Genomic DNA, 46,315 nt, shown 5'->3' with positions numbered 1-46,315 from the left:
CCGACCAAGGGCCGTCGGGAGCGCATCGGGCGCGTCCTGCAGATGCACGCCAACAATCGTGAGGAGATCAAGGAAGTCTTGGCGGGAGACATCGCTGCTTGCGTCGGCCTCAAGGAGGTCACCACGGGTGAGACGCTGTGCGATCCGTCCGCGGTGATCACGCTCGAACGAATGGTCTTTCCCGAGCCGGTGATCCATGTAGCGGTGGAGCCGAAGACCAAGCAGGACCAGGAAAAAATGGGTATCGCCCTCGGCCGTCTGGCGCAAGAAGACCCGTCCTTCCGGGTGCGGACCGACGAGGAATCGGGACAAACGATCATTTCAGGCATGGGCGAGTTGCATCTCGAAATCATCGTCGACCGGCTGAAGCGTGAATTCGGGGTCGACGCCAATGTCGGTGCGCCGCAGGTTGCCTACCGCGAATGCATCAAGAAATCGGTTGAGCAGGAAGGCAAGTTTGTCAAACAATCGGGCGGTCGCGGCCAGTATGGCCATGTTTGGCTGAAGATCGAGCCGAACGAGACGGGCAAGGGTTACGAGTTCATCGATGCGATCAAAGGTGGTACCGTACCGCGCGAATACATCCCGGCCGTCGACAAGGGCTTGCAGGATGCGGTGACCAGTGGTGTCCTGGCAGGCTTCCCGGTAGTAGACATCAAGTTCACGCTGTTCGAAGGCTCTTACCATGATGTTGACTCGAATGAAAACGCTTTCCGGATGGCAGCCGCGATGGCCTTCAAGGAAGGTATGCGGCGCGCTTCACCGACGCTGCTCGAACCGATGATGGCGGTCGAGGTCGAGACGCCGGAGGATTACATGGGCAACGTGATGGGCGACCTGTCTAGTCGCCGTGGCATGGTACAAGGAATGGAGGACCTGCCCGGCAACGTCAAGGCGATCAAGGCGGAGGTTCCGTTGGCCGAGATGTTCGGCTACTCGACGACCCTGCGCTCGCTATCACAGGGCCGCGCGACCTACTCCATGGAATTCAAGCACTACGCCGAAGCGCCCAAGAACGTCGCCGAGGCGGTGATCAACAAAAAATGACAATGCTCTGAGGATACGTCAATGGCAAAGGGAAAATTTGAACGCACGAAGCCGCACGTCAATGTGGGCACGATTGGGCACGTGGATCACGGCAAGACGACGCTGACGGCGGCGATCACGACCATACTGGCGAAGAAGTATGGTGGGGTGGCGAAGGCCTACGACCAGATCGACGCGGCGCCGGAAGAGAAGGCGCGGGGCATCACGATCAACACGGCGCACGTGGAGTACGAGACGTCGAAGCGCCACTACGCGCACGTGGACTGCCCGGGTCACGCCGACTACATCAAGAACATGATTACGGGTGCGGCGCAGATGGACGGGGCGATTCTGGTGGTATCGGCGGCCGACGGTCCGATGCCGCAGACGCGCGAGCACATTCTGCTGGCCCGCCAGGTTGGCGTGCCGTACATTGTCGTTTATCTGAACAAATGCGACATGGTTGACGACGCCGAGTTGCTCGAGCTGGTCGACATGGAAGTGCGCGAACTGCTGTCGAAGTACGACTTTCCGGGTGATGACGTACCGATCATCCAGGGATCGGCGCTGAAGGCGCTCGAAGGAGACCCGGGAGAGTTGGGAGAAGGATCGGTGATGGCGCTGGCCGATGCGCTGGACGCCTACATTCCGACCCCGGAGCGGGCGGTGGACAAGCCTTTCCTGCTGCCGCTGGAGGACGTTTTCTCGATTTCCGGACGCGGCACGGTCGTCACGGGGCGGGTGGAGCGCGGCGTCATCAAGGTGGGCGAGGAAGTCGAGATTGTCGGCATACGGCCGACGCTCAAGACGACTTGCACCGGAGTGGAAATGTTCCGCAAGCTGCTCGACCAGGGCCAGGCGGGCGACAACGTCGGTGTACTCCTGCGCGGCATCAAGCGCGAAGACGTCGAGCGCGGACAGGTGCTGGCCAAACCCGGATCGATCAAGCCGCACACGCACTTCACCGGCGAGGTGTATGTGCTGTCGAAGGAAGAAGGCGGGCGTCACACGCCGTTCTTCAACAACTATCGTCCGCAGTTTTACTTCCGGACGACCGACGTGACCGGCGCGATCGCCATGCCGGAAGGCGTCGAGATGGTGATGCCGGGCGATAACGTCCAGATGACCGTCAAGCTGATTTCGCCGATCGCCATGGAGGAAGGCTTGCGCTTTGCCATCCGCGAAGGCGGTCGCACCGTCGGCGCCGGCGTCGTCGCTAAAATCATCGAGTAATCAGGCATATTTCCGGTGGGGCGCGTTGCCCTGCCGATCGCTCTTTGGAAAATGACATGCAAAGCCAGAAAATCCGCATCCGCCTGAAAGCTTTCGACTATCGCTTGATCGATCAGTCCGCCCAGGAGATTGTTGACACTGCCAAACGTACCGGCGCAGTGGTGCGCGGCCCGGTCCCTCTGCCAACCCGCATCCAGCGTTTCGACGTGCTTCGTTCCCCGCACGTCGACAAGACGTCGCGCGACCAGTTTGAAATGCGCACCCACCTCCGTTTGATGGACATCATCGACCCGACCGACAAGACGGTGGACGCGCTGATGAAACTTGACCTTCCGGCCGGCGTTGACGTCGAAATTAAGTTGCAGTAAGGGCCCTGTTGCGGCTATAATCGCCGCCTTTCGCCGGGCAGGTGTGAGTCGACACTGCCCGTTTTTGTTAGCAGCGCTCGCCGGCCAATCGCAGCCGGTCAGAGGAGAATAAGCATGAGTCTAGGCCTTGTTGGGCGCAAGGTTGGCATGACGCGTATCTTTACCGACGACGGCGCAAGTGTCCCGGTGACGGTTCTCGACGTGTCGAACAACCGCGTTGCCCAGATCAAAACACCGGAAAAAGACGGCTACTCCGTCGTTCAGGTTGCTTTCGGCAAACGCCGCCCGTCGCGCGTCAACAAGCCCTTGGCCGGACATCTTGCCAAGGCGGGCGTGGAAGCGGGTCGCGTGCTCAAGGAGTTCCCTATTTCCACTGAGGAACTCGCCACTCTGAAACCAGGTGATCAGGTCGGCATCTCTATTTTCGCCGCCGGCCAAAAAGTGGACGTCACGGGCCAAACGATAGGCAAGGGTTTCGCGGGTGGTATCAAACGGCACCACTTCCTTTCGCAGGGCGCTGCCCATGGCAACTCGGTGTCGCATCGTGCGCTTGGTTCGACCGGTATGGCGCAAGATCCGGGTCGCGTTTTCCCGGGCAAGAAAATGCCGGGGAATCTGGGTGCCGTCAAGCGCACGCAGCAAAATCTCGAAATCGTTCGCGTCGACGTGGATCGCCAGTTGCTGTTGCTCAAGGGGGCCGTGCCCGGCGCCAAGGGGTCGGATGTGATTGTGCGTCCTGCAGTCAAGGCGGGGGCATAAATGGAACTTAAGCTAATCAATGAACAAGGGCAGGAAGACAGTCGTCTTGAAGCCTCTGACGCCCTCTTCGGTCGCGACTACAACGAGGCCCTGGTGCACCAAGTCCTGGTCGCCTATCAGGCCAACGCGCGCAGCGCCAATCGCGCCCAGAAAGATCGCCACGACGTTCGGCACACGACCAAAAAGCCCTGGCGCCAGAAGGGCACCGGGCGTGCTCGGGCGGGCATGTCGTCGTCGCCGATCTGGCGCGGCGGTGGGCGCGTGTTCCCCAATTCGTCGGACGAGAATTTCAGTCAGAAGCTGAACCGCAAAATGTACCGTGCGGGAATGGCATCGATACTTTCGCAACTCGTCCGCCAAGGTCGTCTGGCCGTGGTCGACGGCCTGTCGATCGCGGCGCCGAAAACCAAGCTTTTTGCCGCCATGATTCGCGGCATGGGCTATGAGTCGGTGCTCGTCATTACCGATCAGTTCGACGAAAACGTTTTTCTCGCGGCGCGCAACCTGCCCAACGTTCTGGTACTGGAAGTCAATCAGGCGGATCCCGTGTCCCTGGTGCGCTTTCCTAAGGTTCTCATGACGAAGGGTGCGCTGGCCAAGTTTGAGGAGATGCTGGGATGAACCAAGAACGTCTGATGCAAGTGCTGCTCGCCCCGCAGATCTCTGAGAAAGCCACTTTTGTTGCTGACAAGCATGAACAGGTGATATTCCGCGTCGTGTCCGATGCGACCAAGCCCGAAGTCAAGGGGGCCGTCGAACTTCTCTTCAAAGTTTCGGTGGAGTCGGTTCAGATCGCCAATGTCAAGGGCAAACAAAAGAAGTTTGGCCGTATGATGGGCCGGCGCAAGAACTGGAAAAAGGCTTACGTCTGCCTCAAGCCCGGTCAGGAGATCAACTTCGTCGATGGGGGAGTCGTCTGATGGCACTCGTCAAGGTCAAACCTACCTCGCCGGGTCGTCGTGCGGTGATCAAGGTGGTCACTCCTGGGCTGCACAAGGGCGCGCCACTCGCTGCTCTGGTCGAGCCCCAGGCCAAGCGCGCTGGCCGCAACAACAACGGTCATATCACCACCCGGCATCAGGGCGGTGGGCACAAGCAGCACTATCGCCTGATCGATTTCAAGCGCAACAAGGACGGAGTTCCAGCCGAGGTCGAGCGTCTCGAATACGACCCCAACCGGACGGCGACGATCGCCCTGCTTTGTTACGCCGATGGTGAGCGTCGCTACATCGTCGCTCCCAAAGGACTGGTCGTCGGCCAGCAGGTGAGCAGTGGTTCCGAGGCGCCTATAAAGGTTGGCAATGCCCTGCCGATTCGTAACATCCCGGTCGGCACCACTATCCATTGTGTCGAGATGGTGCCCGGAAAGGGAGCGCAACTTGCTCGTTCGGCGGGGACTTCGGCGCAATTGCTGGCGCGCGAGGGCGTACATGCGCAACTTCGGCTGCGCTCGGGCGAAATCCGGCGGGTGCACGTCGAGTGCCGCGCCACGATCGGCGAGGTCGGTAACGAAGAGCACAGCCTGCGCTCGATCGGCAAAGCTGGTGGAAATCGCTGGCGTGGTGTCAGGCCGACCGTTCGCGGTGTGGCGATGAACCCGATCGATCACCCGCATGGTGGTGGCGAAGGCAAGACAGCGTCGGGAATGCACCCGGTGAGCCCGTGGGGTACCAAGACCAAAGGCTATCGTACTCGCCGCAATAAGCGCACCACTTCGATGATCGTGCAGCGCCGCAGCAACAAACGCTAAGGGATAGAAAAACTCATGGGACGTTCCGTTAAAAAGGGCCCGTTTGCCGACGCCCATCTGCTGAAGAAGGTGGGTGTTGTGCGTGCGACGGGCGACAAGCGCCCGATCAAGACTTGGTCGCGTCGGTCAACCGTGTTGCCGGATTTCGTCGGATTGACGATCGCCGTTCACAACGGCAAGCAGCACGTTCCGGTCTACGTGACCGAGAACATGGTTGGCCACAAACTCGGCGAGTTCTCGCTGACGCGTACCTTCAAGGGGCATACGGCCGGCAAAAAGGCGAAGAGGTAAGGGAATGAATATGGAAACTCGTGCGGTTTTGCGCGGCGTTCGGCTATCGAGCCAGAAGGGTCGCCTAGTGGCCGATCAGATCCGTGGCCTGTCGGTCGACAAAGCGCTCAACATTCTGACGTTCAGCCCGCAGAAAGGTGCCGCGATCATCAAGAAGGTACTCGAATCGGCGATCGCCAATGCCGAACACAACGACGGCGCAGACATCGACGAGTTGAAGGTGACTACGATTTGCGTTGAGAAGGGTACGGTCCTGAAACGCTTTACGGCGCGTGCCAAGGGTCGCGGCAACCGGATCGTCAAGCCGACCTGTCACGTTTTTCTGACCGTCGGCAACTGAGGAATAAGAATGGGACAAAAGATTCATCCTGCTGGCTTTCGTCTGGCGGTGACGCGTGATTGGTCGTCGCGCTGGTACGCCAACAAAAAAAACTATGCCGGCATGCTCAATGAAGACATCAAGGTTCGCGAGTACCTGAAGAAGAAGCTCAAGCATGCGTCAGTCGGACGGATACTCATCGAGCGTCCGGCTAAGAATGCGCGGGTCACGATTTTTTCGGCGCGTCCTGGGGTAGTGATTGGTAAGAAGGGCGAGGAGATTGATCACCTGCGGATCGCCTTGCAGAAGATCATGGGTGTTCCGGTGCATGTGAGCATCGAGGAAATTCGCAAACCCGAACTTGATGCGCAACTGATTGCCGACTCGATCACGCAGCAACTCGAGAAGCGCATCATGTTCCGCCGTGCCATGAAGCGGGCGATGCAGAACGCGATGCGGCTCGGTGCCCAGGGGATCAAGATCATGAGTTCGGGCCGTCTAAACGGGGCCGAAATTGCTCGTCGCGAATGGTATCGGGAGGGTCGCGTTCCATTGCACACTCTGCGCGGCGACATCGACTATGCAACCTCAGAAGCGCTGACGACGTACGGCCTCATCGGAGTCAAGGTGTGGGTTTTCAAGGGGGAAGTTCTGAATCGCCAGGAGGCGGTCGCGCCGTCTCCCGAGGGTGCCACGGATGAGCGCCGGCCGCGTCGTAGCGGCCGCCCTGTCGAGGCTGCCGACAGACCGGCTCGTCCTGATGCCGCGAAGACCGAGGGGCCTGCCGGCGATGTTAAGGCGCCGGTGAAACGAGTAAGAAAGGCAGGAACGACAGATGCTGCAGCCAGTTAAACGAAAATACCGCAAAGAGCAGAAAGGCCGCAACACCGGGCTCGCGACACGTGGGGCCAAGGTAAGCTTTGGCGAATTCGGGCTGAAGGCGATTGATCGCGGGCGGCTGACGGCTCGTCAGATCGAGGCGGCACGGCGGGCTATGACGCGTCACATCAAGCGGGGAGGCCGAATCTGGATTCGCGTATTTCCGGACAAGCCGATTTCAAAAAAACCGGCCGAGGTGCGCATGGGGAGTGGCAAAGGTAATCCGGAATACTGGGTTGCCGAAATCAAGCCTGGCAAAGTGCTGTACGAAATGGATGGCGTGAACGAAAGTCTAGCCCGCGAAGCATTTGCGCTCGCGGCGGCCAAACTGCCGATCCAGACAGTTTTCGTTACCCGAATGGTGGGTTAGTCATGAAAGTCAGTGAACTCAGAGCAAAAACGGTCGACGAGTTGAACAAGGAATTGCTGGACCTGCTGAAGGCTCAGTTCGGCTTGCGGATGCAACTTGCCACACAGCAGTTGTCGAACAACAGTCAGATTGGCAAAGTGCGTCGTCAAATCGCGCGCGTGCGCACGCTTCTTCGTGAAAAGGCGGTTCAACAATGAGCGAGACCCCTACCAGCAAGCGTACCTTGGTTGGGCGCGTCGTCAGCGACAAGATGGACAAGACCGTGACGGTATTGGTCGAGCGGCGCGTCAAACACGCGATGTATGGCAAAATCATCGTACGTTCCAGCAAGTACCATGCGCATAACGACGACAATCAGGCGAAGGCCGGTGATCTAGTGGAGATCCAGGAGTCGCGTCCTCTGGCTAAAACGAAGGCCTGGGTCGTCAGCCGCCTGATCGAGCGCGCTGTCGCGATTTAGGGCTTGTTTTTCCGAAGAAAAACGCTATAATCGACCGTTTTTCCCCGCCCGACATGGTCCTGAACCTTTGGGCGTACCTCCCCGTACGGGTTCCAAGACTGACCGCCGGCGCGGGCCAAGTTGGAGTGACACATGATTCAAGTGCAGACGATTCTCGACGTCGCCGACAACACCGGTGCGCGGTCGGTAATGTGCATCAAAGTGTTGGGCGGCTCCAAGCGCCGCTATGCCGGTGTTGGCGACATCATCAAGGTCAGCATCAAGGATGCTGCGCCGCGTGGGCGCGTCAAGAAAGGCGACGTATATAGTGCGGTGGTCGTGCGCACGGCAAAGGGTGTGCGCCGAGTCGACGGCTCGCTGGTGAAATTCGACCACAACGCTGCGGTCCTCCTGAACAACAAGATGGAACCCATTGGGACGCGCATTTTCGGTCCGGTGACGCGTGAATTGCGGGGTGACCGGTTCATGAAGATCGTGTCTCTGGCGCCGGAAGTACTGTAAGGAAAGGTCATGGAAAAGATTCGCAAGGGCGATGATGTGGTGGTCATCGCCGGTAAAGACAAGGGCAAGCGCGGTTCGGTCCTCCGCCGTACGGACGCGGAGCACGTGTTGGTCGAGGGCGTCAATCGCGTCAAGAAACATGTCAAGCCAAATCCAGTCAAGGGCGTGGTAGGCGGGATCATCGAGAAAGAAATGCCGCTGCACGTTTCGAATGTTTCGCTTTACAACCCGTCGACCAAGAAGGCGGACCGCGTTGGCTTCAGGACGCTCGAAGACGGCACCAAGGTGCGTTTTTTCAAGTCGAACGGCGAAGTGTTGGGAGCCTAAGGAGAAATCATGGCGCGCTTGCTGGATTACTACAAGACGACCATCGTCGCCGAACTGACCGAGAAGTTCGGGTACAGGTCGAGGATGGAGGTCCCCCGCATCACCAAGGTGACGCTGAATATGGGTGTCGGCGAAGCGGTGGCGGACAAGAAGGTGCTCGATAACGCCGTCGGCGACCTGATCAAGATCGCTGGCCAAAAACCAGTCATCACCAAGGCGCGCAAATCGATCGCCGGTTTCAAGATTCGTACTGGTTACCCGATTGGCTGCATGGTGACGCTGCGCGGCCCGCGCATGTTCGAATTCATCGATCGGCTGGTTACCGTGGCGCTGCCGCGAGTGCGCGACTTTCGCGGCATTTCGGGCAAAGGCTTCGACGGTCGTGGGAACTACAACATGGGGCTCAAGGAGCAAATCATCTTCCCGGAAATTGAGTACGACAAGATTGATTCCCTCCGCGGAATGAACATCAGTGTCACTACTACTGCCAAGACCGACGAAGAGGCGCGTGCCTTGCTTGGCGCGTTTAAATTTCCCTTCAGGAACTGAGACGAAATGGCGAAACTCGCTGTGATCAACCGCGGTGAAAAGCGGCGCAAAATTGTTGAAAAGTATGCCAAGAAGCGTGCCGAGCTGGTGGCGATCATCGGCGACGAAAGTCGCAGTCTTGACGAGCGTTTCGAAGCGCGCCTCAAAATTCAGTCTTTGCCGAAAAATTCGAGCCCCGTGAGGCTGCGCAATCGTTGTCAGATGACAGGTCGTCCGCGTGGTGTCTATCGGAAGTTCGGTCTGGGTCGCGGCAAGCTGCGCCAATTCGCGCTGCAGGGCGAAGTCCCCGGAATGATCAAGGCTAGCTGGTAGGCAGGAGAGAACGAGATGAGTATGAGCGATCCGATCAGCGACATGCTGACACGCATCCGAAATGCCCAGATGGCAAACAAGGCCTTCGTCGCCATGCCGTCTTCGAAGGTAAAAATTGCTATTGCCCAGGTCCTCAGGGACGAAGGTTATGTGGAAGACTTCGCGGTCACCGAGAACGGTGGCAAGCCGCTCTTGCGGATTGGCTTGAAGTATTACGCAGGCCGTCCGGTGATTGAGCGGATCGATCGCGTCTCCAGGCCGGGCCTTCGTATCTATCGGGGTGCCGATGATATTCCACAGGTCATGAACGGGCTGGGGGTGGCCATTGTGTCAACCCCCAAGGGCGTGATGACCGACCGCAAGGCGCGCGCCAGCCATGTTGGCGGCGAAGTGCTGTGCATCGTCGCATAGAGGGTAGACATGTCCCGCGTTGCTAAGAACCCAATCGTCGTTCCTCCCGGTGTTTCGGTCGACATCACACCGGAACGCATTTCCGTCAAAGGTCCGCTAGGTGCGCTAGAGTTTGCGAGCAATTCCGCGGTCAGCGTCGAGCAGGAGGCTGGCAGCCTGCTGTGCCGGCCGGTGGCTGGAGCCGCCAATGCCGACGCGCTGTCCGGGACAGTGCGTGCGGTAGTAAGCAATATGGTAACCGGCGTCAGCAAGGGTTTCGAGCGCCGGCTCAGCTTGGTTGGGGTTGGCTATCGCGCTCAGGCACAGGGGGAAATATTGAATCTTACGCTCGGTTTTTCACACCCGGTGGCTTACAAGTTGCCCAAGGGCATAGCAGCAGAAACACCGACCCAGACCGAGATCGTGATCAAAGGCGTCGACCGCCAACTCGTTGGCCAGGTCGCGGCTGAAGTTCGCGCTTATCGCAAGCCTGAGCCTTACAAGGGCAAGGGTGTGCGCTACAGCGACGAAGTGGTCGTGATCAAGGAAACGAAGAAGAAAAAGTAAGGGTGCCTAGATGATTGATAAGAAACAGGCGCGTTTGCGCAGAGCCCGCAAGACCCGGGCCAAGATTGCCCAACTCAAGGCTGTACGCCTTTCGGTGCATCGCAGCAACTGTCACATCTATGCCCAGGTGATTTCGCCGTGTGGGTCCAAGGTGCTGGCCTCCGCGTCGTCACTCGAACCCGAGCTACGCAAAACCTTGACCAATGGCGGCAATAAAGAGGCGGCAAAAACGATTGGCCAGTTGATCGCCGAACGCGCGAAAAAGGCCGGGATAGAGCAGGTGGCTTTCGATCGCGCCGGCTTTCAGTACCACGGACGGATCAAGGCTTTGGCCGATGCCGCTCGTGAAGCCGGTCTGAAATTCTGATCAGACCGAAAGGAATTGGAGTAATCAATGGCTAAACCGCAAAGTAGAAAACCCCAACAGGCCGAAAAGCCCGATGACGGCATGCGCGAAAAGATGATTTCCATCAATCGCGTGACCAAAGTCGTCAAGGGTGGCCGGATTCTCGGTTTCGCGGCGCTCACGGTCGTCGGCGACGGCGACGGCCGGGTAGGGATGGGCAAGGGTAAGTCACGCGAAGTGCCCGTTGCCGTTCAGAAGGCCATGGAAGAGGCGCGCCGAAACCTCATTAAGGTGAGCCTCAAGAATGGCAGCTTGCAGCACACGGTCGTTGGGCATCATGGTGCTTCCCGAGTCATGATGCAACCCGCTCCGGAAGGAACCGGGATCATCGCGGGCGGCGCCATGCGTGCGGTTTTCGACGTCATGGGAATGGCCAACGTGGTCGCCAAGGCGCATGGTTCGACGAATCCTTACAACATCGTGCGGGCAACCATCAACGGTTTGCGAGCCATGACAACGCCGGCCGAAGTCGCCGCTAAGCGTGGCAAGACCGTCGAAGAAATTCTGGGGTAAGAGATGGCTGAAAAAAAAGTGAAAGTGACGCTGGTCAGAAGCCTGATCGGCACCAAGGAGTCGCACCGCGCGACCGTGCGTGGCTTGGGCCTGCGTCGCCTGAACAGCAGTTCGACGCTTGAGGACACTCCAGCAGTGCGCGGGATGATCAACAAAGTTGCCTATCTCCTGAAGTGTGAGGGCTGAGATGAAACTCAATACGGTTGAGCCGGCCGACGGTTCCAGACCTGCCAGGAAGCGCGTCGGCCGCGGTATCGGTTCGGGTTTTGGCAAGACGTGCGGGCGTGGTCACAAAGGACAGAAGTCGCGCGCCGGTGGCTTTCACAAGGTCGGGTTCGAAGGCGGTCAAATGCCTTTGCAGCGTCGTTTGCCGAAGCGCGGATTCAAGTCGCTGACCAACATGTTGAATGTAGAAGTCAGACTATCGGAAATCGACGCCTTGCCAGTGGATGAGATCGATTTGTCGACGTTGAAGCAGGCGAGTCTGATCACGCAGCACGCGCTGTCGGCAAAGGTCATTCTTTCGGGCGAGATCAAGCGGAAAGTCGTCCTCAAAGGTGTCGGGGCGACGGCAGGTGCGCGCTCGGCGATCGAAGCCGCCGGCGGTAGCGTTGCGGAATAACGGGTTGGTAGGGGTGATTTTTCTTGGTAACTAGTCCTGCTACGGTTGGCAAGGGGGGGAAGTTCGGCGACCTGAAGCGCCGACTGTGGTTCCTGCTGGGTGCTCTGGTTGTTTACCGGATCGGCTCTCACATCCCAGTTCCCGGAATCGACGCACTGGTTCTAAGCGAACTGTTCAATAAGCAGCAGGGTGGCATCCTCGGCATGTTCAACATGTTCTCCGGCGGTGCGCTGTCACGCTTTACGATCTTCGCGCTCGGCATCATGCCGTACATATCGGCGTCGATCATCATGCAGTTGATGACACACGCCAGTCCTCAGCTTGAGGCGTTGAAGAAGGAAGGCGAAGCCGGCCGACGGAAAATCACCCAGTATACCCGTTATGGGACGGTCTTCCTGGCGCTGTTTCAGGGGATCGGTATTGCCGTCGCGGTCGAATCGCAACCGGGCTTGGTGCTCGAGCCGGGAATGATGTTCCGCTTCGTCACGGTAACGACCCTGCTTACCGGAACGATGTTCCTGATGTGGTTGGGAGAACAGGTGACCGAGCGGGGACTTGGTAACGGCATCTCGATCATCATCTTCGCGGGTATCGCGGCTGGGCTGCCCAATGCCATCGGCGGGCTGCTCGAACTGGTACGCACTGGCGCCATGCATCCGCTGACGGCAATTGTCATCAGCGTTCTGGTCGTCGTGGTTACCGCCTTTGTGGTTTTTGTCGAGCGCGGGCAGCGCAAGATTCTGGTCAACTATGCGAAGCGGCAGGTCGGCAACAAGATCTACGGCGGGCAAAGTTCGCATCTTCCGCTGAAGTTGAACATGGCGGGAGTGATCCCACCGATTTTCGCTTCGTCGATAATATTGTTTCCGGCGACCATCGCCGGCTGGTTCGGGTCAGGTGAGTCGGTTCGCTGGCTGAAAGACATTGCCGGAGCGCTGTCGCCCGGGCAACCGATCTATGTCATGTTGTACGCTGCGGCGATCATTTTTTTCTGTTTTTTTTATACTGCGCTGGTTTTCAATTCCCGGGAAACCGCGGACAACCTGAAGCGCAGCGGCGCCTTCGTTCCGGGCATACGCCCTGGCGAGCAGACTGCCCGTTACATTGACAAAATATTGATGCGCCTGACGCTCGTGGGTGCTGGCTATATCACGATCGTCTGTCTTCTGCCCGAGTTCTTGATATTGAAATGGAACGTGCCATTCTATTTCGGGGGGACATCGCTGCTCATCATCGTCGTGGTGACGATGGATTTCATGACGCAAGTCCAGGCGTATGCCATGTCACACCAATACGAGAGCCTGCTCAAAAAAGCGAACTTCAAGGGCTCCGGCCTACCGGCGAAATAGGATGGCAAAAGAAGACTTGATTGAAATGCAGGGGGAAGTGATTGAAAACCTGCCCAACGCGACGTTCAGGGTGAAGTTGGAAAACGGGCATGTGGTCCTGGGTTTCATTTCCGGCAAGATGCGTATGCATTACATACGCATCCTGCCGGGCGACAAAGTGACCGTGCAGCTGACGCCTTATGATCTGAGTCGTGCGCGGATCGTCTTCCGCGCCAAGTGAAAATTCTCTACGCAACAATCCGGCGAAGCGCGGGTTGCCGCTATTGCCGGGCAATCAGGAGTGGATCATGAAAGTGCTGGCATCTGTGAAGCGCATCTGCCGGAAGTGCAAGATCGTCCGGCGCCACGGCATCGTGCGCGTGATCTGTACGGATCAGCGTCACAAACAGCGTCAGGGTTGACCGCCGCGATCCGCTCGCGTGGATCGTCGGTCGGTTGAAGGCAATAACAGCAGTTCTCGATTAATTGGGGTGAAACGATGGCCCGCATCGCAGGCGTAAACCTACCGAACCATCAGCACACCGAGATTGCCTTGACGGCGATCTACGGTATAGGGCGCCCGCGCGCGCAGAAGATTTGTGATGCCGCTGGAGTGACACGGTCGACCAAGATGAAAGATTTGACCGAAGCCGAACTCGAGCGCTTGCGCGATCAAATCGCGAAGTATTCCGTCGAAGGTGATCTGCGCCGCGAAGTGACGATGAACATCAAGCGTTTGATGGACCTCGGTTGTTATCGCGGTCTGCGTCATCGCAAGGGACTTCCGTCGCGTGGCCAACGCACGCGAACCAACGCGCGTACTCGCAAAGGGCCGCGCAAACCGATCGCCGGCAAGAAATGATTAGGAGCTAGAACCAGACTATGGCCAAGACCGCTGCAAAGGTTCGCAAGAAAGTCAAGATCAGAAAGAACGTGGCCGAGGGCGTTGCCCACATCCATGCTTCGTTCAATAACACGATCATTACCATCACCGACCGCCAGGGTAACGCCTTGTCGTGGGCAACGTCGGGTGGCGCCGGCTTCAAGGGTTCACGAAAGAGCACGCCTTTTGCGGCCCAGGTGGCAGCGGAAGCGGCTGGTAGAGTGGCGGTCGAGTGCGGAGTGAAAAATCTCGAAGTGCGGATCAAGGGCCCGGGTCCGGGGCGTGAATCGTCGGTGCGTGCGCTTAACGCGCTGGGTATGAAAATCACGGCGATTACCGACGTCACCCCGATCCCCCATAATGGTTGCCGACCGCCCAAGAAGCGTCGGATTTAAGGAGAAGAAAGAAGTGGCTCGCAACCTCGACCCGAAGTGCCGTCAGTGTCGCCGCGAAGGCGAGAAATTGTTTCTCAAGGGAGAAAAGTGCTTTACCGACAAGTGTGCTATCGAGCGTCGCTCGTACGCCCCCGGTCAGCACGGTCAGAAGTCTGGACAGCGCTTGTCCGACTACGGCGTGCACTTGCGGGAGAAGCAGAAGATTCGCCGTATCTATGGCGTGCTCGAGGGGCAGTTCCGTAAGGTGTATAAGGAAGCGGACCGCCGCAAGGGGGTTACAGGCGAAGTGCTCCTGCAGTTGCTGGAATCACGTCTCGATAGTGTAGCTTATCGCATGGGCTTTGCGGCGTCGCGTTCGGAATCCCGCCAAGTCGTTCGGCACAATGGGGTGCTGGTAAACGGTCGCCGAGTCAATATTCCGTCCTATCAGGTACGGCCAGGTGATGTCGTAGAAGTGTGCGAAAAGGCCAAGGCGCATCTGCGTGTCAAGGCAGCGCTCGCGGCGGCGGAGGCACGTGGCTTTCCCGAATGGGTCGAGGTCGATGCGAAAGCCGCCAAAGGCACCTACAAGGCGCACCCCGAGCGTAGCGAGCTGCCGCCGACGATCAACGAGAGTCTGGTCATCGAACTCTACTCGAAGTAGTCGTGGTGAGGCTTGACGGAATCAGGCAAAGGACAGTACATGCAAAGCAGTGGACTTTTTAAACCGCGCATCATCGATGTGCAGAGCTTGTCGCCGGTGCATGCACGAGTGGTGATGGAGCCGTTCGAGCGCGGCTATGGGCACACTCTGGGCAACGCACTGCGGCGGATCCTGCTCTCCTCGATGCCCGGCTACGCCCCGACCGAGGTCAGCATCGAGGGCGTGCTGCATGAGTATTCGACGATCGACGGTGTGCAGGAAGATGTGGTCGATATTCTCCTCAATCTTAAGGGTGTTGTTTTCAAACTGCACAATCGCGAAGAAGTTATGCTGCATTTGCGCAAGGAGGGGAAGGGTATCGTGCGCGCGGCCGACATCGAGGTCGCTCACGATGTCGAGATCATCAACCCAGAGCATGTGATAGCGCATCTTTCCGCCGGTGGCAAGTTGGCCATGGAATTGAAGGTCGAGAAGTCACGTGGCTACGTGGCGGGCAACTTGCGCGAACTGGGCGACGGCGGCAAGAACATCGGTAAGTTGGTTCTCGACGCTTCGTTCAGCCCGGTCCGGCGTGTCAGCTACGCCGTCGAGAGTGCCCGCGTCGAACAGCGGACCGATCTTGACAAGCTGATCATGGACATTGAAACCAATGGTGCCATTGAGCCCGAAGAGGCGATTCGCACAGCGGCTCGGATACTGATGGAACAGCTGTCGGTGTTTGCCGATCTTGCAGGGACCGCCATGCCCATCGAGTACCAGAAGACGGTGCAGGTCGATCCTTTGCTTCTGCGTCCGGTCGACGATCTCGAGTTGACTGTTCGATCGGCCAACTGCCTGAAGGCCGAAAACATTTACTATATCGGAGATCTGATCCAGCGTACCGAAAACGAGTTGCTCAAGACGCCCAATCTTGGTCGGAAGTCGCTCAATGAAATCAAGGAAGTCCTCGCCGCGCGCGGCTTGACACTGGGCATGAAGCTAGAGAACTGGCCGCCGGCCGGTTTGGAAAAATAAGCTGCCCGAAAAGAACAGGAAGGAATCGATATGCGTCACCGTTTGGGTCTCCGCAAACTAAATCGTAGCAGCGCCCACCGCTTGGCGATGTTGCGCAACATGACTGTTTCGCTGCTCCGCGAAGAGACGATCAGAACTACGCTGCCCAAGGCCAAGGAATTGCGGCGTGTCGTCGAACCGATCATTACGCTCGGCAAGAAGCCTAGTCTCGCCAACCGCCGCTTGGCGTTTGACCGCTTGCGCGATCGCGACATGGTGGTCAAGGTTTTCGACGAACTCGGGCCGCGCTACGCAACGCGTAACGGAGGGTATCTACGTATTCTGAAGTGCGGTTTCCGCGACGGTGACAACGCGCCGATGGCCTTCGTCGAGTTGCTGGACCAGGTGGAAGTTACCGACGAGGCGGCTACAGGCGTCGCGTGAACCTCCTGGTACGGTTGTGACGTGGAGAAAGCCAGGCCATGCCTGGCTTTTTTCTTGCACTATGACGCCCTTGGCGGGTTGACGAAGGAATCACTTCTCGCACGCTCAGCGGGCTCCGTTTCTTCGAGTTGTTGCAGCGCCCACATCTGCGCATAGAGACCAGACACCTCGAGCAATTCAGCGTGTGTGCCGCGTTCGACGATGCGTCCGGCGTTCATGACCAGGATTTGATCGGCGTTCATTATCGTCGATAGGCGGTGAGCGATGACTAACGTAGTTCGCCCGCGCGCCGCGTTATCGAGACTTGACTGGATGGCCTTTTCGGTCTTGGAATCGAGCGCCGATGTGGCCTCGTCGAAGATCAGTACCGGCGGATTTTTGAGCAGCGCGCGAGCGATCGCCACCCGTTGCTTTTCGCCACCGGAGAGCTTCAGGCCGCGTTCGCCGACGCGTGTCTGATAGCCATCGGGCAGCATTTCGATGAATCCGGCAAGTTGTGCGGCTTCGGCCGCTGCCAGTACTTCGTCATGACTCGCCTGCGGTCGGCCATACTGGATGTTGTAGTAAATCGTGTCGTTGAACAGCACCGTATCCTGTGGGACGATGCCGATTGCGGCGCGCAGGCTGGTTTGCGTGAACCGCCGCAGATCGGCGCCATTGATCAGGATGCGGCCGGCGCTGACGTCGTAGAAGCGGTAAAGCAGGCGCGCCAGAGTGGATTTCCCCGAGCCAGACTCGCCGACGACCGCGACGGTGCGCCCGGCGGGTACGGAAAAGTCGACTTCGTCGAGGATCTGGCGGTTTGCGTCATAGGCGAAGTCGACCTTGGCAAAACGGATTTCCATTGGTCCGCGAGCCAAGGTGGAGGCGTCGGGCGCATCAGCGATTTCCCGGTTTACCGCAAGAAGATCGAACATCCGCTCGATGTCGGCCAGCGACTGCCGGATTTCCCGATAGACGACGCCGAGAAAATTCAGCGGCGCGTAGAGCTGAATCAAGAAGGCATTGACCAGCACCAGATCGCCTATCGTCATAGTTCCCGCGACGACACCGCTCGCTGCACGCCACATCATCGCTGTGACGCCAAGTGCGATGATCAGTTGCTGCCCTAGATTAAGCCAGGACAGGGATACCTGGCTTCTCGTCGCGGCCTCTTCCCACTGTTGCATCTGCCGATCGTAGCGTTGCGCCTCGTACTCCTCGTTGTTGAAGTACTTGACTGTTTCGTAGTTGAGTAAGCTATCGACGGCGCCCGTATTGGCCGCCGAATCCGCTTCGTTGGCCGTGCGCCGAATGCCTATGCGCCAGTTGCTGACCTTAATGGTGAACACGATATAGGCCGATAGCGAGGCAAGGGTGATGAGGACGAAGGAACTGTCGTAACGGGCAAACAGTATGGCCAGAACGAGCGCGATCTCGACCAGCGTCGGCAGGATCGAATACAGGGTGTAGTTGATCAGGCTGGCGATCGATCGGCTGCCGCGTTCGACATCGCGCGAGACGCCACCAGTCTGTCGCTGCAGATGGAAACGCAGGGAAAGCTCGTGCAAGTGTCGAAAGGCCTCGAGGGCGATGCGGCGAACGGCGCGCTGTGTGACGCGGGCGAAAAGAATCTCGCGTAACTCGGCGAACAGCGACGTCGAAAAGCGTAGAGTGCCGTAGAGCAACAACAGCATCGCCGGCAGCATCATTGCCTGCCGCGTGTTGCTCAGATCATCAATCATTTCCTTAAATATCAGAGGCACGCCGACATTGGCCAGCTTGGCAGAAAACAGACACGCCAGTGCCAGGAGGACGCGCCATTTGTGCTGCCACAGATAGGGGACGAGCTTGTTAAGAGTCGACCAAAGACGGGAATCGCCAATAGGCGCCCGATCGGCAGCGGCTGAACTTGTAACGGAGCGGCGCATGAGCGAGTTCCGGTCGATCGAGTCATTGATGTTTCGAGTATGCCCTGTTGCGGGCGAGTTGGCGCTCAAGGCTGATCGAAAAAGCACCAAAAAAACTTGCATTTCGTCCACCATGGCCCTAACATTAAAACGAACGTTTGAAATAGTGACAGACGTTTAGAGGTAGCTGTCATGTTCGCTTTTTGCTCGCCGACCTTCCAGCGACACCCATTTCATGCCCGATCAGAGAACCAATCACGATACGCGCGACCGCATCCTTGACGTCGCCGAACGCCTGTTCATGGAACATGGCTACGAGGCGACGTCGATGCGGATGATTACCGGTGCCGCCGAGGTCAATCTGGCGGCGGTGAATTACCATTTCGGGTCGAAGGAAGCGTTGTTGCGCGAGGTCTTCCGTCGTCGCCTGTCGTGGCTCAACCGCGAGCGCCTGGAAGTGCTCGACCGCCTAGAAGCGCAAGCCGGCGGCACACCGCTCAAACCATCGCAGATCCTCGAGGCATTCTTTGGCACTTTGCTACGCATGGGTGAGGACGAGTCGCTCGGCGGCATGACCTTCTTACGCCTGCTCGGTCGAACCTTGACCGACCCGGCCGAGTTCATTCGCCACTTCTTTGCCGGCGAATATGCTGAGGTGATCGACCGTTACAAGCGTGCCCTGTTTCGCGCTCTGCCCGACGTCCCACAAGCGGAGATTGTCTGGCGCTTGCATTTCATGCTTGGCGCGATGTCCTATGCCATAGCCGGTACCGACGTGCTGCAGGTGGTTACCGGTTGCGGATTGAGCGATTTGGCCGGCGAAAACGGTGCTCAGGGTCCGGGCGATACGGCACTGGCCAGGCGCCTGGCACAGCGGCTGATGCCGTTTCTGCTCGGAGGGCTGCGGGCGCCTTTGCCGCAGTTGCTCGATCCCTCGGGCAACCAACAAGAGTCGTCGCCCAAGACGGCCTGAAAGCACGAAATCCCGATCGAACGCGTCGGAACTCGAATCCCAAAACCAATGACAGGAGAACAGCAAATGGTCACAACGATCATCTCGATACTCATCGGGCTCACCCTCTTCAGCGTCGTCGTGCTGCTCAGCGTCCGCCCTCTGCGGCGGGCGCTGATCAGCCGGTCGGTATTCAAGACTTACAAGCGAATACTGCCGCCAATGTCGGACACCGAGCGTGAAGCGCTGGAAGCCGGGACCGTATGGTGGGACGGCGAGCTTTTTCGTGGTAACCCGGACTGGAACAAACTTCTCGCTTATCCGGTGCCGAAGCTGACTGCCGAAGAACAGTCCTTCATGGACAATGAGACCGAGCAGGCCTGTGCTCTGGTCGACGACTGGCAGGTGACCAGCGAGCTCTACGATCTCCCTCCGGCAGCGTGGCAGTACATCAAGGACAAGGGCTTCCTCGGCATGATTATCCCGAAGAAATACGGTGGCCTGGAATTCTCCGCCTACGCCCACTCGCAAATCGTTACCAAGCTGTCGACCCGCTGCTCCGCCTTGTCGGTGTCGGTGATGGTTCCAAACTCGCTCGGTCCGGCCGAACTCCTTTTGCACTACGGCACGGAAGCGCAGAAGAGTCACTTTCTGCCTCGCCTGGCCAAGGGGCTCGAGATTCCGGCCTTCGCGCTGACCAGCCCGTGGGCCGGTTCGGACGCGGCGTCGATCCCGGACGTCGGCATCGTCTGCAAGGGCGTCTGGCAGGGCAGGGAGGTGATCGGCATGCGCGTTACCTGGGACAAGCGCTATATCACGCTGGGTCCGGTGTGCACCATTCTCGGCCTGGCGTTTCATCTCTTCGACCCGGATGGCCTGTTGGGCAGCAAGAAGCATATCGGCATCACCTGCGCGCTGGTACCGCGCGATACGCCGGGCGCCGAGATCGGTCGCCGTCACTTCCCGCTGAACGCGATGTTCATGAACGGGCCGACGCGCGGCAAGGATGTATTTATGCCTTTGGACTACATCATCGGTGGCCCCGCAATGGTCGGCCAGGGCTGGCGCATGCTGATGGAGTGTTTGGCCGCCGGGCGCTCGATTTCGCTCCCATCTTCGAATACCGGCATGGCGCAGCTGACGGCGCGTACCGTTGGCGCTTACGCTAGGGTTCGCAGTCAGTTCAAGACGGCCATCGGCCGCTTCGAAGGTGTAGAGGAACCACTGACTCGGATCGGGGCCTACACCTACATGATGGACGCCGTGCGCAAGATGACGGCCGGCGCCATCGATCTCGGCGAGAAACCGTCGGTCGTGTCGGCGATCGCCAAGTACCACGTTACCGAGCGCGCTCGCCAAGTGGTCAACGACGGCATGGACATCGTTGGCGGCAAGGGAATCTGCCTTGGGCCGTCGAACTTCATCGGCCGGGCTTATCAGCAACTGCCGATCGGGATCACTGTCGAGGGTGCGAATATCCTGACGCGCAGCATGATTCTCTTCGGTCAGGGGGCGATCCGCTGCCATCCCTACGTGCTAAAGGAGATGAAGGCCGCCTTCGATCCAGACGGTGTCCAGGGCCTGCGGGATTTCGACGCCGCCCTGTTCGGTCACCTCGCTTATACGATCAGGCACGGATTTGGCGCTTTCTGGAAGGGGTTGACAGGTTCGAATTTTGTTTCGGCACCGACCGACGTGGCTGCCGAAACCCGGCGTTACTACCAGCAACTGACGCGATTCTCCTCGGCCTTCGCCTTCCTCGCCGACATCTCGATGCTCGTCCTCGGCGGCGAGTTGAAGCGCCGCGAGAAGCTATCGGCACGCCTGGGGGATATCCTTTCGATGCTTTACCTTTGCTCGGCGACGCTCAAGCGCTTCGAGTCGGAAGGGCGCCAGGCGGCGGACGCTCCGCTGATGCATTGGGCGATGTGGGACGCGATGTACAAGGCGCAAATGGCCTTCGATGGCGCAATCGCCAACTTCCCGGTGCGCTGGATTGGCCGCTGGCTGTACCGCGTCGTATTTCCTCTCGGTCACCCCTACGACGTACCGTCCGACCGCATTGGCCATCGGGTTGCCAAGTTGCTGATTGAACCCTCTGCCTCCCGCGATCGCCTGACCGCGGAAACGTATCTGCCGAAGACGGAGGGCGAAGCCGTGGGCGCGCTCGAACTGGCTCTCACGGCAACCATAGACGCCGAACCCATAGAAGCCAAGATCCGCGCCGCCGAGAAAAGCGGTGCGCTGACAAACAATCCCGAGGCCAACGTGCGCGATGTGGCGCATGCCGCCTTTGCCGCTGGGATCCTGACCCCGGCCGAGTACGCCGTACTCAAGCGGCGCAATGAGCTGCGGGACATCGTCATCAGAGTGGACGATTTTCCGCACGATCTCGGTCGTAGCCGACAGCAGCCACCGATCCACAAAGCGGCGGCCTAGGCGGCGTTCCACGCGCGGCGGCGCTCTGCCGCTGCGCAGTCGGGTGCGGATCAGGATCTGCGGAAGAAGGAGAAAAAGTGGGATTCGAACCCGTATATGTCGTGGACGGCGCCCGAACGCCATTCCTCAAGGGGCGCAACGCGCCTGGCCCGTTTACAGCGGGTGATCTGGCTGTCCAGGCCGGGCGTGCGCTGTTGATCCGTCAGTCCTTTGCGCCGACCGACCTCGACGAGGTCATTCTCGGTTGTGTCAGTCCCTCGCCCGACGAAGTGAATATCGGTCGGGTGGTGGCTTTGCGGCTCGGCTGTGGTCACCAGGTGCCGGCCTGGACGGTGATGCGCAACTGTGCCAGCGGCATGCAGGCGCTCGACTCGGCGATCGCCAACATCCAGAACGGGCGGTCGCAACTGGTTCTGGCGGGCGGGGTAGATGCCTTGTCGCATGCGCCGCTGCTGTACTCCGAGACGATGGTGCGTTGGTTTGCCGAGATGATGCAGGCGCGAACGATCGGCCAGAAGATGGCCGGCTTCACCCGCCTGCGGCCTGCTCAGTTGTTATCGCCGGTGATCGGCCTGCTCAAAGGACTGACCGACCCGGTCATTGGACTGCTGATGGGACAAACCGCGGAGAACCTCGCCTGGCGCTTCGGCATAACGCGCGAGCAGATGGACCAGTACAGTGTGCGCAGCCACCACAGAGCCGCCGCCGCTCGGGTCGATGGACAGTTCGGCGAGATCGTGCCGCTGGTCGATGCCAAGGGTACGGTTTACGGCGCCGATGACGGCGTGCGCCCGGATTCGAATCTGGCCGCGCTGGCCAGGCTCAAGCCGTTTTTTGACCGCAAGCACGGCCGCGTCACGCCGGGAAACAGCTCGCAGATCACCGATGGCGCCGCTTGGCTGATCCTTGCTTCGCAGGCAGCGGTCGACCAGTGGCGCTTGACCCCGCTCGGCAGGATCACCGACAGTCAATGGGCGGGCCTCGACCCGGCACAGATGGGGCTGGGTCCGGTACACGCCGTGACACCGATCCTGCAGCGGAATCGACTCGGACTGGCCGACATCGATCTGTGGGAAATCAACGAAGCCTTCGCGGCGCAGGTTCTTGGTTGCCTTGCCGCCTGGGAGTCTGACGACTACTGCCAGGCGGAACTGGGCCTCTCGGGTGCCGCCGGATCGCTGTCTCAGGAGCGTCTCAATGTCGATGGTGGCGCCATTGCGCTCGGTCACCCGGTCGGTGCCTCGGGAGCGCGCATCGTGCTGCACCTGCTTAATGCCTTGCGCGCTGCCGAGGCCAGGCGTGGCATCGCGGCGATCTGCGTCGGTGGCGGACAGGGTGGCGCGATGCTCGTTGACATCGGCGCCTGACGGTCATCCAACGTGCGGGAAAAGAAAGATCATGAACATCCATTCCAGCAGCTACCAGCACTGGCGGCTCGAAATCAGCGCCGAAGGCGTCGTCTGGGCGACGCTGGACAGGCTCGGCGAGTCGGCCAATACATTATCGACGGCCGTCATGAGCGAGCTCTCGGCGATGCTCGATCAGTTCGACCGCTGTCCGCCGAAAGGGCTGATTTTCCGCTCCGGAAAATCAGCCGGTTTCATCGCCGGCGCCGATATTGAGGAGTTCACGCAGATTGACACGCCGGAGAAAGGGGTCGACCTGGTGGCGCGCGGCTGGCGGCTTTTCAACCGTCTGGCGGGTGTCTCCTATCCGACGCTGGCGCTCGTTCGTGGTCACTGCCTGGGTGGTGGTCTCGAACTGGCGCTGGCCTGCCGCTATCTGCTGGCGGTTGACGAAGCTGCGACCCGGATGGGCCTGCCGGAAGTCATGCTGGGTATCGTCCCAGGTTGGGGTGGAATTTTGCGCCTGCCCGAGCGCATCGGTCCGCAGGCTGCTCTCGACATGATGCTCACTGGCCGCACGATCGATGCCCAGAAGGCCAAACGCCTCGGCCTGGCGGACGACTGTGTACCGGCGCGGGTAATGGACAACGCTGCCGCGTCGCTGGTTCTCGCCGATCGGCCGCGTCGTCGCCCGCCGCTGCTGCAGCGCCTGCTCAACGGACCGTTCAAGGGTTTGGTCGCGGCCAGTGCGCGCAAGCAACTGGCCAGGCGAGCGCGTGCGGAGCACTATCCGGCACCTTATGCCATCATCGAACTATGGGTGCGGCACCACGGTAACGCGCTGGACGCACCGGAACTGATCGGTCAGCTTTTTCGATCACCGACGGCACGTAATCTGATGCGCGTGTACTTCCTGCGGGAGCGCCTCAAGGGCTTCGGCAAGGCCTCGCGTTTTCAGGCGCAACGCGTGCATGTCGTCGGCGCCGGCGTGATGGGCGGCGACATTGCCGCCTGGTGCGCGCTGCGCGGGCTGACTGTCACACTGCAGGACCAGGGCATGGAACGTATCGCGCCGGCGCTACAGCGGACCTACGCCGTCTGGCGCCAGCGCATGCGCGAGCCGCGCGAACTGCGTAACGCCATGGATAGACTGATTCCCGATCCTGAAGGGCACGGCGCACGTCAGGCCGATGTGGTGATCGAAGCTATTTTCGAGAACCTCGAGGCCAAACGCGAGCTGCTCCAGCATCTCGACGCTGTGATCAGGCCGGACGCCGTGCTGGCGACCAATACCTCGAGCCTCCGGATCGAGGATCTGCGAGTGGGGATGAGCCGACCCGGGCGTCTGATCGGCATTCATTTTTTCAACCCGGTGGCGAAGATGCCGCTGGTCGAAGTCGTTGCCGCCGCCGACGCTGATCCGGAGATGCTCGGGCGCGGTGCCGCCTTCGTCAGGCAAATCGACCGCCTCCCCCTACCCGTCGCCAGTGCCCCGGGTTTCCTCGTCAACTCGGTTCTCGGCCCTTACATGCTCGAAGCGATGCGTGCGGTCGACGAGGGGCTGGCGCCCGAGACGGTGGATGCCGCGATGCTCGATTTCGGCATGCCGATGGGGCCGATCGAACTGGTCGATATGGTCGGGCTCGACGTCGCGATGGCGGCTGGCAAGAGCCTTGCTGGTGCCGGCGCGACGCCGCCCGCCTGTTTGCGTGACCGCTTCAGCGCCGGTCGCCTGGGCAGGAAGAGCGGCCAGGGGTTCTACGAGTATCGCCAAGGCAGGCCGGTCAAGGGTGCGGCGGGTACGGTGCCGAACGGTCTGGCGGACCGTCTCGTCATGCCTTTGCTGGAGCGTACGCAACGCCTGGTGGCCGAGGGAGTCGTAGCGGACGCTGACTTGGCCGACGCCGGCGTCATTTTCGGCACCGGTTTTGCACCCTTCACCGGCGGACCATTGCATTACCTGAAGACCCGCACTGGCTGACTCGCTTGCCAAAAGTCGGGCAAGTGTTGTGATAATCCAACATGGCGAGTTATGACGGCGACCAATACTGGTGCGACTGAAGATATTTCCCTCGAGCCGTTTTAGGATAGGCTGGCAAAACGCTTTTGACGAGTGGTGGAAAAGCCACAACTGGATCCTATTCGAGGGGGAATTCAAAATGTCGCCACAGATTTCGATGAAATTGGTACCGGCGCTGCTGCTAGCCGTTTTTTCCGGCGGGGCGAGCGCCTCGGGTTTTCAGTTGCTCGAGCAGGGCAGCGGTCTGGGCAACGCGTATGCCGGTTCGGCCGCTAAATCCAACGATGCCAGCACCGTCTATTGGAACCCGGCGGGAATGACGCAATTGCAGGGCCGCGCGGTGTCGGGTGGTCTGACGGCAGTAAAGACCAGTTTCAAGTTCAATGACCAGGGTTCGCAGGTCGGCGAGTTCGGCCCCGCTGGGCCGCTGGGCGCTGGCAATGGCGGTGACGCCGGCGGCTGGGGCTTTATTCCCAATGCCTATCTGTCATGGGCGCTGAGCAAGGACCTTTATGTCGGTCTGGGTATTGGCGCCCCCTTTGGCCTAACCACCAAGTATGACGATCCGTGGCGCGGCAGTGCGCAGTCGAACGAGTTCGACATCAAGACGCTGAACATCAATCCGTCGATTGCCTTCCGGGTCAATGAAGTGGTTTCGCTGGGAGCCGGACTGAACTGGCAGAAGATCAGCGCCGAGTATTATCGCCAGGTGGCGATCAGCAGCTCGGCGAGGTTTGGCGCCTTACCTCGGGTGAGATCGCACATGAGCATCGACGACGATGCCTGGGGCTGGAATATCGGTGCCCTCTTCACGCTGTCGCCGGCTACCAAGGTAGGTTTGTCGTATCGCTCTACCATCCAGTATCACACCGATGGAAAAGTCAAGCTGAATAGCGATGGCTCGCCAGCTGGCAACCTTACCGCCAGTGCTCTGAGCACTGCCGGTGGCGCAAGCAAGGTCAAGGCCGACCTCGAGGTGCCGGATACCTTTATTCTCAGTGTCAGCCAGAAGCTGAGCGATCGCTGGGAACTGCTGGGCGATGTGTCGTGGACGGGTTGGAGTTCGATCAAGAACGTCGACATCTATCGCACGTCGGGACCGCAAAGCGGTGCCCTGGCGCAGACCCTGGATGCGAATTTTCAGAATACCTACCGTGTCGCCTTGGGCGCCAACTACACGCTTTCGGAGGCGCTAAAGCTGCAATTCGGTCTGGCCTACGATCAAACGCCGGTCAAGAACGCAACCAGTCGCTTGACCTCGCTGCCGGATAATGACCGGACCTGGTTCACTATCGGGGCGCAATGGAAGCCGGCTAAGGAGCAGACGCTCGAACTGGGCTTGGCCTATCTGTATGTCAAGGATCCGAGCATCTACAAGAACGAGACCACGGCGAATCCGCTGACCAATCGCGGGACCGTTATCGGCGATTACGACGCAAGCGTCTGGATTATGGGAGCGCAGTATTCGCTGGCCTTCTGATCGCGCAGAGCGGTTTCTCCAAGTCGAGCCCCGGTTTTCCGGGGCTTTTTTTTGCTCACGACCTGGATAGCCGCTGCCCGCGTCAAGCGTTCCGGGACGTTTTCGCCTTGACGGGCCAAACGGAGCCCGTATAATTCAAACGTTCGTTTGAGTCGTTTGTGCAGAACGGCTACGGGATGTTCCTGGCGAACGCAACCCAGACCATAACAGGAGAACAGCTTGAGCAACTTCATCGTACGCAGGGCCGCCGTGCTCGGAGCAGGCGTGATGGGTGCGCAGATCGCCGCACACCTCGCGAATGCCGAAGTGCCGGTGGTGCTTTTCGATTTGCCGGCCAAGGACGGCGATCCCAACCGGATCGTCGGGCAAGCCATTGACGCGCTTCGCAAGCTCGAGCCGTCGCCATTGGCGAGCCAGGACCGCGTGACCTACATCGACGCCGCCAACTACTCACAACACCTCGACCAACTGCGGGATTGCGACCTGATCATCGAAGCGATCGCCGAGAAGATGGAATGGAAAGACGATTTGTATCGTCTGATCGGTCCGTTCGTCTCGCCGTCGGCGATCGTCGCTTCCAACACCTCGGGCTTGTCGATCGAGCGCCTGTCGCAAGGGGTTCCGGAAACGCTGCGGCCACGCTTCTGCGGCGTACATTTCTTCAACCCGCCGCGCTACATGCCTCTGGTCGAGCTCATCGCCGCCCGGAGCACCGATCCGTCGCTGCTCGACGATCTCGAATCGTGGCTTGTTTCGCGTCTTGGCAAGAGCGTCGTGCGTGCCCTCGACACGCCGAACTTCGTTGCCAACCGCGTCGGCGTCTTCTCCATACTGGCGGTCATGCACCACACGCAGCGCCTCGGGCTGGGCTTCGACGTCGTCGATTCGCTCACCGGGCCGATCATCGGGCGTCCGAAAAGCGCCACCTATCGCACCGCCGACGTGGTCGGTCTCGACACCCTGGCGCATGTCGTCAAGACCATGCAGGATACCCTTCCGGACGACCCATGGCACGCCTACTACCGCGTGCCGGCCTGGCTGGCGGCGTTGATCGGCCGAGGCGCGCTGGGCCAGAAGACGCGTGCCGGCATTTTCCGCAAGGACGGTCGGGCGATCAAGGTGCTCGACCTGACCTTGCAGGACTATCGCGACAGCGCCGGCGCGATCGATCCGACCGTGCTGGCGATCCTCGAGAATCGTTCTCCGGCCGAGAAGTTTGCTCAGTTGCGGAATAGCGGGCATCCGCAGGCGCAGTTCCTCTGGGCGATTTTCCGCGACATTTTCCACTACGTCGCTTTCCATCTTGCCGACATCGCCGACAACGCCCGTGACCTCGATTGCGCCATGCGTTGGGGCTTCGGCTGGGCGCAGGGCCCATTCGAAAGCTGGCAGGCCGCCGGCTGGCAAACGATTGCCGAGGCCGTACAGGCCGATATCGACGCCGGTCGGACGATGAGCCAGGTGCCGCTCCCCGCCTGGGTCTTCGGTCCGGTGGCGCAGCTCGGTGTGCACACCGCACAGGGTTCGTATTCGGCGAGCGCCGACAGCTACCGGCCACGCTCGACGCTGCCGGTCTATAAGCGCCAGATCTTTCCAGAGCGCGTCCTTGGCGAGGGACCGCTCATGGTCGGCACGACGGTATGGGAAAACGCGGGTCTTCGCCTGTGGACCCTGCCGCAGATCGACCAGGGCATTGCCATCCTCAGCGTCACGACGCGCAACCATACGCTTGGTCGCGACGTGATCGTCGGTCTACCGGAAGCCATCGCTCGTGCCGAGGCCGACTATCAGGGGCTCGTGCTGTGGCACGAGGCTCCCTTTGCCTACGGTGCCAACCTCAAGGAAGTGACGCAGGCGATCGCCGACGGCGAATTCGAGCTGCTCGAAGGCTACGTTGCCGACTTTCAGAAGGCTTCGATGTGTCTGAAGTATGCCAAGCTGCCGGTGATTGCGGCGGTGCAGGGGATGGCGCTTGGTGGGGGCTGCGAGTTTCTGATGCATGCCACGAGCCGGGTCATCGCGCTCGAGAGCTATATCGGCCTGGTCGAAGCAGGAGTCGGTCTGATTCCCGCTGGCGGCGGCTGCAAGGAGTTTGCCATCCGCGCCGCGCAGTCGGCGGCGAAGACGGCTGGCAACGATCCTTTCGAATTCATCCAGCCGGTTTTCATGACCATCGCCATGGCCAAGGTGTCGAAAAGCGGCGTGCAGGCCAGGGAACTCGGCTTCGCTCTCGAGTCGGACAAGATCGTCCTCAACGCCAAGGAACTGCTCTACGTGGCGCTGCGCGAGGCGCGTGGGCGGGCCGAGGCGGGCTACTACCCGCGCCTGTCGCCGCGTGGTGTCAAGGTCGCCGGTCGTACGGGCATCGCCAACTGCGAACTGATGCTCGCCAACATGAAAGAGGGCGGCATGATTTCGGCGCACGATTATGCCGTGGCGAAGGCCGCGGCAACAGCACTATGCGGCGGCGACATCGAAACCGGCTCGCTGGTCGACGAGCAGTGGTTGCTGACCGTCGAGCGCAAGCTTTTCGTCGAGCTGCTGAAGAACCCGAAAACCCAGCAGCGTATCCAGCACATGCTGGACACCGGCAAGCCGTTGCGCAACTAGAGCGAGCAAGGAGAAGAAATCATGAGCAAACAGATTCAGGATGCCTATATCGTTGCCGCGACGCGCCTGCCGGTCGGGCGGCGCAAGGGAATGCTGGGCCACGTTCGGCCGGACGACATGCTGGCGCACGCCATCCGGTCGGTCATGGCGCAGGCGCCGCGGCTCGACCCGGCGCTGGTTGGCGATGTCATCGTTGGCTGCGCGATGCCCGAGGCCGAGCAGGGAATGAACGTCGCCCGCATCGGCCTGCTGCTGGCCGGTCTGCCGAATACGGTCCCCGGATTTACGGTCAATCGCTTTTGTGCTTCCGGCCTGCAGGCGGTGGCGATTGCCGCCGACCGCATCCGGCTCGGCGAAGCCGACGTGATGATCGCGGCGGGGACAGAAACGATGTCCTTGATGAACCAGATCATGGGCAACAAGATTGCGCTGAACCCGGCGATCTTCGAGCATGAGGAGAACTACTCGATTGCCTACGGGATGGGAATCACCGCCGAGAAGGTCGCCGCGCAATGGAAGATATCGCGCGAAGACCAGGACGCCTTCGCCGTCGCCTCGAACCAGAAGGCTTGCGCGGCCATCGCCGCCGGCCACTTCGCCGCCGAAATCTCGCCGTACCCGGTCAAAGCGCGCGTGCCGAACCTGCGCACCGGCGAAGTGAGCGTCCAGGAGTTCCTGGCCGAAAAGGACGAAGGGCCACGCTCCGACAGCCGCGTCGAGGGGCTCGCCAGACTACGCCCGGCATTCGCCGCCCGCGGCTCGGTGACGGCGGGCAACAGTTCGCAGATGTCCGACGGCGCCGCCGCCGTGCTGCTCGTCTCGGAGAGAATCGCCCAACAGTTCGATCTCAAGCCGCTGGCACGCTTCGTCGCCTACTCGGTCGCCGGAGTGGCGCCCGAAGTGATGGGCATCGGACCGCTGGAAGCCATTCCGCGTGTCCTCGAGCGCGCCGGAATCCGGCAAGACGAGGTGGATTGGATCGAACTCAACGAAGCGTTTGCCGCGCAGTCGCTGGCCGTCATGCGCACGCTCGAGCTCGACCCGGCCAAGGTCAACCCGCTCGGCGGAGCGATTGCGCTTGGCCACCCGCTCGGCGCGACCGGGGCGATCCGGACCGCGACTCTGGTGCATGGCCTGCAGCGCACGCGACAGCGTTACGGCATGGTGACGATGTGCGTCGGCACCGGCATGGGCGCGGCCGGATTGTTCGAATCGATTCGGTAATTCACCGCTCGAACTGGTGGGAATTCCCGCCCATTTCCTGGGCGGGGATTCGTTCCGTTTTGGGGTGGCGCCACTCCGTACTAGTACCGAGTGGCGGGTAGTTTTCCGGATTGCGCGGCGGCGGGCGCCCGTCTACTCTTCACTTTGCCCGGACTGCCAGCATGGTTCGGGTGATTCGATCCAAAACTGGCCATGCCCCAGGCCATCTCGAGCAGCGAGCCGTATTCTCGCCGCGGCGAGCGGCAGCGCGGGGCATCGCGCGTGCTGGATCATGATTTTCCCGCAGTATCCGAGGAGTTACAGCATGAAAGTACCGAAACTTCTTCCGTGGATTGCCCGCAAGGCCGGTATCAGCGACCAGGTGGCGCTCGACTTGTGGCATCGCGCGGCCGGCGAGGCCGAAGCGATGACCGGTGGCCGCCACGGTTCGGAGTTCTATGGCTTGGCGATCGACTTTCTGGTCGACCTCGCGGAGATCGAGGGTAATCGCCGCATCCGGCGGGCGACGACAGCCAGCGAGACGCCCGTTTCCTGGTTGTGGTCGCACCAGAACCGGCTGTCGAAAATGAACCTGATGACGGTGCACAACTTCTTCAGGCTGTGGCAATTGAATCTACATGGCTTCTTCGAGCCCCATCAGCACGCCGGCTGATGGGCCGCTGACGGGCCCGTATCCTCCTGCCATCGACCGCGGAGCCTGCCACCGGTCGGCCGCGCCTTGGTGCCCCGATGTGCGCTGGCCGGCTTCGCTTTCCCCGGCATAAGCGGGAGCGGCAGAGAATTCCTCTGGCCGGAAGTCTCTCCTGGCAACCTCGCAAGATGCGGTTCGGCCGCTGCCAAGTGTCTGGCATAATGTCTGCCGGACACCGTGACAGAGGCGCGCTATGGATCTCGAGCTGCTGGGCAGTGTGGGCTGGGGCGAAGGTTTGATTGCGGCGCTTATCGCGCTGCTCGTCCTTTTTATCGTCGTCATCTTCTTACGCCTGCGGCGCCTGCAGCGCCAGCTACGGGCGGCCGCGGTTCAGCCGCTGGTTGGGCAGACGGCCGTCGCGGCCTATGCTGCCGTGCAGGAACCGGCGCCAAGCGTCGTGCCCCCCGCTCCGGTGATGCCCGTTGCCGCGCCGCCGCCGGTTGCCGCCGACGAACCCGAATTTCCCTGGAACGAGCCGCCGGCCGAGATTCCCGGCAAGGAACTGATCGACGCGTTGCAGCGCGAAGTCTACCAACTGCGTTGCGAGGTCGACGAGATGCGAGCCGAGGTGCTCGCCGCTCGCGAAGACCTGCGGCGGCAGTTGGCGCAGTCGGAGAGCGCCGTGCAGGCGTCTTCGCCGCTCTACAACGACGCGATGCAGATGGCGGTCCAGGGACACGACGCGACGACCATCGCTCACCATTGCGGCATTGCTCGGGCCGAAGCGGACCTCGTCGTGGCGCTGGCGCGCAATCGCAAAGAAGGTCTGTGAGGAAGCTGCCGGACTTTCCCGTCGCGGTCGACGACCGGTCAGCCGTCGGTGTCTGCCATCTGCCGGCGCAGCCGCCGGGCAAAGACGGCCATTTCCTTGGCCGCCTGGCGGTCGCCTTTCGCTTCCGCGACGGCGATTCCACGCTCATAGGCGGCTAGCGCTTCGGCGTGCTGACCGCTTTGGTCGAGCGCTTTGCCGAGGAGCTTCCAGGCGGCAGACAAAGTGGCGTCGCGCTCGATCGCCGCGCGCAGGTGGGCGGCAGCCTGTTCGCCGTTGCCGGCCTTCAGATACTCGTTGCCCAGCGCGTAGCGCAGCAGCGCCCCGTCACGCGGGCCGTCGAGCAGCTTCTCGAAGCTGGCGATGATCGTGCTCGTCATTTAGTATCTCCCGTTTTCAACACGACCTATTGTAGAGGACAGGATCATGACGAGAACGATCATTTCGACGCCTCAGGCGCCAGCCGCCATCGGTACTTACTCGCAGGCCGTCCGGGTGGGCGATACGATCTATCTTTCGGGCCAGATCGGCCTCGATCCGTCTAACATGCTGCTGGCGGACGGGATAGCGGCGCAGATCGTGCGCGTATTCGAGAACCTCAAGGCCGTCGCCGAAGCGGCCGGTGGTTCGCTGGCCGATGTCGTCAAGCTCAACGTCTATCTCACCGACCTGACGCACTTCAAGACGGTCAACGAAGTGATGGGCCGCTACTTCTCGCCGCCTTTCCCGGCGCGTGCCGCGGTCGGCGTTGCCGCTCTGCCGCGCGATGCCCTGGTCGAGGCCGATGCGGTGATGGTGATCGACGGCTGATGCCGGCCGCGGATGCCATCGATGCCCCGCCAGCCATCCGCAACCGACTGCGCAAGCTGGGCCTCGAGCGGTGCGTCGATCTCGTCTTGCATTTGCCCTTGCGCTACGAGGACGAGACGCGGCTGAGCGCGATCGTCGACGCGCCGCGTGGCATTCCAGTACAGATCGAGGCACGGATCCTCGAAGTTACCGTCCAGCAGGCGCCGCGCCGTCAGCTCGTGGCTCGGCTCGGCGATGCGGCGGCGTCGGGTGGCGTCCTCTGGCTGCGCTTTCTGAGTTTCTACGGTAGCCAGAAGAGCGGGCTCGAGGCGGCGCGCGACCAAGGCCGCCGGCTGCGCGTCTTCGGCGAGATTCGCGACGGCTTTCTCGGCCCGGAGATGATTCATCCGCGCTACCGGGTGCTGGCCGACGATGAACCGCTGCCGCGCTCGCTGACGCCCGTCTATCCGACGACGGGTGGGGTGTCGCAGGGCACGCTGCGCCGCTTGATCGGTCGCGCCTTGGACACCGTCGACCTCGCCGATCTGTTCGACGACGCTTGGTGTCGCCGCCATTCTCTGCCGACCCTCGCGGCGGCGCTGACGCTGCTGCACTCGCCACCGCCAGCGGTCGAACAGGCCGAGTTGCAGGCGCGCCGCCATCCCGCCTGGCGACGAATCAAGTTTGACGAACTGCTGGCGCAACAACTCTCGCTGCGCCGCGCCTGGCTGGCTGGCCGAAGCCGTGGAGCGCCGGCCCTCGCCGGCGGCGGCCGCCTCGCCGGTCGTCTCGAAGCGGCGCTGCCGTTTGCCCTGACCGGCGCGCAGCGGCGGGTCGCCGCCGAGATCGCCGCCGATCTGGCGCAGCCGCACCCGATGCAGCGCCTCTTGCAGGGCGATGTCGGCAGTGGCAAGACGATAGTCGCGGCACTGGCCGCCTGCCAGGCGATCGAGGCCGGTTATCAAGCGGCCTTCATGGCGCCCACCGAAATCCTTGCCGAGCAGCATTACCTGAAGCTGCACGCCTGGTTCGCGCCGTTGGGCGTCGAAGTCGTCTGGCTGGCCGGCGGTCTGACGAAAAAGAACCGGCAGGCGAAGCAGCAACAAGCCGCGACGACGGCGCAACTGATCGTCGGGACGCATGCCCTGATCCAGGAAAGCGTCGATTTCGCCCGCCTCGGACTGGTCATCATCGATGAGCAGCATCGCTTCGGCGTCGTACAGCGGCTCGCCTTGCGGCACAAGGGCGCCAATCCACACCAGTTGATGATGTCGGCGACGCCGATTCCGCGCACGCTGGCGATGAGCTACTACGCCGACCTTGATGTCTCGGTGATCGACGAACTCCCGCCGGGCCGTTCGCCGGTGCGTACGCGCCTGTTCTCGCAGACACGCCGCGCCGAAGTCACCGCCGCGGTGCGCGCCGTCGTCGCCTGTGGCCGGCAGGTTTACTGGGTCTGCCCGTTGATCGAGGAGTCCGCCAAGCTCGAACTGCAGGCGGCGCTCGATACCTGGGCCGCGCTGACCGACGAACTGGCTGGGCTGCGCATCGGCCTGCTGCACGGTCGCCTGAGGAGCGACCAAAAAGCGGCCGTGATGGCCGCCTTCGTGGCTGGCGAGATCGATCTGCTGGTCGCCACGACGGTCATCGAAGTCGGTGTCGACGTCGCCAACGCCAGCCTGATGGTCATCGAACATGCGGAACGCTTCGGGCTTTCGCAGCTCCACCAGTTGCGCGGGCGGGTCGGACGCGGCGCGCACGACTCGCTTTGCGTACTGCTCTACCAGCAACCGCTGTCGCGTACCGCTCGGGCGCGGCTGAAGATCATCTTCGAAAACGACGACGGTTTCGAGATCGCCAAACACGACCTGTGCCTGCGTGGTCCTGGCGAGTTCATCGGGTGCCGCCAGTCGGGTGTACCCCTGTTGCGCTACGCCGATCTCGATGCCGACGCCGATCTGGTCGGACTGGCGCAGACGACGGCCGTCCAGTGGCTGCGCGACGATCCCGCACGGGTCAGGCGTCACCTCCAGCGCTGGCTCGGCGAGCGCGAGGATCTGTTGAAAGCCTGAAACCCGCCTCAGAAGGCCGCTGACGCAGCCCGATCACGTATTCCTCTGGTGGCTGATGCCCATGCCGCCGGATGACGTCCATAGTGTCGCGAACCGTCACCCGCTCGGGTCGCTTGCGGTGCCAACCGCTCGTGGTAACCCCTGGACCTGTTGGTGCCCAGTCGACTGGAGTAGGCTGAGCGCCTTTGTCGCTGGCCAGACACCTCTCTGCTGCTGGCCTTGGACGCGGCCATCCGGGCGGCGCGAGCCGGCGACACGGACGGGGCTTCGCCGTCGCTACCGACGCACAAGCTCGCCGAGCAGTCGCACAGGCGCTGGCCGAGATCGGCCAGTCGGTGAGCGCATCCGCTCGCGGTGTCGAAATCACGTCCGCCTGCGTTCTGCGGTGCCGAGCTTCCACCGCTATGGCACGGTCGTCCGACACGCCGCCTGGCAAGCCCGTGCCGCCTACCGGCGAGGGTCGCGAAGTGGCGCCAGTGATGACCTTGCGCTATGATTGCGCAACATCACGCGGGCCTGGCGAGGTTGCCGGTCAGGGTCGCGGCCTGACGATCCGAGCCGCCTGCGGCACCCTGGAGCCCGATCGATGCAGCCGTCAGACAACACCCTCGCGGAGAGCGCGGTCGACCGCTGCGAGGGGAAGCGCCCGCTCGCCGGGCGCGGCGATACCCGCTGGCTGCCGGGTGTGGTCGGTCGTCTCCGAAGGGACAGGGTACTTTGGTGCAGCCTGCTCGCTTCCCTGCTGGTCGTCGTCGGGCTGGCGGGAGCCTTTGGCTGGTTCGCCTGGCAGCGCCACACGGACGAGATCGGAAGCGTGCTCGCCCGGTCGCGCATCGGGCTCGATGCCGTGGACCAGAGCGTCGGCGCGTCGCTGCGGCAAACCGGGCGCTTGCTGCTCGCTGCTTACCAAGTTTATGGGGATCGCGGACAGGGCATCCGCGCCGTCGACCGCCTGTTGCGCGACGATCTTCCGTTGCTCGAACAGGCGCGCGGCTATGCGATGCACACCAGCGACGGTCGCGTCCTTCTGGATTCGGGTTACCTCGCCGGGCTGGCGAGTCCGGCGGCGTTCGACGAGCACCTGAGCTCGACGACCCGCGAAGGCGTACTCTATGTCTCGCGACCGATGGCCGAGACATCAGGCCGGTCGGTCATCATGCTCAGCCGGCATTTCGCGCCGCGTACCGAACTGCCCGCGGTGACGCTGACGCTGGCTCTGACGGTCGATCATTTCGCTTCCGCTTTGGGTTCGCTGCTCGCAACGCCAACCATGACGGTGGGACTGTTTCACGAGAGTGGCGACGTCGTGCTGCGGCTGCCTGGGTCCGAAAGGTACGCCGGCCGTACCCTTCTCCAGTCCGACACGCCGTTGTCGCGTCATCTCGCTGGTGGCGGCCGCTATTCCAATGACCACGGCTTCACCGTCAGCGATGGGCAGGAATGGATCAGCGCGGCCAAGACACTGTCCGGCGACGGCGTCGACTACACGCCACGCCTGGTCCTGGAAGTCACCGCACTGCGTAGCGAGGTTCTGGCCGGATGGCGCAGCGAAATGTGGCACGCCGGGCTGGCTTTCGCCACGCTGGCACTTTTCAGCCTCTTGCTGATCTGGCTCAATCACGGCCGTGCGCGGCACCAGCAGCGCAGCCGACTGTTCTGGCGGGCCATCAGCGACAGTGCCGGAGTGGTCGTCGTCGGCGTCGATCGCGCCGGTCGCGTGCAGGTGTTCAACGGCGAGGCGCGGCGGCTTAGCGGCCTGACGGGAAAGGACGTCATCGGGCAGCCCTACGAGCACTTGCGCGCCGCTGTCCAAGGGCTGCCGGCGCTGCTTCCTGCAGGGGGGGCAAGGCCGGATGCGGAGCTTGGCGGCAACGAATGCGAAAGCACCATGGTTTGCCGAGATGGACGTCAGCGCTGCATTGCCTGGACTCTTGCCGGCGCTACCGCGACGTTCGGTGCCGAATCCTGCAGCATCGCCTTCGGCCGCGACATTACCGAGAGCCGCGTCGTATGGCAGCATCTTCGTGCCACCGAGCGCAAACTTTCCCTGCACCTGCAGCAATCGATGCTGGGAGTGATCGAGTGGGACGCCGACTTCCGTATCGTCGAATGGAATCCGGCGGCGGCCGGTATCTTCGGCTATACGCGTGACGAAGCGCTCGGTCGCCAGGTCGACCTCATCGTGCCGCCGCGAGCGATGCCGGTTGTCGAACCGGTGTTGGCACAGTTGCGGGACAACCGTGGTGGCGCGCACATCACCAACGAGAACCTGACCAAGGGTGGCAAAACCATTTTCTGCGAATGGTTCAATACCCCGCTCACCGATGCCGCCGGCGAAGTCGTCGGCGTCATGTCTCTGCTGCGTGACGTGACCGCCGAGAAGCACGCCGAAGAACGCGTGCAAAGCGCGCTGCATGATCGCGAGGTACTGCTCAAAGAGATTTATCATCGCGTCAAGAACAACCTGCAGGTGGTCGCCAGTCTGCTCAGCCTCCAAGGCCGTGGCATCGATGATCCTCGCTTGAGCGAAGTGCTGGCCGACAGCGTCGCACGGGTCAAGGCCATGGCGCTGGTGCATGAGCAGTTGTATCGTTCCGGCGACCTGGCGCGCATCGCGCTCGGCAGCTACCTGCGCAGTCTGATGGACAGCCTCGATCAGGCGGTGATGGCCAGTCGGCGCGGCATCACGCTGCGTGTCGAGGCCGACGACACCCGGGTTTCGATCGACACCGCGGTGCCCTGCGGTCTGCTGGTCAACGAACTGGTGACCAACGCGCTCAAGCATGCCTTCCCGGCCGGTGCCGGCGGCACCGTCGTGACCCGCTTCTCGGCCGATGCGGATGGCATGCTGACGCTCGAAGTGTCCGACAACGGGATCGGAATTGCCGAGGACTTCGACTTCCGGCGGAGTTCGTCACTGGGTTTGCGCCTGGTCGTCTCGCTGACCGATCAACTGGAAGGTCAAATGAGCCTGGAAGGTGCCGGCGGTACGCGCTATCGCCTGCGTTTTCGTGAAGCAAGCCAAGCTAGGAGTGATCAGCCATGACGGCTAAGCGGATCATGATTGTGGAAGACGAAGCGGTGATCGCGATGGACTTGCGCTATCACCTGGAGGCTTTCGGTTACGATGTGGTGGCGACAGCGGTCAGCGGTGCCCAGGCGCTCGAGCGGGCGGAAGCCAGCGAACCGGACCTGGTGATGATGGACATCATGATCAAGGGGCCGTTCGATGGCATCGCAACGGCCGAAATGCTGCAGGAGACGCGTCGTGTGCCAGTGGTGTTTCTCAGTGCGAACAGCGACGAGTCCACGGTGCGGCGGGCCCGCGCGGCCGGTGCCTACGGTTATCTGATCAAGCCGTTTCGGCCTGACGAGGTGCGCGCGACGATCGAAGTGGCGCTCGTCAAGGCGCAGATGGAAACCCAGTTGCGGCGCAGCGAACAGTGGTTTGCCAAGACCTTGCACTGCATCAGCGACGGTGTCGTGGCCACCGACCCGGAGGGGGTGGTGCGTTTTCTCAATCCGGTCGCCGAACGTCTGACCGGATGGCCGCACGAGCATGCCTGCGGCCGGCCGGTGTCCGAAGTCGTGTGCACGGTGGACGAAACCAGCCGGCAGCCGGTCGACAACCCGCTCGTTGCCGCGCTGGTGGCCAGGGAACTGGTGCAGAGTCGCGATACTTCGCTGCTGGTCGCGCGTACCGGTGGTGAAGTGCCGGTCGATGAAGGCGCGGCGCCTATCGTCGACGACGAGAACCAGTTGCTCGGCGCGGTGCTCGTCTTCCGCGACATCAGCCGGCGGCGCGAGGCCGAGCGCGCGCTGCGCGAAAGCGAGGAGCGCTTCCACAGCGCCTTCGATCATGCCGCGGTGGGCATCGCTTTGGTCGCGATGGACGGACGGGTGCTTCAGAACAACCGCTCGGTCGCCCAGCTTCTCGGTTATGGCGAATCGGAACTGGCGGGGATCAACCTCTGGCGCTTGAGTCAGCCGGAGGACCTCGATGCCGAACTCGGTGCCCTGCGCGCGCTGGTGAACGACGAAATTCCGGCGTTTCAGATGGAAAAACGCTTTCTGCGTCGCGATGGCGCTCCGGTGTGGACGCTGCTCAGCGTTTCGCTGGTGCGCGAACCCGACGGCTCGCCGCTCTACTGCATCGTCCAGACGCAGGACATCGGTGCCCGCAAGAGTGCCGAACAGCGGCTGGCCCAGATGGCGCGCCAGGATCTGCTGACCGGCCTGGCCAACCGTGCGCACCTGATCGACATGGCCGGTCACGCGCTGGCCCTGGCCCGGCGGCGCGACGATTCGCTGGGACTGCTGTTCATCGACCTCGACGGCTTCAAGGCGATCAACGACACACTCGGCCACAAGGGCGGCGACCACATGTTGGTCGTCACCGCCAAACGCCTGCGCGCCTGTGTACGCGATAGCGACATCGTCGCCCGCTGGGGAGGTGACGAGTTCGTCGTCGTCACGCCGTCGGCGAGCAGCGACGAAAGCCTGGCGCGCGTGGCCACCAACATTCTGGAGGAACTCTCGAAACCGGTCGAGTTCGCTGGCGAGGAGAGCCGCGTCACCGGCAGCATCGGCGTCGCCGTTTTCCCGCGCGATGGCACGCAAGTCGCCAACCTCGTGGTCAGCGCCGACAACGCCATGTACCAGGCCAAGGAAATGGGCAAGAATCAGGTCTGCTTCGCCGGTCGCGAAAGTGCTCCCGCGCTGCTGCAACAGACGCGCCTGGAAAGCCAGTTGCGGCTCGCCGTCGATCACGGCGAGTTGCGCCTGCACTATCAGCCGGTGGTGCACCGCGGACGCATCGACTCGGTCGAGGCGCTCGTGCGCTGGCAGCATCCGCAGCAGGGACTGCTGCCGCCGGGCGATTTCATACCGCTCGCCGAAAAGTCCGGGCTCATCCTGCCGATCGGTGCCTGGGTGCTGAAGACCGCCTGCGCCCAGGCGCGCCTCTGGCGCGCCGGGTCGATGCCGCGGCTGCGCATGGCGGTCAACATCTCTGCGCGGCAGATCCGCGCCCCGGATTTCCTGAGTTCGATCGTAGACGCGCTGGCTGTCGCCCAGCTCGAGCCCGAAGCTCTGGAGCTGGAGCTCACCGAGAGCTGGCTGATGAGCAACTTCGATCACTCGGTAAAAATGATCGATGGCCTGGTGTCGATGGGCGTCCAGGTCACCGTCGACGACTTCGGCACCGGCTACTCCAGTCTCGCCTATCTCAAGCGCCTGCGCCTGAACCGCCTGAAGATCGATCGCAGTTTTCTGGCCGGCATTCCCGGCGATTCCCAGGGCGAAGCGATCGTGCGCGCCATCTTTTCGCTGGCTCGCGAGCTGGGACTCGACATCGTCGCCGAGGGAGTGGAAACCGAGAGCCAGCAGCGCTTCCTGCTCGACCTCGGCGACTTGTTCCTGCAGGGCTATCGACTCTATCGGCCGATCGCCCCAGAGGTGCTCGACCAGTTGTTTGCCGGCTCGGCGTCGTCAGGCGGCGCTGGCGACACCCAGTAGGGCGGACGATGCGCAGGAGCTTGTCGATCCGCGCACAGCTGATCGGCTATTCGATGGCGGTGGTCGTCGTTGCCTCGGCCAGCCTGGGCGTTTTCGGATTCGTCGAACAATCCCGGCAGTCGCGACAGCAGTTCCAGAGCAAGGCCGAGGCGCTGACCCTCAGCCTGGCGCGCAGCCTGGACGACGCGATGGTCGAGCACGACATCGACGCGATGTCCCGTCAACTGGATGCCAAGCGGGGCGACGCCGACCTGATTGCGGCGCAGGCGCTCGACAGGCGGGGGCGGATTTTCGCCGATCACACGGCAGACAACCGGGCCAGCGGTCAACCCTTCCTCCGTGCCGACTGGCTGCTCGCGGCGGAGAGCACCGAGAGGGCATTCGCCGCCGTCGATCGCGACCACATGCACGTGCTGGCGCCGGTGATCCTGGCCGACGGCAGGCGCGTCGGCTATGCCCACATGGAGTTCTCGCTCGTCGCGCTTGACGAACTTGCCAAGCACGCTTTGCTCGCCAGCGTCGGGGCGACGCTGTTCATCCTCTTGCCGGCGGCGGCGATGGCTTTCGTCCTGGCGCGTTCGTTCTCCTCGCCGCTGCGGCAGATGGTCGAGGCCGCGCGGGCGATCCGAGGCGGTCGTTTCGACACCCGTCTGGACATTCGGCGAGGCGACGAACTGGGCGAACTGGCGACGACGATGAACGCCATGGCACTCTCGCTCGGCGAAATGACCGAAGGCGAGCGCCGCGCGAGACTGGCCGCCGAAGCGGCGAGCCAGGCCAAGAGCGAGTTCCTGGCCACCATGAGCCACGAGATCCGGACCCCGATGAACGGCGTGCTCGGCATGACCGAGTTGCTGCTGGCCAGCCGCCTCGACGCCGAGCAGCGCCGTTTCGCCGAAGCCGTGCAGCGCTCCGGTCAGCACCTGCTGACCATCATCAACGACATCCTCGACTTCAGCCGCATCGAGGCCGGGCGGATCGAGCTGGAAGCCACCGATTTCGACTTCTGCGAACTGATCGAGACGACCGCCGCGATGTTCGCTCAACCGGCCTCGGCCAAGAACCTGGAGCTGCTCGTCGACCTGGCGGATTGCGACTACCCGCTGCCCTTGAACGGTGATCCGCAACACCTGCGGCAAGTGGCCGCCAACCTGATCGGCAACGCGGTCAAATTTACCGAGCGCGGGGAGATCGTCGTGCGCGCCAAGGTTCTGGGTGGCAGCGACAGTCAGGTCAGATTCTGCTTCGCCGTCGAAGACACGGGCATCGGCATTCCGGTCGCCGCGCAGACCAAGGTGTTCGAGCATTTCGCCCAGGCCGATGGTTCGACCACCCGACGCTACGGCGGCACCGGGCTCGGCCTGGCCATCTGCCGGCGCCTGGTTGACCTGATGAACGGCAGCCTCCATCTGGAGAGCCGGCCGGGCCAGGGCTCGTGCTTCCGCGTCGAACTGAGCCTGCCGAAAGCCCGGGATCTGCGGCCGCCGCTCCTGGTGGTCGATGATCTGGCTGGCAAGCGCGTCCTGATCGCGGGTGACCACCGCGCGACGCGCGAGATCCTGCAGCGCCAACTTGAAAAATGGGGCCTGCGGACGACTTGCACTGAGAGCGGGAATGACGCTCTCGACATCATGAAACGGGCGGTGGCGACCGCCGATCCGTATGCCCTGCTCCTGGTCGACGCGTCGTTGATGGACATGGACGGCTTGCGCTGCGCTCGGCGGATCAAGGGACAGCCGGCGCTGAGCGACACGCGCAGCATTCTGCTGACCCCGTCGTCGCGTCCGGCGAACGCCGCGCAACTCGCCGAGAACGGCGTCACACGCCGACTGTACAAACCGTTTCTCACCCGCCACCTGCTGATGGCGATGCGCGGCGCGCTGACCCCGGACGAGAACTTGCCGCCGTCCAGTCCAACAAAAACGCCGGCGCTCCCCGCTGTCGCTCCGAATGTCGCCGCGCCTGGGCTGCGTGGCCGCGTCCTGCTGGTCGAGGACAACCCCGACAGTCAGGAATTGCTGCTCATCATGCTGACCCGGCTCGGCGTGCAGGCCGAACTTTCGGTCAATGGAAAGGATGCCGTCGATCGCGTGGCGAACGGCAACTTCGATATGGTTCTGATGGATTGCCAGATGCCGGTGCTGGACGGCTACCAGGCGACGGCCGTCATCCGCCAGCGCCAGCAAGGCCGTGCGGTTCGCCTGCCGATCATCGCCCTGACCGCCAATGCGATGGCTGGCGATCGGCACCGCTGCCTCGATGCGGGCATGGACGACTACCTGTCCAAGCCGGTGAGCTTCGGCCAGCTGGCCACGATGCTCGCTCGCTGGTTGCCGCCGTCGGCGACATCCGACGAGTCGGCGAGCGCCGCCGTTCCCGCGCCGCCGCTGGTCACCACCACTTCGACGCCGTCAGCGACCGCGGCCGTCGTCGAGACGCCGTCGGCGGCCGAGGCACCGCCGAAGGCTACGACGCCGGCGGGCGCCGTCATGCCGGCAGCCACCGCCGGCGACGATGAGACGGCCGTTCTGGCCGACGACGTCCTGCGACAGATTCGCGCCATCGATGGTGGCGGGCTGCGGCTTGTCAATCAGGTTATCGGCATTTTTCTGGACACTTCGGCGGAGAAGCTACCGCAGCTGCATCGGACCCTGGCCGCCGGCGATGCTTCGGCGCTCGCCTTCGATGCGCACGCGTTCAAGTCGAGTGCCGGCAATGTCGGCGCCCGGCGGCTGCAGGGCTTGTTGCAGCTTCTCGAGGCCTGCGGCCGCGAGGCGAGGCTGTCCGACGCGCCCGCCTTGCTGGCCGAAATCGACGTCGCCCACGCGCAGGCCGCGGCGGCACTACGACAATGGGTAAAGGAGCACGTATGAGCAAGCAGGAGATCCGCGTCCTCGTCGCGGACGACGACCTGACTACACAGTTGCTGGCCCGGGCCGCTTTGGAGAAGTCCGGCTTCACGGTGTTCAGCGCCGGTGACGGAATCGATGCCTTGCGGATGTTGCAGGAAACGCGTTTCGACATGGCCATTCTCGACGTGGCGATGCCCGGTGCCGACGGCTTCGAGGTGTGCCGCGCCGTGCGTGATCAGTTCGGACAGAGTTTGCCGATCGCCATGCTGACCAGTCGGGACGACACCGCGTCGATCGAAAGGGCCTACGACTGCGGCGCCACCGATTTCATCCCCAAGCCCTTGAACTGGACGCTGCTCGGCCACCGAATGCTGTATCTGTGGCGGGCCTCGCGCAACGTGGTCGACCTGGCCGCGGCCGGGGCGCGCAACCACGCCGTGCTCGATGCCCTGCCGCACCTGTTCTTCGAGCTCGACGCCGCGGGGCGCTTCGTCGACTATCGCGTGCCGCGCGGTGATCTGTCGGGCGTGTCACGGGAACGCTATCTGGGGCTCAAGGTTTCCGATGTGCTGCCGGCGGATGCTGCCGCAGTTTGTCTCGCCGCCGTGCGCGAAGCGTCGGAACAGGGTCTTTCGTTGGGTCGGCAGTATCGTCTGCCGGGATCGGATGGCGATTCGTGGTTCGAGCTGAGCGTCTCGCGCGTCGCCGAAGCCGCCGGCCGGGCGCCGAGCTTCATCGTGCTGGCCCAGGACGTGACCATTCGGAAGAAGACCGAACTCAGGCTGCAACAGATAGCCGGCGTCTTCGAGAGCGCGCGCGAGGGGATCATGATCACCGATGCGGCGGCGATCATTCTCGACGTCAATCCGACCTTCACCGAGATCAGCGGCTACAGCCGGGAAGAAGTGCTGGGCCGGCCGGCCAGCCTGCTGCGATCGGATCGTCAGGAAGCGGGAGTCTTTTCCGCGATGTGGCGCGAGTTGAGCGAGAAGGGACATTGGCAGGGCGAGTTGTGGAACCGGCGCAAGAACGGCGAGATGTACGCCGTGGCGCTCACCGTCAGTGCAATCGGCGAGCGCCACGGCGACAATCGCCAGTACGTTGGGCTGTTCTCCGACATCACCCGGCAGAAGGAGTATCACGACCAACTCGAGCGAGCCGCCTACTACGACGCGGTCACCGCCTTGCCCAACCGCCTGCTGCTCACCGACCGCCTGCAACGGGCGATGGCACACGCCAGACGGCGCGACCTTCGCCTGGTCGTGGCCTCGATCGACATCGACGGTTTCAAGGCAGTGAACGACGCTCACGGGCACCATGTCGGCGATCGCGTACTGGCCAGCCTGGCGACGCGGCTCAGGGAGGAGTTGCGCGACGAAGACACCATCGCTCGCCTGGGGGGCGACGAGTTGATCGCCGTGCTGGGCGACCTGCCGACGGTGTCGAGCGCCGTGCCGCTGATCGAGCGCCTGCGCGCGACGCTTGCCCAGCCGCTGCAGATCGATGGCAACACGCTGTGTCTGACGGCCAGCGTCGGCTTTACCGGCTACCCGCAGAACGACCCGGCGAGCGCCGATCAGTTGCTGCAGCAGGCTAGCCAGGCGATGTGCCAGGCGAAACTGACGGGACGCGATCGTTACCACCTGTTCGACGCCGAGAAGGATCGCGCCTTGCGCCACGATGAAGGCCTCGAGCGTTTGCGCCAGGCCTTGGCCGGCGGCGAACTCGTCCTCCATTACCAGCCGCAAGTCAACATGCGAACCGGCGAAGTGCTCGGCGTCGAGGCACTGCTCCGCTGGCAGCACCCGGCGCGTGGCCTGCTGATGCCGGCGGCCTTTCTGCCAGCGACCGAGGGCTGCCCGCTGGCCGTCGAGCTGAGCGACTGGGTGTTCGCCACGGTGCTGTCGCAGATCGAAACCTGGCAGGCGCAAGGACTTGATCTGCGGGTCAGCGTCAACGTGTCGGCGGCGGTCCTGCTGCAGGCCGATTTCGTGGCGCGGCTGGCCGACCGCCTGGCGGCCTGTTCCGGTGCGGCGGGCCGACGTATCGCTATCGAGGTGCCGGAGGCCGGCGCACTGGGCAACGTCGCGCATAGTGCCGCGGTGATCGCCGACTGTGCTGCATTGGGAGTCGGCTTCGCGGTCGACGATTTCGGCACCGGTCACGGCTCACTGGCTGACCTGAGGCGGTTGTCTACCGTCGCTTTGAAGATCGACTGCAGCGTCGTCGGCGACCTGCTTCTCGACCCGGCCAATTTGGCGACGGTCGAAGGGATGCTCGGAATGGCGCGCGCCTTTCGCCTCGAAGTGATCGCCGAAGGTGTGGAGAGTGTCGAGCACGGAGCCATGCTTCTGCGCTTCGGTTGCGAGCGGGCACAGGGCTATGCCATCGCTCGCCCGATACCGGCGAACGAACTTTCCGGCTGGCTGCGCAACTGGCGACCGCCAGCCCAGTGGGCGAACTGCCCGCCGCTCGGCGGCGATCTGCCCCTGCTTTATCCGGCCGTCGAGTACGGAGCGCTGCTCCGGGCGCTCGACGCGTATTGCCGCGATGCGCTGCCCGACGCGCCGCGACTGCAGGCGAGCGATTTCCGCTTCGGGCAATGGCTGGTGGCGGCCAGCCAGACCCGTCGTGCCGAGGCGCCGGCGTTTCAGGCCATGCTTTCGGTGCACGGCCGGCTGCACGCCGAAAGCGTCGCGGTCGTCGGCTTGCAGGGGCAGGGTCGCCGCAGCGAGGCGGCAGCGCGCTTGACGCTGGTGCGCACGCTGTACGACGAGTTGCTGGCCGCCGTAGCGGCCTGGATCGAGGAAGCGGCGTAGTAAGCCGAGGCCTGCCTTCCGTCGCCGTGACTGGCCAGGTGAGGTGGCCGGTGGCGGGACGAAACCGATGGCGATGCAGGCGCCCCCGTTCCTCACTGATGACGAGCTGGCCGTCGATCTGCCCGGTCAGCGAGCGCCTCGGCGCGCTCGAGCCCGTAAAGTGGTGGCGGACCGCGGCTTGGTGTCGCTGATCGACAGGCGGAGGCGATGGTCGCCGTACCGCCGCGCGTTGACATCGAGGCGGATCGGCCCGCGCCGCCCGCCGCCGGTGCCGGCGGACAGCTTGCTGCGGAGGCGAGATTACGGCACCAGGTGATCTCGGTTCTCTTTGCATCGCGGGTCGGGCGACGGGTCGGCGGCGGCGGGTTGCGCCTGGCTGTCCTGGTCGGGGCCGATGAAAGTCACCTCCTGGGCGTCGGGCGTGAAAGTCAGGGTAAAACAGGCGCCGCCGGGCGAAGAGACGTCGAGCTGTCCGTCGAGCTGGTCGGCGAGCATGCGCACCAGGCTCAGGCCGAGCG

48 protein-coding genes and 1 pseudogene are annotated in these 46,315 nt (G+C 62.3%); 46 read left to right on the top strand and 3 right to left on the bottom strand.

Translation table 11 applies throughout. The features are described from left to right. From Q1M07_RS17715 to rplQ, 31 genes are all read left to right on the top strand, one after another. Positions 1-1,047, top strand: a 1,047-nt coding sequence (locus Q1M07_RS17715; protein WP_300456170.1) for an EF-Tu/IF-2/RF-3 family GTPase, incomplete at its 5' end; no start/stop codon positions are given. Positions 1,048-1,068: 21 nt separating this feature from the next. Continuing rightward, positions 1,069-2,259, top strand: coding sequence for an elongation factor Tu (tuf, locus tag Q1M07_RS17710; RefSeq protein ID WP_300456167.1), 1,191 nt, complete (start codon positions 1,069-1,071; stop codon positions 2,257-2,259). Positions 2,260-2,315: 56 nt separating this feature from the next. Continuing rightward, positions 2,316-2,627, top strand: a complete 312-nt coding sequence (gene rpsJ / locus Q1M07_RS17705; RefSeq protein WP_300456164.1) for a 30S ribosomal protein S10 — start codon at positions 2,316-2,318, stop codon at positions 2,625-2,627. Positions 2,628-2,741: 114 nt separating this feature from the next. After that, the gene (gene rplC, locus Q1M07_RS17700) at positions 2,742-3,386 is read left to right on the top strand and encodes a 50S ribosomal protein L3 (RefSeq protein ID WP_300456160.1); all 645 of its coding nucleotides are present in this window, start codon (positions 2,742-2,744) and stop codon (positions 3,384-3,386) included. Further along, the gene (gene rplD / locus Q1M07_RS17695; RefSeq protein ID WP_300456156.1) at positions 3,387-4,007 is read left to right on the top strand and encodes a 50S ribosomal protein L4; all 621 of its coding nucleotides are present in this window, start codon (positions 3,387-3,389) and stop codon (positions 4,005-4,007) included. Continuing rightward, positions 4,004-4,306: a 50S ribosomal protein L23 gene (gene rplW / locus Q1M07_RS17690; protein ID WP_300456153.1), complete on the top strand. Its 303-nt coding sequence runs from the start codon at positions 4,004-4,006 to the stop codon at positions 4,304-4,306. The genes rplD and rplW overlap by 4 nt, the downstream gene beginning before the upstream one ends. Continuing rightward, entirely contained in the window at positions 4,306-5,136 is an 831-nt protein-coding gene (gene rplB / locus Q1M07_RS17685) for a 50S ribosomal protein L2 (RefSeq protein ID WP_300456151.1), read from the top strand. The genes rplW and rplB overlap by 1 nt, the downstream gene beginning before the upstream one ends. A gap of 15 nt (positions 5,137-5,151) precedes the next feature. Then, complete coding sequence (gene rpsS / locus Q1M07_RS17680) at positions 5,152-5,427, top strand: 30S ribosomal protein S19 (protein ID WP_015767921.1); 276 nt, start codon at positions 5,152-5,154, stop codon at positions 5,425-5,427. Between the two features lie 10 nt (positions 5,428-5,437). Continuing rightward, entirely contained in the window at positions 5,438-5,767 is a 330-nt protein-coding gene (gene rplV / locus Q1M07_RS17675) for a 50S ribosomal protein L22 (protein ID WP_300456176.1), read from the top strand. Between the two features lie 9 nt (positions 5,768-5,776). Then, positions 5,777-6,598 (top strand): 30S ribosomal protein S3, encoded by an 822-nt coding sequence (gene rpsC, locus Q1M07_RS17670; protein ID WP_300456147.1) that lies wholly within the window; start codon positions 5,777-5,779, stop codon positions 6,596-6,598. Next, entirely contained in the window at positions 6,582-6,995 is a 414-nt protein-coding gene (rplP, locus tag Q1M07_RS17665; protein ID WP_300456144.1) for a 50S ribosomal protein L16, read from the top strand. Before rpsC ends, rplP begins: the two co-directional genes overlap by 17 nt. A gap of 2 nt (positions 6,996-6,997) precedes the next feature. Next, positions 6,998-7,192 (top strand): 50S ribosomal protein L29, encoded by a 195-nt coding sequence (rpmC, locus tag Q1M07_RS17660; RefSeq protein ID WP_034923805.1) that lies wholly within the window; start codon positions 6,998-7,000, stop codon positions 7,190-7,192. Beyond that, positions 7,189-7,455 carry a 30S ribosomal protein S17 gene (gene rpsQ / locus Q1M07_RS17655; protein WP_300456141.1) on the top strand — a complete coding sequence of 89 codons (267 nt, stop codon included), beginning with the start codon at positions 7,189-7,191 and terminating at the stop codon, positions 7,453-7,455. The genes rpmC and rpsQ overlap by 4 nt, the downstream gene beginning before the upstream one ends. A 132-nt stretch (positions 7,456-7,587) precedes the next feature. After that, positions 7,588-7,956, top strand: coding sequence for a 50S ribosomal protein L14 (gene rplN / locus Q1M07_RS17650; protein WP_300456138.1), 369 nt, complete (start codon positions 7,588-7,590; stop codon positions 7,954-7,956). A 9-nt stretch (positions 7,957-7,965) separates the two neighbouring features. Further along, entirely contained in the window at positions 7,966-8,283 is a 318-nt protein-coding gene (rplX, locus tag Q1M07_RS17645) for a 50S ribosomal protein L24 (RefSeq protein ID WP_300456135.1), read from the top strand. Between the two features lie 9 nt (positions 8,284-8,292). Next, a complete protein-coding gene (rplE, locus tag Q1M07_RS17640; protein WP_300456132.1) occupies positions 8,293-8,832 on the top strand; it encodes a 50S ribosomal protein L5 in 540 nt (179 codons plus the stop codon). Between the two features lie 6 nt (positions 8,833-8,838). Then, entirely contained in the window at positions 8,839-9,144 is a 306-nt protein-coding gene (rpsN, locus tag Q1M07_RS17635; RefSeq protein ID WP_300456129.1) for a 30S ribosomal protein S14, read from the top strand. Between the two features lie 15 nt (positions 9,145-9,159). Continuing rightward, the gene (gene rpsH, locus Q1M07_RS17630; protein WP_300456126.1) at positions 9,160-9,555 is read left to right on the top strand and encodes a 30S ribosomal protein S8; all 396 of its coding nucleotides are present in this window, start codon (positions 9,160-9,162) and stop codon (positions 9,553-9,555) included. A gap of 9 nt (positions 9,556-9,564) precedes the next feature. Continuing rightward, positions 9,565-10,101, top strand: coding sequence for a 50S ribosomal protein L6 (gene rplF / locus Q1M07_RS17625; RefSeq protein ID WP_300456124.1), 537 nt, complete (start codon positions 9,565-9,567; stop codon positions 10,099-10,101). 13 nt (positions 10,102-10,114) lie between these two features. Beyond that, the gene (rplR, locus tag Q1M07_RS17620; protein WP_300456173.1) at positions 10,115-10,468 is read left to right on the top strand and encodes a 50S ribosomal protein L18; all 354 of its coding nucleotides are present in this window, start codon (positions 10,115-10,117) and stop codon (positions 10,466-10,468) included. Between the two features lie 27 nt (positions 10,469-10,495). Next, positions 10,496-11,020, top strand: a complete 525-nt coding sequence (gene rpsE, locus Q1M07_RS17615; protein ID WP_300456121.1) for a 30S ribosomal protein S5 — start codon at positions 10,496-10,498, stop codon at positions 11,018-11,020. Positions 11,021-11,023: 3 nt separating this feature from the next. After that, positions 11,024-11,206 carry a 50S ribosomal protein L30 gene (gene rpmD / locus Q1M07_RS17610; protein WP_295485772.1) on the top strand — a complete coding sequence of 61 codons (183 nt, stop codon included), beginning with the start codon at positions 11,024-11,026 and terminating at the stop codon, positions 11,204-11,206. Position 11,207: 1 nt separating this feature from the next. Further along, positions 11,208-11,642 (top strand): 50S ribosomal protein L15, encoded by a 435-nt coding sequence (gene rplO / locus Q1M07_RS17605; protein ID WP_300456117.1) that lies wholly within the window; start codon positions 11,208-11,210, stop codon positions 11,640-11,642. Positions 11,643-11,665: 23 nt separating this feature from the next. After that, positions 11,666-12,991, top strand: coding sequence for a preprotein translocase subunit SecY (gene secY / locus Q1M07_RS17600; protein WP_300456114.1), 1,326 nt, complete (start codon positions 11,666-11,668; stop codon positions 12,989-12,991). A gap of 1 nt (position 12,992) precedes the next feature. Next, the gene (gene infA / locus Q1M07_RS17595; protein ID WP_015767904.1) at positions 12,993-13,211 is read left to right on the top strand and encodes a translation initiation factor IF-1; all 219 of its coding nucleotides are present in this window, start codon (positions 12,993-12,995) and stop codon (positions 13,209-13,211) included. Positions 13,212-13,278: 67 nt separating this feature from the next. Further along, on the top strand, positions 13,279-13,392 hold the full coding sequence (gene rpmJ / locus Q1M07_RS17590) for a 50S ribosomal protein L36 (RefSeq protein WP_300456111.1): 114 nt from the start codon (positions 13,279-13,281) through the stop codon (positions 13,390-13,392). Between the two features lie 77 nt (positions 13,393-13,469). After that, on the top strand, positions 13,470-13,832 hold the full coding sequence (gene rpsM, locus Q1M07_RS17585) for a 30S ribosomal protein S13 (RefSeq protein ID WP_300456108.1): 363 nt from the start codon (positions 13,470-13,472) through the stop codon (positions 13,830-13,832). Positions 13,833-13,852: 20 nt separating this feature from the next. Continuing rightward, positions 13,853-14,248, top strand: a complete 396-nt coding sequence (rpsK, locus tag Q1M07_RS17580; RefSeq protein ID WP_034910014.1) for a 30S ribosomal protein S11 — start codon at positions 13,853-13,855, stop codon at positions 14,246-14,248. 13 nt (positions 14,249-14,261) lie between these two features. Further along, entirely contained in the window at positions 14,262-14,891 is a 630-nt protein-coding gene (rpsD, locus tag Q1M07_RS17575; protein WP_300456102.1) for a 30S ribosomal protein S4, read from the top strand. A gap of 39 nt (positions 14,892-14,930) precedes the next feature. Further along, positions 14,931-15,905 (top strand): DNA-directed RNA polymerase subunit alpha, encoded by a 975-nt coding sequence (rpoA, locus tag Q1M07_RS17570; protein WP_300456099.1) that lies wholly within the window; start codon positions 14,931-14,933, stop codon positions 15,903-15,905. A gap of 30 nt (positions 15,906-15,935) precedes the next feature. Beyond that, complete coding sequence (gene rplQ / locus Q1M07_RS17565) at positions 15,936-16,328, top strand: 50S ribosomal protein L17 (RefSeq protein WP_300456097.1); 393 nt, start codon at positions 15,936-15,938, stop codon at positions 16,326-16,328. 59 nt (positions 16,329-16,387) lie between these two features. Here rplQ and Q1M07_RS17560 read toward each other — a convergent pair whose 3' ends face one another. Next, positions 16,388-18,238: an ABC transporter ATP-binding protein/permease gene (locus Q1M07_RS17560; protein ID WP_300456094.1), complete on the bottom strand. Its 1,851-nt coding sequence runs from the start codon at positions 18,236-18,238 to the stop codon at positions 16,388-16,390. Positions 18,239-18,452: 214 nt separating this feature from the next. Here Q1M07_RS17560 and Q1M07_RS17555 point away from each other — a divergent pair, with 214 nt between their 5' ends. From Q1M07_RS17555 to Q1M07_RS17515, 9 genes are all read left to right on the top strand, one after another. After that, positions 18,453-19,190 carry a TetR/AcrR family transcriptional regulator gene (locus Q1M07_RS17555; protein ID WP_300456091.1) on the top strand — a complete coding sequence of 246 codons (738 nt, stop codon included), beginning with the start codon at positions 18,453-18,455 and terminating at the stop codon, positions 19,188-19,190. A 66-nt stretch (positions 19,191-19,256) separates the two neighbouring features. Further along, positions 19,257-21,608: an acyl-CoA dehydrogenase gene (locus Q1M07_RS17550; RefSeq protein WP_300456088.1), complete on the top strand. Its 2,352-nt coding sequence runs from the start codon at positions 19,257-19,259 to the stop codon at positions 21,606-21,608. 77 nt (positions 21,609-21,685) lie between these two features. Beyond that, entirely contained in the window at positions 21,686-22,975 is a 1,290-nt protein-coding gene (locus Q1M07_RS17545; protein ID WP_300456086.1) for an acetyl-CoA C-acetyltransferase, read from the top strand. Positions 22,976-23,006: 31 nt separating this feature from the next. Continuing rightward, positions 23,007-24,935: a 3-hydroxyacyl-CoA dehydrogenase NAD-binding domain-containing protein gene (locus Q1M07_RS17540; RefSeq protein WP_300456082.1), complete on the top strand. Its 1,929-nt coding sequence runs from the start codon at positions 23,007-23,009 to the stop codon at positions 24,933-24,935. Positions 24,936-25,113: 178 nt separating this feature from the next. Continuing rightward, positions 25,114-26,454: an outer membrane protein transport protein gene (locus tag Q1M07_RS17535; protein WP_300456079.1), complete on the top strand. Its 1,341-nt coding sequence runs from the start codon at positions 25,114-25,116 to the stop codon at positions 26,452-26,454. Positions 26,455-26,673: 219 nt separating this feature from the next. Then, entirely contained in the window at positions 26,674-29,064 is a 2,391-nt protein-coding gene (locus Q1M07_RS17530; protein ID WP_300456076.1) for a 3-hydroxyacyl-CoA dehydrogenase/enoyl-CoA hydratase family protein, read from the top strand. A gap of 21 nt (positions 29,065-29,085) precedes the next feature. Further along, on the top strand, positions 29,086-30,288 hold the full coding sequence (locus tag Q1M07_RS17525) for an acetyl-CoA C-acyltransferase (protein WP_300456073.1): 1,203 nt from the start codon (positions 29,086-29,088) through the stop codon (positions 30,286-30,288). Between the two features lie 304 nt (positions 30,289-30,592). Continuing rightward, entirely contained in the window at positions 30,593-30,940 is a 348-nt protein-coding gene (locus tag Q1M07_RS17520) for a hypothetical protein (RefSeq protein ID WP_300456070.1), read from the top strand. A 232-nt stretch (positions 30,941-31,172) separates the two neighbouring features. Then, positions 31,173-31,751 carry a DUF2802 domain-containing protein gene (locus Q1M07_RS17515; RefSeq protein ID WP_300456067.1) on the top strand — a complete coding sequence of 193 codons (579 nt, stop codon included), beginning with the start codon at positions 31,173-31,175 and terminating at the stop codon, positions 31,749-31,751. 38 nt (positions 31,752-31,789) lie between these two features. On the opposite strand, the gene Q1M07_RS17510 is transcribed toward Q1M07_RS17515, so the two are convergent. Further along, complete coding sequence (locus Q1M07_RS17510; RefSeq protein ID WP_300456064.1) at positions 31,790-32,128, bottom strand: tetratricopeptide repeat protein; 339 nt, start codon at positions 32,126-32,128, stop codon at positions 31,790-31,792. Between the two features lie 46 nt (positions 32,129-32,174). Here Q1M07_RS17510 and Q1M07_RS17505 point away from each other — a divergent pair, with 46 nt between their 5' ends. From Q1M07_RS17505 to Q1M07_RS17480, 6 genes are all read left to right on the top strand, one after another. Next, positions 32,175-32,558 carry a RidA family protein gene (locus Q1M07_RS17505; protein ID WP_300456061.1) on the top strand — a complete coding sequence of 128 codons (384 nt, stop codon included), beginning with the start codon at positions 32,175-32,177 and terminating at the stop codon, positions 32,556-32,558. Then, a complete protein-coding gene (recG, locus tag Q1M07_RS17500; RefSeq protein WP_300456058.1) occupies positions 32,558-34,609 on the top strand; it encodes an ATP-dependent DNA helicase RecG in 2,052 nt (683 codons plus the stop codon). The genes Q1M07_RS17505 and recG overlap by 1 nt, the downstream gene beginning before the upstream one ends. A gap of 586 nt (positions 34,610-35,195) precedes the next feature. Then, positions 35,196-37,655, top strand: a complete 2,460-nt coding sequence (locus Q1M07_RS17495) for a PAS domain S-box protein (protein WP_300456055.1) — start codon at positions 35,196-35,198, stop codon at positions 37,653-37,655. Next, the gene (locus Q1M07_RS17490) at positions 37,652-40,126 is read left to right on the top strand and encodes an EAL domain-containing protein (RefSeq protein WP_300456052.1); all 2,475 of its coding nucleotides are present in this window, start codon (positions 37,652-37,654) and stop codon (positions 40,124-40,126) included. Before Q1M07_RS17495 ends, Q1M07_RS17490 begins: the two co-directional genes overlap by 4 nt. 8 nt (positions 40,127-40,134) lie before the next feature. Then, positions 40,135-42,999 carry a response regulator gene (locus Q1M07_RS17485; RefSeq protein ID WP_300456049.1) on the top strand — a complete coding sequence of 955 codons (2,865 nt, stop codon included), beginning with the start codon at positions 40,135-40,137 and terminating at the stop codon, positions 42,997-42,999. Further along, positions 42,996-45,797, top strand: a complete 2,802-nt coding sequence (locus Q1M07_RS17480; RefSeq protein ID WP_300456046.1) for an EAL domain-containing protein — start codon at positions 42,996-42,998, stop codon at positions 45,795-45,797. The genes Q1M07_RS17485 and Q1M07_RS17480 overlap by 4 nt, the downstream gene beginning before the upstream one ends. Before the next feature lie 300 nt (positions 45,798-46,097). On the opposite strand, the pseudogene Q1M07_RS17475 reads toward Q1M07_RS17480, so the two are convergent. Beyond that, positions 46,098-46,315: pseudogene (locus Q1M07_RS17475) on the bottom strand (hypothetical protein); the annotation flags it as partial.

The sequence above is a fragment of the Accumulibacter sp. genome, from assembly GCF_029255285.1.
Taxonomy (GTDB): domain Bacteria; phylum Pseudomonadota; class Gammaproteobacteria; order Burkholderiales; family Rhodocyclaceae; genus Accumulibacter.
Note: the sequence above shows the minus strand (reverse complement) of the source record. Positions and strands in the feature narration are given on the sequence as shown.

Coding starts and splice junctions, on each gene's coding strand:
- tuf (WP_300456167.1), top strand. CDS start 1,069: ATGGCAAAGGGAAAATTTGAACGCACGAAGCCGCACGTCAATGTGGGC.
- rpsJ (WP_300456164.1), top strand. CDS start 2,316: ATGCAAAGCCAGAAAATCCGCATCCGCCTGAAAGCTTTCGACTATCGC.
- rplC (WP_300456160.1), top strand. CDS start 2,742: ATGAGTCTAGGCCTTGTTGGGCGCAAGGTTGGCATGACGCGTATCTTT.
- rplD (WP_300456156.1), top strand. CDS start 3,387: ATGGAACTTAAGCTAATCAATGAACAAGGGCAGGAAGACAGTCGTCTT.
- rplW (WP_300456153.1), top strand. CDS start 4,004: ATGAACCAAGAACGTCTGATGCAAGTGCTGCTCGCCCCGCAGATCTCT.
- rplB (WP_300456151.1), top strand. CDS start 4,306: ATGGCACTCGTCAAGGTCAAACCTACCTCGCCGGGTCGTCGTGCGGTG.
- rpsS (WP_015767921.1), top strand. CDS start 5,152: ATGGGACGTTCCGTTAAAAAGGGCCCGTTTGCCGACGCCCATCTGCTG.
- rplV (WP_300456176.1), top strand. CDS start 5,438: ATGGAAACTCGTGCGGTTTTGCGCGGCGTTCGGCTATCGAGCCAGAAG.
- rpsC (WP_300456147.1), top strand. CDS start 5,777: ATGGGACAAAAGATTCATCCTGCTGGCTTTCGTCTGGCGGTGACGCGT.
- rplP (WP_300456144.1), top strand. CDS start 6,582: ATGCTGCAGCCAGTTAAACGAAAATACCGCAAAGAGCAGAAAGGCCGC.
- rpmC (WP_034923805.1), top strand. CDS start 6,998: ATGAAAGTCAGTGAACTCAGAGCAAAAACGGTCGACGAGTTGAACAAG.
- rpsQ (WP_300456141.1), top strand. CDS start 7,189: ATGAGCGAGACCCCTACCAGCAAGCGTACCTTGGTTGGGCGCGTCGTC.
- rplN (WP_300456138.1), top strand. CDS start 7,588: ATGATTCAAGTGCAGACGATTCTCGACGTCGCCGACAACACCGGTGCG.
- rplX (WP_300456135.1), top strand. CDS start 7,966: ATGGAAAAGATTCGCAAGGGCGATGATGTGGTGGTCATCGCCGGTAAA.
- rplE (WP_300456132.1), top strand. CDS start 8,293: ATGGCGCGCTTGCTGGATTACTACAAGACGACCATCGTCGCCGAACTG.
- rpsN (WP_300456129.1), top strand. CDS start 8,839: ATGGCGAAACTCGCTGTGATCAACCGCGGTGAAAAGCGGCGCAAAATT.
- rpsH (WP_300456126.1), top strand. CDS start 9,160: ATGAGTATGAGCGATCCGATCAGCGACATGCTGACACGCATCCGAAAT.
- rplF (WP_300456124.1), top strand. CDS start 9,565: ATGTCCCGCGTTGCTAAGAACCCAATCGTCGTTCCTCCCGGTGTTTCG.
- rpsE (WP_300456121.1), top strand. CDS start 10,496: ATGGCTAAACCGCAAAGTAGAAAACCCCAACAGGCCGAAAAGCCCGAT.
- rpmD (WP_295485772.1), top strand. CDS start 11,024: ATGGCTGAAAAAAAAGTGAAAGTGACGCTGGTCAGAAGCCTGATCGGC.
- rplO (WP_300456117.1), top strand. CDS start 11,208: ATGAAACTCAATACGGTTGAGCCGGCCGACGGTTCCAGACCTGCCAGG.
- infA (WP_015767904.1), top strand. CDS start 12,993: ATGGCAAAAGAAGACTTGATTGAAATGCAGGGGGAAGTGATTGAAAAC.
- rpmJ (WP_300456111.1), top strand. CDS start 13,279: ATGAAAGTGCTGGCATCTGTGAAGCGCATCTGCCGGAAGTGCAAGATC.
- rpsM (WP_300456108.1), top strand. CDS start 13,470: ATGGCCCGCATCGCAGGCGTAAACCTACCGAACCATCAGCACACCGAG.
- rpsK (WP_034910014.1), top strand. CDS start 13,853: ATGGCCAAGACCGCTGCAAAGGTTCGCAAGAAAGTCAAGATCAGAAAG.
- rpoA (WP_300456099.1), top strand. CDS start 14,931: ATGCAAAGCAGTGGACTTTTTAAACCGCGCATCATCGATGTGCAGAGC.
- rplQ (WP_300456097.1), top strand. CDS start 15,936: ATGCGTCACCGTTTGGGTCTCCGCAAACTAAATCGTAGCAGCGCCCAC.
- Q1M07_RS17560 (WP_300456094.1), bottom strand. CDS start 18,238: ATGCGCCGCTCCGTTACAAGTTCAGCCGCTGCCGATCGGGCGCCTATT.
- Q1M07_RS17555 (WP_300456091.1), top strand. CDS start 18,453: ATGCCCGATCAGAGAACCAATCACGATACGCGCGACCGCATCCTTGAC.
- Q1M07_RS17550 (WP_300456088.1), top strand. CDS start 19,257: ATGGTCACAACGATCATCTCGATACTCATCGGGCTCACCCTCTTCAGC.
- Q1M07_RS17540 (WP_300456082.1), top strand. CDS start 23,007: ATGAACATCCATTCCAGCAGCTACCAGCACTGGCGGCTCGAAATCAGC.
- Q1M07_RS17535 (WP_300456079.1), top strand. CDS start 25,114: ATGTCGCCACAGATTTCGATGAAATTGGTACCGGCGCTGCTGCTAGCC.
- Q1M07_RS17525 (WP_300456073.1), top strand. CDS start 29,086: ATGAGCAAACAGATTCAGGATGCCTATATCGTTGCCGCGACGCGCCTG.
- Q1M07_RS17520 (WP_300456070.1), top strand. CDS start 30,593: ATGAAAGTACCGAAACTTCTTCCGTGGATTGCCCGCAAGGCCGGTATC.
- Q1M07_RS17515 (WP_300456067.1), top strand. CDS start 31,173: ATGGATCTCGAGCTGCTGGGCAGTGTGGGCTGGGGCGAAGGTTTGATT.
- Q1M07_RS17510 (WP_300456064.1), bottom strand. CDS start 32,128: ATGACGAGCACGATCATCGCCAGCTTCGAGAAGCTGCTCGACGGCCCG.
- Q1M07_RS17505 (WP_300456061.1), top strand. CDS start 32,175: ATGACGAGAACGATCATTTCGACGCCTCAGGCGCCAGCCGCCATCGGT.
- recG (WP_300456058.1), top strand. CDS start 32,558: ATGCCGGCCGCGGATGCCATCGATGCCCCGCCAGCCATCCGCAACCGA.
- Q1M07_RS17495 (WP_300456055.1), top strand. CDS start 35,196: ATGCAGCCGTCAGACAACACCCTCGCGGAGAGCGCGGTCGACCGCTGC.
- Q1M07_RS17490 (WP_300456052.1), top strand. CDS start 37,652: ATGACGGCTAAGCGGATCATGATTGTGGAAGACGAAGCGGTGATCGCG.
- Q1M07_RS17485 (WP_300456049.1), top strand. CDS start 40,135: ATGCGCAGGAGCTTGTCGATCCGCGCACAGCTGATCGGCTATTCGATG.
- Q1M07_RS17480 (WP_300456046.1), top strand. CDS start 42,996: ATGAGCAAGCAGGAGATCCGCGTCCTCGTCGCGGACGACGACCTGACT.